Annotated in this window: 48 protein-coding genes (2 of these 48 only partly in view); 16 read left to right on the plus strand and 32 right to left on the minus strand. The window is 69.7% G+C overall.

The genetic code is table 11. The annotated features are described in order from the left end of the window. Together GTY58_RS05600 and GTY58_RS05605 are read right to left on the minus strand one after the other, a co-directional pair. On the minus strand, window positions 1-539 hold the 5' portion of the coding sequence (locus GTY58_RS05600; RefSeq protein WP_037650270.1) for a serine hydrolase. The gene continues 349 nt to the left of window position 1, outside the view; only the first 539 of its 888 coding nucleotides appear in the window; it begins with the start codon at window positions 537-539; its stop codon lies off the left edge, out of view. A 267-nt stretch (window positions 540-806) separates the two neighbouring features. Continuing rightward, a complete protein-coding gene (locus tag GTY58_RS05605) occupies window positions 807-1,094 on the minus strand; it encodes a tautomerase family protein (protein WP_010982478.1) in 288 nt (95 codons plus the stop codon). 81 nt (window positions 1,095-1,175) lie between these two features. Between GTY58_RS05605 and GTY58_RS05610 the strand changes: the two genes are divergently transcribed. Next, window positions 1,176-1,748 carry a LysR substrate-binding domain-containing protein gene (locus GTY58_RS05610; protein WP_010982479.1) on the plus strand — a complete coding sequence of 191 codons (573 nt, stop codon included), beginning with the start codon at window positions 1,176-1,178 and terminating at the stop codon, window positions 1,746-1,748. A gap of 428 nt (window positions 1,749-2,176) precedes the next feature. Here GTY58_RS05610 and GTY58_RS05615 read toward each other — a convergent pair whose 3' ends face one another. From GTY58_RS05615 to GTY58_RS05640, 6 genes are all read right to left on the minus strand, one after another. After that, entirely contained in the window at window positions 2,177-2,359 is a 183-nt protein-coding gene (locus GTY58_RS05615) for an antitoxin (protein WP_037650267.1), read from the minus strand. A gap of 125 nt (window positions 2,360-2,484) precedes the next feature. Next, entirely contained in the window at window positions 2,485-3,765 is a 1,281-nt protein-coding gene (locus GTY58_RS05620; RefSeq protein ID WP_010982480.1) for an MFS transporter, read from the minus strand. A gap of 553 nt (window positions 3,766-4,318) precedes the next feature. Then, a complete protein-coding gene (locus GTY58_RS05625) occupies window positions 4,319-5,764 on the minus strand; it encodes a family 43 glycosylhydrolase (RefSeq protein ID WP_010982481.1) in 1,446 nt (481 codons plus the stop codon). Window positions 5,765-5,782: 18 nt separating this feature from the next. Beyond that, entirely contained in the window at window positions 5,783-7,267 is a 1,485-nt protein-coding gene (locus GTY58_RS05630) for a family 43 glycosylhydrolase (protein WP_037650262.1), read from the minus strand. A 132-nt stretch (window positions 7,268-7,399) separates the two neighbouring features. After that, complete coding sequence (locus tag GTY58_RS05635; RefSeq protein ID WP_010982483.1) at window positions 7,400-8,074, minus strand: DUF2238 domain-containing protein; 675 nt, start codon at window positions 8,072-8,074, stop codon at window positions 7,400-7,402. 150 nt (window positions 8,075-8,224) lie between these two features. Then, a complete protein-coding gene (locus tag GTY58_RS05640) occupies window positions 8,225-8,767 on the minus strand; it encodes a hypothetical protein (protein WP_010982484.1) in 543 nt (180 codons plus the stop codon). Between the two features lie 529 nt (window positions 8,768-9,296). Here GTY58_RS05640 and GTY58_RS05645 point away from each other — a divergent pair. Beyond that, complete coding sequence (locus tag GTY58_RS05645; protein WP_010982485.1) at window positions 9,297-9,527, plus strand: DUF397 domain-containing protein; 231 nt, start codon at window positions 9,297-9,299, stop codon at window positions 9,525-9,527. Between the two features lie 160 nt (window positions 9,528-9,687). Continuing rightward, the gene (locus tag GTY58_RS05650; RefSeq protein ID WP_010982486.1) at window positions 9,688-10,608 is read left to right on the plus strand and encodes a helix-turn-helix transcriptional regulator; all 921 of its coding nucleotides are present in this window, start codon (window positions 9,688-9,690) and stop codon (window positions 10,606-10,608) included. An 81-nt stretch (window positions 10,609-10,689) separates the two neighbouring features. Here GTY58_RS05650 and GTY58_RS05655 read toward each other — a convergent pair whose 3' ends face one another. Both GTY58_RS05655 and GTY58_RS05660 read right to left on the minus strand, forming a co-directional pair. Then, window positions 10,690-11,508, minus strand: a complete 819-nt coding sequence (locus GTY58_RS05655) for an SAM-dependent methyltransferase (protein WP_010982487.1) — start codon at window positions 11,506-11,508, stop codon at window positions 10,690-10,692. A gap of 120 nt (window positions 11,509-11,628) precedes the next feature. Next, window positions 11,629-12,486 (minus strand): aldo/keto reductase, encoded by an 858-nt coding sequence (locus GTY58_RS05660; protein ID WP_010982488.1) that lies wholly within the window; start codon window positions 12,484-12,486, stop codon window positions 11,629-11,631. 367 nt (window positions 12,487-12,853) lie between these two features. On the opposite strand from GTY58_RS05660, the gene GTY58_RS05665 reads away from it, so the two are divergent. Further along, window positions 12,854-13,747, plus strand: coding sequence for a Gfo/Idh/MocA family oxidoreductase (locus GTY58_RS05665; RefSeq protein ID WP_010982489.1), 894 nt, complete (start codon window positions 12,854-12,856; stop codon window positions 13,745-13,747). Window positions 13,748-13,806: 59 nt separating this feature from the next. Here GTY58_RS05665 and GTY58_RS05670 read toward each other — a convergent pair whose 3' ends face one another. Continuing rightward, a complete protein-coding gene (locus tag GTY58_RS05670) occupies window positions 13,807-14,616 on the minus strand; it encodes an SAM-dependent methyltransferase (protein WP_010982490.1) in 810 nt (269 codons plus the stop codon). 355 nt (window positions 14,617-14,971) lie between these two features. Between GTY58_RS05670 and GTY58_RS05675 the strand changes: the two genes are divergently transcribed. Further along, window positions 14,972-16,120 carry a glycoside hydrolase family 64 protein gene (locus GTY58_RS05675; protein WP_237529150.1) on the plus strand — a complete coding sequence of 383 codons (1,149 nt, stop codon included), beginning with the start codon at window positions 14,972-14,974 and terminating at the stop codon, window positions 16,118-16,120. Between the two features lie 69 nt (window positions 16,121-16,189). Here GTY58_RS05675 and GTY58_RS05680 read toward each other — a convergent pair whose 3' ends face one another. The 5 genes from GTY58_RS05680 to GTY58_RS05700 form a co-directional block, all read right to left on the minus strand. Then, on the minus strand, window positions 16,190-18,241 hold the full coding sequence (locus GTY58_RS05680; RefSeq protein WP_010982492.1) for a SpoIIE family protein phosphatase: 2,052 nt from the start codon (window positions 18,239-18,241) through the stop codon (window positions 16,190-16,192). A gap of 269 nt (window positions 18,242-18,510) precedes the next feature. Beyond that, complete coding sequence (locus tag GTY58_RS05685; protein ID WP_010982493.1) at window positions 18,511-19,248, minus strand: GAF and ANTAR domain-containing protein; 738 nt, start codon at window positions 19,246-19,248, stop codon at window positions 18,511-18,513. Between the two features lie 151 nt (window positions 19,249-19,399). Further along, window positions 19,400-19,843: a MarR family winged helix-turn-helix transcriptional regulator gene (locus GTY58_RS05690; RefSeq protein ID WP_010982494.1), complete on the minus strand. Its 444-nt coding sequence runs from the start codon at window positions 19,841-19,843 to the stop codon at window positions 19,400-19,402. A 165-nt stretch (window positions 19,844-20,008) separates the two neighbouring features. Further along, window positions 20,009-20,401: a helix-turn-helix domain-containing protein gene (locus tag GTY58_RS05695; protein ID WP_197586333.1), complete on the minus strand. Its 393-nt coding sequence runs from the start codon at window positions 20,399-20,401 to the stop codon at window positions 20,009-20,011. Between the two features lie 183 nt (window positions 20,402-20,584). Further along, window positions 20,585-22,150, minus strand: coding sequence for a hypothetical protein (locus tag GTY58_RS05700; RefSeq protein ID WP_010982496.1), 1,566 nt, complete (start codon window positions 22,148-22,150; stop codon window positions 20,585-20,587). Window positions 22,151-22,427: 277 nt separating this feature from the next. Between GTY58_RS05700 and GTY58_RS05705 the strand changes: the two genes are divergently transcribed. Further along, entirely contained in the window at window positions 22,428-23,351 is a 924-nt protein-coding gene (locus tag GTY58_RS05705) for a restriction endonuclease (RefSeq protein WP_010982497.1), read from the plus strand. A gap of 155 nt (window positions 23,352-23,506) precedes the next feature. Further along, window positions 23,507-24,466 (plus strand): YihY/virulence factor BrkB family protein, encoded by a 960-nt coding sequence (locus tag GTY58_RS05710; protein WP_010982498.1) that lies wholly within the window; start codon window positions 23,507-23,509, stop codon window positions 24,464-24,466. 338 nt (window positions 24,467-24,804) lie between these two features. Here the strand turns inward: GTY58_RS05710 and GTY58_RS05715 are convergent, their stop codons facing one another. From GTY58_RS05715 to GTY58_RS05725, 3 genes are all read right to left on the minus strand, one after another. Then, a complete protein-coding gene (locus GTY58_RS05715; protein WP_010982499.1) occupies window positions 24,805-26,016 on the minus strand; it encodes a cysteine desulfurase-like protein in 1,212 nt (403 codons plus the stop codon). An 87-nt stretch (window positions 26,017-26,103) separates the two neighbouring features. Then, window positions 26,104-26,982, minus strand: coding sequence for an oxygenase MpaB family protein (locus tag GTY58_RS05720; protein WP_010982500.1), 879 nt, complete (start codon window positions 26,980-26,982; stop codon window positions 26,104-26,106). A 183-nt stretch (window positions 26,983-27,165) separates the two neighbouring features. After that, window positions 27,166-27,453, minus strand: coding sequence for a DUF4190 domain-containing protein (locus tag GTY58_RS05725; protein WP_010982501.1), 288 nt, complete (start codon window positions 27,451-27,453; stop codon window positions 27,166-27,168). 299 nt (window positions 27,454-27,752) lie between these two features. On the opposite strand from GTY58_RS05725, the gene GTY58_RS05730 reads away from it, so the two are divergent. Then, entirely contained in the window at window positions 27,753-28,967 is a 1,215-nt protein-coding gene (locus GTY58_RS05730) for a phospholipase D-like domain-containing protein (protein ID WP_010982502.1), read from the plus strand. Window positions 28,968-29,147: 180 nt separating this feature from the next. Here the strand turns inward: GTY58_RS05730 and GTY58_RS05735 are convergent, their stop codons facing one another. After that, window positions 29,148-30,041, minus strand: coding sequence for a glutathione S-transferase family protein (locus GTY58_RS05735; RefSeq protein WP_037650248.1), 894 nt, complete (start codon window positions 30,039-30,041; stop codon window positions 29,148-29,150). Window positions 30,042-30,717: 676 nt separating this feature from the next. On the opposite strand from GTY58_RS05735, the gene GTY58_RS05740 reads away from it, so the two are divergent. After that, entirely contained in the window at window positions 30,718-31,287 is a 570-nt protein-coding gene (locus GTY58_RS05740) for a hypothetical protein (protein WP_010982504.1), read from the plus strand. 258 nt (window positions 31,288-31,545) lie between these two features. On the opposite strand, the gene GTY58_RS05745 is transcribed toward GTY58_RS05740, so the two are convergent. After that, window positions 31,546-32,226 (minus strand): SDR family oxidoreductase, encoded by a 681-nt coding sequence (locus tag GTY58_RS05745; RefSeq protein WP_010982505.1) that lies wholly within the window; start codon window positions 32,224-32,226, stop codon window positions 31,546-31,548. Between the two features lie 169 nt (window positions 32,227-32,395). Between GTY58_RS05745 and GTY58_RS05750 the strand changes: the two genes are divergently transcribed. Continuing rightward, window positions 32,396-32,953: a TetR/AcrR family transcriptional regulator gene (locus tag GTY58_RS05750; RefSeq protein WP_010982506.1), complete on the plus strand. Its 558-nt coding sequence runs from the start codon at window positions 32,396-32,398 to the stop codon at window positions 32,951-32,953. 237 nt (window positions 32,954-33,190) lie between these two features. Here the strand turns inward: GTY58_RS05750 and GTY58_RS05755 are convergent, their stop codons facing one another. From GTY58_RS05755 to GTY58_RS05765, 3 genes are read right to left on the minus strand one after another with little or no spacing between them, the layout of a single operon-like run. Next, entirely contained in the window at window positions 33,191-34,231 is a 1,041-nt protein-coding gene (locus tag GTY58_RS05755) for a hypothetical protein (protein WP_010982507.1), read from the minus strand. After that, window positions 34,228-35,508 carry a hypothetical protein gene (locus GTY58_RS05760; protein WP_010982508.1) on the minus strand — a complete coding sequence of 427 codons (1,281 nt, stop codon included), beginning with the start codon at window positions 35,506-35,508 and terminating at the stop codon, window positions 34,228-34,230. Before GTY58_RS05760 ends, GTY58_RS05755 begins: the two co-directional genes overlap by 4 nt. Further along, window positions 35,505-36,677 (minus strand): caspase family protein, encoded by a 1,173-nt coding sequence (locus tag GTY58_RS05765; protein ID WP_010982509.1) that lies wholly within the window; start codon window positions 36,675-36,677, stop codon window positions 35,505-35,507. Before GTY58_RS05765 ends, GTY58_RS05760 begins: the two co-directional genes overlap by 4 nt. A gap of 131 nt (window positions 36,678-36,808) precedes the next feature. Between GTY58_RS05765 and GTY58_RS05770 the strand changes: the two genes are divergently transcribed. The 3 genes from GTY58_RS05770 to GTY58_RS05780 all read left to right on the plus strand — a co-directional run bounded on the left by GTY58_RS05770 (window position 36,809) and on the right by GTY58_RS05780 (window position 39,131). Beyond that, window positions 36,809-37,975, plus strand: a complete 1,167-nt coding sequence (locus tag GTY58_RS05770; protein ID WP_010982510.1) for a DUF2235 domain-containing protein — start codon at window positions 36,809-36,811, stop codon at window positions 37,973-37,975. Window positions 37,976-38,286: 311 nt separating this feature from the next. Beyond that, on the plus strand, window positions 38,287-38,667 hold the full coding sequence (locus tag GTY58_RS05775) for a DoxX family protein (protein ID WP_010982511.1): 381 nt from the start codon (window positions 38,287-38,289) through the stop codon (window positions 38,665-38,667). Then, window positions 38,664-39,131 (plus strand): peroxiredoxin, encoded by a 468-nt coding sequence (locus tag GTY58_RS05780; RefSeq protein WP_010982512.1) that lies wholly within the window; start codon window positions 38,664-38,666, stop codon window positions 39,129-39,131. Before GTY58_RS05775 ends, GTY58_RS05780 begins: the two co-directional genes overlap by 4 nt. Before the next feature lie 77 nt (window positions 39,132-39,208). Here the strand turns inward: GTY58_RS05780 and GTY58_RS05785 are convergent, their stop codons facing one another. The 7 genes from GTY58_RS05785 to GTY58_RS05815 form a co-directional block, all read right to left on the minus strand. Beyond that, window positions 39,209-40,492, minus strand: coding sequence for an SGNH/GDSL hydrolase family protein (locus GTY58_RS05785; protein ID WP_010982513.1), 1,284 nt, complete (start codon window positions 40,490-40,492; stop codon window positions 39,209-39,211). Continuing rightward, window positions 40,489-42,903: a glycoside hydrolase N-terminal domain-containing protein gene (locus GTY58_RS05790; protein ID WP_010982514.1), complete on the minus strand. Its 2,415-nt coding sequence runs from the start codon at window positions 42,901-42,903 to the stop codon at window positions 40,489-40,491. Before GTY58_RS05790 ends, GTY58_RS05785 begins: the two co-directional genes overlap by 4 nt. 130 nt (window positions 42,904-43,033) lie before the next feature. Beyond that, window positions 43,034-44,860 (minus strand): carbohydrate-binding protein, encoded by a 1,827-nt coding sequence (locus tag GTY58_RS05795; protein ID WP_010982515.1) that lies wholly within the window; start codon window positions 44,858-44,860, stop codon window positions 43,034-43,036. 77 nt (window positions 44,861-44,937) lie between these two features. Further along, window positions 44,938-45,762, minus strand: coding sequence for a carbohydrate ABC transporter permease (locus GTY58_RS05800; protein ID WP_237529152.1), 825 nt, complete (start codon window positions 45,760-45,762; stop codon window positions 44,938-44,940). 98 nt (window positions 45,763-45,860) lie between these two features. After that, on the minus strand, window positions 45,861-46,814 hold the full coding sequence (locus GTY58_RS05805; protein ID WP_010982517.1) for a sugar ABC transporter permease: 954 nt from the start codon (window positions 46,812-46,814) through the stop codon (window positions 45,861-45,863). A gap of 26 nt (window positions 46,815-46,840) precedes the next feature. Continuing rightward, entirely contained in the window at window positions 46,841-48,184 is a 1,344-nt protein-coding gene (locus tag GTY58_RS05810) for an ABC transporter substrate-binding protein (RefSeq protein ID WP_010982518.1), read from the minus strand. 18 nt (window positions 48,185-48,202) lie between these two features. After that, window positions 48,203-49,381 carry an ROK family transcriptional regulator gene (locus GTY58_RS05815; RefSeq protein ID WP_010982519.1) on the minus strand — a complete coding sequence of 393 codons (1,179 nt, stop codon included), beginning with the start codon at window positions 49,379-49,381 and terminating at the stop codon, window positions 48,203-48,205. Between the two features lie 179 nt (window positions 49,382-49,560). Between GTY58_RS05815 and GTY58_RS05820 the strand changes: the two genes are divergently transcribed. Then, window positions 49,561-51,693, plus strand: coding sequence for an alpha-galactosidase (locus GTY58_RS05820; protein ID WP_010982520.1), 2,133 nt, complete (start codon window positions 49,561-49,563; stop codon window positions 51,691-51,693). A gap of 88 nt (window positions 51,694-51,781) precedes the next feature. Here the strand turns inward: GTY58_RS05820 and GTY58_RS05825 are convergent, their stop codons facing one another. Next, a complete protein-coding gene (locus GTY58_RS05825; RefSeq protein WP_010982521.1) occupies window positions 51,782-52,429 on the minus strand; it encodes a DUF4360 domain-containing protein in 648 nt (215 codons plus the stop codon). A gap of 378 nt (window positions 52,430-52,807) precedes the next feature. On the opposite strand from GTY58_RS05825, the gene GTY58_RS05830 reads away from it, so the two are divergent. Further along, a complete protein-coding gene (locus GTY58_RS05830) occupies window positions 52,808-53,392 on the plus strand; it encodes a DUF1990 domain-containing protein (protein ID WP_010982522.1) in 585 nt (194 codons plus the stop codon). Between the two features lie 376 nt (window positions 53,393-53,768). Further along, window positions 53,769-57,671, plus strand: partial view of a HAMP domain-containing protein gene (locus GTY58_RS05835; RefSeq protein WP_010982523.1) — the 5' portion only. 372 nt of this gene lie beyond the right edge of the window; only the first 3,903 of its 4,275 coding nucleotides appear in the window; the start codon lies at window positions 53,769-53,771; its stop codon lies off the right edge, out of view.

Here is a 57,671-nt window from a genome sequence, read left to right on the forward strand (position 1 = left end):
GCTGTGATCCGGGTCCGCCCCCAGTAGCCCTTCGGGCCGGGAACGGTGTCCCGCATTCCGGCCAGAGTCAGGAAGTGCCGGACGCCGGCGGCCCCTACTTGATGCCACAGGGCATTGGTCGAGGCGTTGTCCGACTTGGTGATCATGGCGGTGGTCAGTTTCACCTCGCGAGGGGTCAGCCGGCGATGTTCCTCAGCCGCCTGACGCAGCAGCGCCCCCAGGATCGTGACCTTGACCACGCTCGCCGAGTCGAAGGCCGCGTCGGCCCGGTACGCGCAGGAGGTCTTCGTGGAGCGGTCGTACAGGGCGAGCGCCGAGGCGCCATGGCGTCCACGGAGGGCGTCGGCGATGTCCTGCGACAGCCGGCCCGCCAGTCCTGGCCGCTGCGAGGTGCACGTCACCTGTGAGCCGCCGACGGACGCGGCGGCGGTGCTCGCCTCGGCGGGGGTGGCCGACGCGAACGCCGTGAGCACTGCCCCGGCGGCCACGGCCGTCGCCAGTCCCCGCGTCGCGCGGCGCGATGAGTGCGTTCCAGGCATGGAGGTTCCGTCCTGCTGTGTGTCTGCGGTCACATCGACCTGTGTGTCTGCGGTCACATCGGCGGCCCACTCGCCCTCGACGGTGAGGCGACACCCTCGGGGCGTCCGCGAACGCCGGTCGCCGGCTCACCTATGGAGCGACCGGCGGGCCATCCCGAAATGTTCCGGTTCGCCAATGACGGCGACGCTACAGGGACGGAGGAAACAACAGTGCGCGAGAGATGCGCATATGTCCGTATTGGGCGTTTTCCAATGGTGTGACATTCATCAAGGCATTCGATTGCGTCCGTCCGGGGTGGCGACGGGCCGCGGCGCGTGCCGGTAGTGGTCGAACTGTGTGATGCCGTTGTACGCCCCGGCGATGAACCGCGCCTTCTCGTCGGCGTTGTTGGTGCCCGCCGTGATACTCACCTCCACATGGGCACCGGTGGCCTCCCGCACCGGGTGTCCGGCAACGTAGTAGTGGTCGGCCGGGACCGGGTTCACCAGGACCGTGGAGCGGACGGTGGACTTCCCGAGCGCGGAGACGTCCAGGTCCGTCACTGAGGTGGCCATGCCGTCGCCTCGCTGGAGCGCACTCTCGCCGCCCCGCTCGTCGTCCGCTCGACTCCCGTACGCACCACGGCCCTTGGCGAGGTGATCCTCCCCCACGCCGGCTCGGCCCTCGCGGCGACGGACGCGATCTGCGACGCCGCCACCCGGCACGACGCGACCACCGGCGGCACGGTGCGCCTCGCCGCCGACCCCACGGTCCGCCAGGGCCTGCTGCCCTCACTGCCGCGTCACTGGTCCGAGCATCTGCCGGCCATCCGCGTCCGGGTCTTCGAAGGCAGCGGCGAGGAGACGGAGACCTGGCTCGCGAGCGCGGCCGCGGACGCCGCCGTCGTGGTCGACCCGCCGGCCGGAAGCGGCGCGCAGGAGTACACCCCGGCCCATCGCGTACGGGACCTCGGGACGCTCATCAGCATGGCCCAGGCCGGTCTCGGCGTCTCGATCCTGCCGGAGGTGTCACGGCCGTTGATCCCCCGGGACCTCGTCCTGGTGCGTGTCGCACCGCACCACAGCAGGAGACTCGCCCCGTGCGGACCGCGGAAACGTCCATGGCCCCCGCAGTGCGTGCTCTCGTGGACTCCGTGGCCCGGTTTCCGACGGGCGCGACCAGCCTCGTGTGCCGACCTCATGGCACCGACCGGAACTCCCCTCCCGTAGCGGCCGGTTGAGCAAACGGGCAGCGCGGCCATCCCCTCGGAGCATGGCCGGCCATGGCGCCCGGCGGACACACCCAGGTACCGGGTGAGCACACCTCTTCGCGGAAAACCCCGTGCGACGTGTCGCACAGGGCGGCAACTCCTCGTATGCGGTGGCGCAGTGCGCCGACAAAGACGACGCACCCCCCTTCCGCCTCCCCCGGCGCAACCCCGACGCACGTGGGACAGCCGGGGCTCCGGCAAGAGCCTCGACCTCGCCCCGGGCCACGGCGGCGACGAACAGCGCTGGAAGGCGGGGCCGGGGCCCGCCTGAAGTTCCTGTCCGGCCGGGCCGGTCTCACTCCGCCGGGTCTTCGCCGAGGCCGAACAGGAACACTCCGCCGCGATGCGCCGATGGTTGCGCCGAGGCCGACGCGAGGCCGTGACGGGTCAGGGGTTGTCCTGCTCGTTCCGGCCGAACTGGTCCTTGAGCCTTTCCTGGCCGGTGTCCACCTGGCCGCTGTACTTGCTCTGGGTCCTCTCGTCGACGTAGTCGCCGCCCTTGTCGACGCCCTTGTTGGTCTGCTCCTCGTGGCCCTTGAGCAAATGCTTGAGCTTGTCCATGACAGACATGACCGTCCTCCTTGCCGTTGACTCCCCGTCTCCAGGGTCCCCACTGCACGCGGGAAGCGCATCTTGAGGAGCGCGGCAGCGGCCTGCGTGAGGCACGTCGGCGGGAGCGGGGGCCGTCAAGTCGGTCAGGCCGTGGCCTGTTCCGGCTTGCCGGAGGCGCGCAGGACCGGATCCGTGCGCAGGCGCAGGAAGACGATCCCCAGGGCGACGGCTTGCAGCGCGGCGCACACGGCGATCACGTGGCCGAGTGCCCAGGGCGGTGTGACGGCGACCAGGATCCCCGCGACCGGGAAGGGCAGCAGCAGAAGCAGGATGGTCAGGGAGAGGGTGCTGCCGAAGACGGCCGCCGGGATGAGAAGCGACCGGAGTGTGCGCAGGACGACGGTCAGGCCACCGTCACCGGCCATGAAGAGTGCCATGAGTACGACGTAGGCGAGGTACGTGGGAGCCTGGGCCAGGGCGAGACAGGCCGCGGACGCGATGGTGGAGCAGACGGCACCGACTCCCCACAGCCCCAGCCGGCCGAGTGCGAACCGGCAGACGGCTACCGCGAGGAGCGTGGATGCCGCGGCGGCCGACCAGAGGGTGCCGACGGCCGCGGGAGACAGACCGAAGCGCTCGACCACGATGATCGGACTGGCGGACTGGAGCAGCCCGAGCGCGAGATTGGAGATGCTCAGTCCGGCCACCAGACAGCCCAGTGCGGGCAGCGAGCGCAAGGTGCGCCAGCCCGCCTTGAGACCTGCTTCCGGCCGCTTGTTGTGGCGCCCCGAGCCGCGAAGTGGGGTCGGCGGGGTCTGCAGGGCGAGAGCTGCCGCCAGACAGGACAGCACGCCCAGGACCACGAGCATGCGGGTCGGCCCCGCCAGCAGCAGTACGCCTCCCAGCGCGGGGCCGGTGAGCGTCGCCGTCTGGTCGATGCCGATCAGAACGGCCTGCACCTTGTGCGCCTGGGTGTCCGTACGGCGGCTGACGATCGCGCCCACCGCTTCATTGGCGATGAAGCTGAACTGTGTCAGGGTTCCGGTTCCGGCAGCCAGCGCCATCACGACGACCGTCTCCGCCGTCCCCCGCTGGAGCATGATCAGCGCAACGGCCCCCGCCGCCACCACGATCGCCCGGGCCAGGGAGGCGAGGAAGAACACGACCGCGGCCCCGCGCCGGTCGACCAGGTCACCGGCCAGGCCGAAGGCCGCCACTCGCGGGATCCACTCCAGCGCGAAGGCCAGCCCGGTCAGCCGGGCGGAGTCGGTCGTGGCCAGCACCAGGAGCGGCATGGCGTACGTGGACATGGAGAAGGCGAGCGCGTCGAAGGCACGCGGCGCGTAGACCCGGCGGAGGAGGCTGCCGTGGGGGACGGCCGCATGCCGACCGGCCGGTCGGTCCTCGTAGAGTTGGATGGTCACGGAGTGGTGAGGGGCTTTCACTCAGCGGCGATGTGGGGGACGCCTGGAAGGTGGGGGATTCCTGACGCGGTGCACGCCAGTGTGCGACTCGGTTCGTCTGAGCGGGGTGGTGAGCGTACGAGCGGTAGTACACGGACGGCCTGCCGGGGGGAGGCAGGCGGATGAGGAGGCGGCTCACGTCCGGCGGCGGGTGCCCGGCGGAACGGGTTCAGCCTGCCGAGGCTCGCGGATTCGTGCACGCCGTGGCGCGATGTCGGGTCACGCGAACTCCGCTCGGAATAGGGCGAGTTGGAAAACGGGCATACCAAATGACGCGGCATGCCCGGAACCGGGGAAAGGGGCACTGACGAATGCCTCGTTTAGACATCAACCACAGTGCAGCCACAGGGTAGCCGAAGCCTTCGGATCATCCGCAAGGGGTAGTCCGCCAACGTCATAGGCCTGTGACCGAATGCGCTGCCGACCGCCGACGCGGGATGACCCGAAGCCACCGAAATGCCATGTGTTCGCGCACGAGTTGCCAGGAGTGACGCCCTGGCTTCCCGGAACCGGTCTATTCCGCGTAGAACGTGGCGTCCTGCCGGTCGAGGGCGGTGCTGACCGGCTGGATGCGCAGCAGGTTCTCGTAGTGCCGCAGGTAGCGGCCGGGATAGTTGTACGACTCGAAAGCGATGCCGTCCGCGGAGTCGGCCAGGCCCGCCCGCCGAGAGAAGGACGCGTCATTCTTGAAGGCTGATGAGCCGTCGTTCTTTTCCACCCATACCTCGTAGTTCTTGTGGCGGAGGTAGTAGCCCGGGTAGTTGGCCGATTCGAGGGAGATCGTGCCGCTGCCGGCCAGACCTGTGACCACCCGGAACTGCGAGTCGGCGAGGTTGGTGACGTTCGCCTCGATGCGCGCCCGGAAGTCCCAGTGGCGGATGTAGCGGTCCGGGTAGTTGTACGAGGAGAAGCGGACCGGGGTGACGCCATCGGCCACGGGAATACCGAAGTTGGGGGTGCCGTCGGCGTTCCAGTAGACCTTCTGGAGGCGGGTGCGGCGGTTGGGGTCGTTGAGCGGGTCGCCGCTGATGTCCTTGTAGTTGCGGTCGTGGTAGACGAGGATGTCGGACTTTCCGTCCTCGGAGACAGTGAAGGAGTTGTGGCCTGGGCCGTACTGGCCGGTCGCCTCACTGGTCTTGAACACGGGCTGGGAACTCTTCGTCCAGGAGGCGGCGTTGAGCAGATCGGCGGAGGCGGACGCGCTCAGCATGCCCAGGCAGTAGTTGGCGTCGGTGGCGCTCGCCGAATAGGTCAGGAAGACCTTGCCGCCGTGCTGGATGACGGCCGGACCCTCGTTGACCTTGTAGCCGACGGTCTCCCAGGACAGCGTGGGCTGGGAGATCTCGGTCGGCGTGCCGCTGATGGTCCAGGGGTTGGCCATCTTGGCGATGAAGAGGCTGGTGTTGTTGTCCTCGGCGGGATTGCGCTGCGCCCAGGCGAGATGACGGACGCCGTTCACGACGAAGGTGGTGGCGTCGAGCGAGAAGGAGGACACCGGCGTGGCGATCTGGCCCTTCTCGGTCCAGCTGCCGGTCAGCGGGTTCGCGGCGCCGCTCTCCAGGACGTACATCCGGATCGCCCACACGTCGCTGGTCGACCCGGCGGCGAAGTACACGTACCACTTGCCGTCGATGAAGTGGATCTCCGGCGCCCAGATGTGGGCGCCCATCACACCGCTGGCGTGCTTGGTCCAGATGGTGGTCTCGGGGGCGGTGGCCAGACCCTGGAGCGTGGTGGCCCGGCGCAGCACGATGCGGTCGTACTCCGGCACGGTGGCGGTGAAGTAGTAGTAGCCGTCGGTGTGCTTGAAGATGTGCGGATCGGCACGCTTCTCGGCGAGCGGGTTGGTGAAGGTCACGGAGGGCGAGGCCGGGGCGGTCGCGTGGGCGGGCGTACCCATGGTGAGCAGGGCCAGTGCGGCGAGGACCGCGGTGAACAGGCGGACGGTGAGACGTCTCATATTCCTGGGGCTCCGGTGTCAGACGGTGGGCTTGAGCTGCCACTGCTGGCAGGCGTTGTCGAGCCAGGTCCACTGGCGTACGTCGGTGCCGTCGCCGGTGCCGCAGTCGGCCACGTCGGCGACCTTGCCGCTGTTCGCGTTCGTGATCCGCACGTAGTCGCTTCCGGTGTGGACGAGCCGGAATCTCTGGCAGTTGTTGTTGAGCCAGGACCACTGTCTGAGGTCCGCACCGTCGGCGGTGGAGCAGTCGGCGGTGTCCATGACCTTGCCGGTGGCGACATTGACCAGCCGGCTGGTGTCGGTGCCCTGGTCCTCGATCCGCCACTTCTGGTTGGCGCCGCCGCCGCACGTCCACTGGAAGATGTCGGTGCCGTCGGCGGTGTTGCCGCCTTCGACGTCCAGGCACTTGCCGCTGTTGCGGTTGACGATCGTGTACGCCGTCGGGGTTGCCGCGGTCTCCCCGGAGGGGCCCGCGAGGGTGGTGCCGGTCGCGACCGGGGTGCCGAAGTTCGGTGTGCCGTCGGCGTTCCAGGTGAACTTCTGCGCCCGTGTCGTACGGCCGTTTCCACAGCCGCCGCTCGCGGAGCTGTTCGCGTGGTAGACGATCCAGTTCTCGGTGCCGTCGGGTGAGGTGAAGAACCCGTTGTGCCCGGGGCCGTAGACCCCGGCCGCGTCATCGCGCTGGAAGACCGGGTTCTGCTTCTTGGTCCAGGACGCTGGGGAGAGCGGGTCGCCGCCGGTCAGTTCGAGCTGACCGAGTTTGTAGTCCGCGGTCTGGCAGTAGCTGGCGGAGAACGTCAGGAACGTCCTGCCGTCGTGATACAGCGGCTCGGGGCCCTCGTTGACCGGGGCGCCGGACGTCTCCCAGCTCAGCGTGGGGCTGGAGATGACGGTGAAGGAGGAACTGCTCAGCGTGTACGGGTTGCTCATCGGCGCGATGACCAGGCTCTGCGTACTGCCGTTGATGGAGCCGCTGCCCACCAGGTACAGCTTGCTGTTGTACTGGAGCACGCTGGCGTCGATCAGCCAGCCGCCGGGGTTGAGGTTGGAGCCGGTGAGGCTGTTCTTGTACGTGTACGGGCCCATCGGGTCGGCGCCCGCGCTCTCCAGGACATGGGTGCGCTGGGTGTCGCAGCAGGCGGCTCCGCTCTGCGCCCCCGAGTAGTACAGGTACCACTTGCCGTTGAAGAAGTGGATCTCCGGAGCCCAGAAGTTCGCGTTGCGGCCGGAGGTGGTGTCCGACCAGATCTGGACGCTGGGAGCCGTGGCCAGCCCGGCCAGCGTCGGCGACTTGCGCATGGTCAGCTCGTTGGTGAACGAGGTCGTCACCAGGTAGTAGTTGCCGTTGTAGTACTCCAGCCAGGGGTCGGCGCCCTTCTGCGCCTTGACGGGGTTGGTGTACGGCCGTCCCCCGGCCGCGGCGACGGACTGGGCCGGGACGAGCGAGGCGAGCAGGGCCAGCAGCGCTGCCCCGAGGACGAACCAGTGGCGGGTGCGGAACACGTGGGTACCCTCCGGAGACAGTAAGTTCGAAATACCGAACACTGTGCGCAACCTCGACCAGAAGGTAGGGGTGGGACAGGAGGAGCGTCAATGGATGTGCCGCGTTTGGTTTCCGTCGGTTCCTCGGTACCGTCAGCGGCCGTCGAGCCGGGCGAGTCGGCGGTCGTGTGCGCGGCTGAGCAGCAGCAGTGAGCAGACGGCTCCGATCAGCGCGCAGAACATGTCCCACTGGGTGTCCCACACATCGCCCTGGGTGGCCAGGAACGCGTCGGCGGCATGCCCTCCCGCAACGGCCGCGGCCCACTCCAGGAGTTCGAAGACCGCGCTGAAGGCGAGGCAGGCGCACACGGTCAGGGGCGCAAGCCACCGGCTGCCGCGCAGCGGCGACGTGCGGGTGAGGATCTCCCGTACCAGGACGGCGGGCACGAAGCCCTGCATGAGGTGGCCGAAACGGTCGTAGGGGTTGCGGGAGAGGTCCAGCCAGTCGCGCACCCAGTCACCGGCCGGCACCTCGGCATAGGTGTAGTGGCCGCCCACCGCGAGGACCAGGGCGTGCGCGGCGAGCAGACAGTACAGCAGGCTGGTGAGCGGGAACCGCCTGCGCAGCAGCACGACCAGCGGCAGACCCACCCACGCCCACACGGTCTCCAGCAGCCAGGTAGTGGGGTCTTTCGCATGCCAGGCCGACATGGCGAGAGCGACGGTGACGACAGCGAGCAGGGCCACGGGAAGCCGCCGGCGGACGACCCGGTCGACGGCGAGCCGGTCAGCGGGGCGGGAGCTTGCGGCGGTGGTGACGGCAGGCATGACGGGCTCCTTGAGGTGGGTGGCCACCATCGTGAGGGGAGCCCGTGCCGCCGACATGAGTACGCGTACTTATCCGCCCCGCCCCCAACCCCGCCCTCATGGCATGGAGCTGCTCACCGGAGGCGCCGTTCCCGGACGGACGTGAGCGACTCACGCGCCCAGTGCGCGGGCGAGTTCCGTCGTGGCCTGGGTGATCTCGGCGTCGTCCTCGGCGAGCAGTTGCTCGACGACGCTGCGCCGGGCACGCACGGCCTGCCGCGCCTGACGCTCCCAGACCACGGGATTTTCGCGGTGGTTGAGCAACTTCGGATAGAGGGCGGCCGTGCTCTCCCACTGCCGGGCGTCGGCTATGTTCCTGAGCAACTGGATGATCTGCGCCCGGCAGCTGACCTGGGGAAGCTGTGCGAGCTCCCAGAGGAAGGGCACCGTGGCGGCCGTGGCCTGCTCCACCACGAAGCCGTACTGGCAGATTCGTTCCCGCAAGTCGCTGAGAGCGGCCCTGGCGGTCGCGGCGTCACCCCACGCGACACTGCTGAGCAGCAGCGGGATGGCCGCCGCAGAGCCGCTGGAGTCCTTGATGTCCTGCCATGGCACCCGCCCCAGGGCCTTGAGGGGCGTCGCTTTCTCCACCCCCGCGGACGGCGTACGGCCTGTGCGCTCCGCGCTCAGCTGTTCCGTCGAACCGGTGCGCATGATGTGAGCCCTTTCCGCGGCAGACATGTCAGCTGGAGGGGAATGTCGACAACCTGACCCGGACGGTCCTGCCCGCGGGGGAACACCGGGGCCGGCCCCGCTCCTCGGCCGGAGCGGCGGTGCTCCGCGGGCCCCGGCCGCACTCCGCCACGCTCCACAGCGCGGCGGAGCCGGGCGCGCCGCCCGACGGGGCAGGCTCGCAGAACGCCCCGTTGCGCGGAGCGGCCTGGCGTTGCGCTGGCGGCGCGTATGCACCGTCCTGTGCGGTCCGACCTGCCCGTGGCGCGGCCCTGCTGGTCAGGCGGGGTGCTGGGTGCGCAGGTGATGACACGACATCTCCCTGATGCGACGTCAAAGTGCGGCATCAGCGCTGGGGTTGACGCCACAGCTATTATCCACGCTGACGGCCCCTTCGTGCAATTGCACGGGAAATTGCACGAAAGTTGGGTAGCCGCAGCAGGGGCCGTGGACCGCGGCCCGATCACGGGTGCGCGGAGCCCGCGTACTGGAACTGAGCAAGGAGAGTGCCGTGCCAACAGCGCCGAACGGAGTACAGGCCAGCTCATTGGCCGCCCGGTGGATCAAGAGTCGGCACAGCAACGCCGAGGGCAACTGCGTCGAGGTGGCCGCCCTCGACGGCGGCGGCATCGCGATGCGCAACTCCCGCGATCCCGAGGGGCCCGCCCTCGTCTACACATCGGCCGAAGTGGCCGCCTTCCTGGCCGGCGCGAAGGACGGGGAGTTCGACCATCTGCTGTGAGGACCTCCGCCCCGAGGCCGTCCACGGCGAGTCCGTCCGCCGCACGGCCGTCCAGCGGTGAAGCGGACGCCAACTCCCCTACTTCCACTGAGGCGTTCGGCGGAAGGCAGCGAGATGCGATACTGTAATTCTGAATTCTGCCGGTCAGCGGGGAGCCAGGATGTCCGCCGAGTCACATCGCGTCTCCCGCCTCGAACCGTATCTGGACCGGGCCGAGCCGGCCCCCACACTCTTGAAGATGCTGGTCGGTGTCCAGCTGGCGGGCTGCCGTGACGACGCCGGCCTCTCCCAGGAGCAGGCGGCACGAGCCCTGGGGTTCAGTCCGGCGAAGCTGTCTCGGATCGAAGCGGGCAAGGGCCGCCGACCACCCACCGAGGGCGATGTCCGCGCGCTGCTGCAACTCTACGGGACCGACGCCTACGAGGCTTCGGTACTACTGAAACTGCTACAGCGCGCCGGGGAGCCGGGATGGTGGCAGCGCTACGACAAGCGGTTGATGCCCGAGTGGTTCGACCGGCTGGTCGGGCTCCAGGAAGCAGCCGCCACCATCCGTACCTTCGAGATCCAGTACGTTCCCGGCCTCCTGCAGACTCCGGCCTACACCCGTGCCGTGGTGCAGCGCGGTCTGCCGACGGCGTCGGCCGTCGAGGTACAGCGCCGGGTCGAACTCCGCACGCGCCGCCAGGAGATGCTGCTGCGCGCGGACGCCCCGCGACTGTGGGCGATCGTCGATGAATCGGTACTGCTGCGTGTCCTGGGCAGCCGTGACGTGATGCGCGAGCAGCTCGAGCACCTCATCGGGATGGCGCGGCGTCCCGAGGTGACCGTACAGATCGTGCCGCTGGACGTGACCAACGCGTCGGCGCCGGCCATCCCCGTCACGTATCTCCGCTTCGACGGGCTCGATCTGCCCGACATCGTCTACCTGGAGCACATAAAGAGCGCCAACTTCCTGGAGGACCGGGACGAGACGGAGGAGTACCGGCTGACCCTCGACCGGCTGGCCGACGAGGCTCTCGACCCGCACGAGTCCCTGAACCTGATGCGCGCCACGCTGGAACAGCGCTACGCCGATACGTGACGGAACCCCGCCGGCGCCGCGACACAGGAGTCCCGACGCCGGTGGCCGCCCGGTGCCCGAGCCGGGCCGCCGAACGCGGCGCTACCGAATGCGGCCGACTCCGCCGAACTCGATCCACTCCTGCGTGAGCTGACGAGGCGCCACCTCGGAGTCCGGTCGCCAGGTGGACACGTCCACCAGCCCCGGCTCCAGGATGTCCATCCCCTGGAACAGGTCGACGACGTCCTTCTCCTGACGCACACGGCCCCAGCTCCCCTGCGTCGTACGGTCCATGAAATCGGTGACGAAGTCACGGATCTGGGCGTCTTCGCTGACCAGCTGACACATCACCATGAAGCTGCCGGGCACCAGGCGTTCGGCCACGCGCCGGGCCAGCGCGGGCGGACCGTCGGTGTCACCGTCCGGCAGGCAGTGCATGACCGACACGAAGAGCGCGGCAACCGGCTCCGAGAAGTCGATCAGACGCTTCGTGTCGGGATGCGAGAAGATCCCCTCCGTGTCCCGCATGTCGGCCTGGATGACCACCGTGCGCTCGTCCTGTTCGAGCAGCGCCCGGCCGTGCACCAGAACCATCGGGTCGTTGTCGACGTACACCACGTGCGCGGTGGGATCGACGCGCTGCGCGACCTGGTGGACGTTGTCCTGGGTGGGCAGCCCGGATCCGTGGTCGAGGAACTGCCTGATTCCGTACTCGGCCGCCAGCGTCCCGACGACCCGCCGCAGGAACCGCCGGTTGTTCACCGCCAGCGGGCGCGTGCTGGGGACGACCTTGTCGAGTTCCTCGCAAGCTGCCCGGTCGGCCGCGTAGTTGTCCTTGCCGCCCAGGTAGTGGTCGTACATGCGCGCGGCGGTCGGTACCGTGGCATCGATCGACGTGGACAGTTGCTTACCGCTCTGCATCGTTCCCCCAGCTCCGTGCCGCGCCAACTCGACTGGCCCAACAGGGGCTACATCCTAGGGAGTTCACGCTCGCCGAGGCCAGCCCCAGAACGAAGGACCTGATGAGCGGGGCCCGTCCGGTCAGGCGGCGTCCAGTTCCGCGAGCTCCTCGACGGTGAGTACGAGGTCCGGGGCGGCTGCCGAGTCGCGGATGGTGTCGGGGCGGCTGGCCCCCGGGATCGGCACGACGACCGGCGACTTGGCGAGCATCCAGGCCAGGCACACCCGCTGCGGGCTGACCCCGTGGACCTCGGCGATCCGCGCGAACGGAGCGTATGCGGAGCCCAGTTCACGGGCCCGGGAGCTGCCGCCGAAGGGACTCCAGGGCAGGAACGCGACGCCGAGCGCGTCGCACAGCCGCAGCTCCGGTTCGCTGGAGCGGAAGGCCGGGGAGAACTGGTTCTGTACGGAGACCAGTCTGCCGCCGAGGATCTCGTGGGCCTGCCGGATCTGGTCCGGGTCGGCATTGGAGATCCCGGCCATGCGGATCTTCCCCTCGTCCAGCAGATCCCGCAGCGCGCCGACGGACTCCGCGTAGGGGACCTCCGGGTCGGGACGGTGGAACTGGTAGAGCCCGATGGCCTCGACGCCGAGGCGGCGGAGCGAGGCCTCGCAGGCCTCCTTGATGTGCCGGGGAGTGCCGTCCAGCGTCCAACTGCCGTCGCCAGGACGCAGATGACCGCCCTTCGTGGCGACCAGGACGTCCGGACCACGGTCGTGGGAGCCGAGGGCCTTGGCGATCAGGGCTTCGTTGTGACCGACGTCGTCGGCGTCCCGGTGATAGGCGTCCGCGGTGTCGATCAGTGTCACGCCGGCGTCGAGCGCGGCATGGATGGTGGCGAGCGAACGTGTCTCGTCCGGCCGCCCCTCGATCGACATGGGCATCCCGCCCAGGCCGACAGCGCTGACCTCGACATCACCGATACGGCGAGTGTGCATGAGTTCGTGACCTCTCTTCAGCGCTCGCGCGAAACGGGGCACCCGGCCCAGCCGGAAGCGTGCCGCGGCCGTGCCGGACGCTCACCAGCCTGGCTGGCCCGCGAGCGCAGGTCCAATAGAAGAAAACGAACGCATTGAGCAGTCGGGGAACTGAATGGATTGATCACGGCGGGCCGACGCGACGGCAAACGGGGCATCCGGGCCGGGACCGGACGGCGGGCCCCGGACCGGACCGCGCCCCGCATCACGTCACCTCGCGGAATGGTTGCGCCGTGGGTGGGACCGCGTGCAACGATCACCGCACACGTGCCCCGCACCGCAGACGGAACCGGCCCGCAGGGCACCGCCACCGAGGAAAGGCCGCGACATGCGTATGGGACTGCTCGGGACAGGACCGTGGGCACAGGCAGTCCACGCCCCCGCGCTGAGGGGGCACGACGACCTGGAGTTCGTCGGGGTCTGGGGTCGTCGCCCGGAGGCGGCCGCATCGCTGGCCGACCGGCACGGCACCCGTGCGTACGACGACGTCGACGCCCTGCTCGCCGATGTCGACGCGGTGGCCGTCGCCCTGCCTCCGGCGGTCCAGGCCGAGCTGGCGGTGCGCGCGGCGCGGGCGGGCTGCCATCTGCTGCTCGACAAGCCGATCGCCACGACCGTCCCCGACGGCCGGGCCGTCGTCGAGGCGGCCGAGCGGGCCGGCGTTGCCTCCGTCGTCTTCTTCACCACCCGCTTCCAGTCCGAGACGGAGGCCTGGATCAGCGAACAGGGAGCCGCGAAGGGGTGGTTCACCGCACGGGCGCAGTGGCTCGGTGCGGTGTTCACCAGTGACAGCCCGTTCGCCGCGTCGCCCTGGCGACGCGAGAAGGGAGCCCTGTGGGACGTCGGCCCGCACGCCCTGTCCGTGCTGCTGCCGGTGCTCGGCGACGTCAGGCGCGTGGCGGCCGCCGCACGCGGACCGCGGGACACCGCGCATCTGATCCTCGAACACGCCGGCGGGGCGACCAGCACGCTGACCCTGAGTCTCACCGCCCCGCCCGCCGCCGCAGGGGCCTTGGTCGAGTTGCGCGGTGAGACCGGCGTGACGGTCCTGCCCAACAGCTCCACGAGCGCTCTCGACGCCTTCGCCCGAGCCATCGACGCCCTCCGCACCGCGGCTCGCACCGGCCGTCCGCACCCCTGTGACGCGTCGTTCGGTCTGCGCGTGAGCGAGGTACTCGCCGAGGCCGAAGCGCGTTTGGCCGGGGACTCCCCCGCGCAGTGACGGCATGAGCGCCGTCCCGAGAGGTCGACGCGCGGACCTCGCGACGCCCGCCCGGCCGGTCAGGGCTTCACGGCCACCACTCCGAACTGCGGCAGCACGTCGGCGGTGGAGTCGGAGCGCCACCGCGAGCACGAGACGATGCCCGGGGGGATCAGGTCCAGTCCGTCGAAGAACGCGGCGACCTCCTCCCGGCTGCGGGCGGTGATGGGCGGGGTGGCGTTGTCGTTCCAGAACTTCATGGCCGCGACGTTGCCCTCGCCGCCGAGGCCGGCGTCCGTGGTGGGGTGGGTCAGGACGAGATGGCTGCCGGAGGGAACCGCGGCCATGATCCGGCGCACGATGTCCCGCGCCCGAGCGGTGTCGAGGACGAAGTTGAGAATCCCCAGCATCATGACGGCCACGGGCCGGCCGAAGTCGAGGGTCGCCGCGGCCCCCCGGATGATCGTTTCCGGGTCGTGGGCGTCGGCGTCGATGTAGTCGGTGGCTCCCTCGGGGGTGCTCCGCAGCAGGGCGCGGGCATGGACGAGCACCGTGGGGTCGTTGTCGACGTACACGATGCGTGCGTCGGGGGCGATCCGCTGGGCTATCTCATGGGTGTTGTCCAGGGTCGGCAGTCCGGTGCCGATGTCCATGAACTGCCGCATCCCGCACTCGGCGGTCAGGTGCCGCACCACACGCCCCAGGAAGGCGCGGTCCGCGCGGGCGACATCGCGGATCACCGGGAACATGGCGGCGACCTGCTCACCGACCTCCTGGTCGACCTGATAGTTGTCCTTGCCGCCGATCCAGTAGTTCCACACCCGCGCGTTGTGGGCCACACCGGTGTTCAGCACGGCCGATCCGCCCGACGGGCTGTCCTGCTCGCTCACGTCTCTTCCCCTTCTGCGCGACAGCAGCGTGTCCTTGGCGCACGCGGCGCACGGATCCCGGAAGGAGCCACCCTACGAAGCCCGATCCCGTCCCGTCCGCCCTCGCGCTCACGAACGATACGGGCTTGCCGTCGGCACGCCGGGTCCGGTCCGGGTCCGTAGGACGGGTGTAGGAGCGCCGGTGAATCCGTGCGGAGCCTGCGCCAACCGTTGACATGAACGCACCCGGGCGTAACTCTGAGAGCGCTCTCAATTTGGTACGGACCAAACTCCACTCCCCCACGAACTCGTACGGAGGCAAAGCGTGTTCGAGAGATTCAGACGCCGGGCGCTGGCCCCGCTCGTCACGACCGCGCTGGCAGCTGCGCTGCTCACGATCGGCGGTCCGCCGTCGGCCGAGGCCGCGGTCCCCGCCACGATCCCGCTGAAAGTGACCAACAGCTCCGGCCGCGGCGAACCGGTGTACATCTACAACCTCGGAACCCTGCTGACGACCGGTCAGCAGGGCTGGGCCGACGCGAACGGCGCGTTCCACGCCTGGCCCGCGGGCGGCAACCCGCCCACCCCCGCACCCGACGCCTCCATCCCCGGACCGGCGGCGGGACAGACGAAGACGATCCGGATCCCCAAGTTCTCGGGACGGATCTACTTCTCCTACGGACAGAAGCTCGTGTTCAAGCTGACCACCGGCGGCCTGGTGCAGCCCGCCGTGCAGAACCCGAGCGATCCCAACCGCGACATCCTCTTCAACTGGTCCGAGTACACGCTCAATGACTCCGGCCTGTGGATCAACAGCACCCAGGTCGACATGTTCTCCGCGCCCTACGCGGTGGGCGTGCAGCGGTCCGACGGCAGCACCGTCAACACCGGCCACCTCAAGTCGGGAGGCTACAACGGGTTCTTCACCGCTCTGCGCGGCCAGCCGGGCGGCTGGGCCAACCTGATCCAGACCCGCTCCGACGGCACCGTCCTGCGGGCGCTGTCCCCGGGCCACGGACTGGAGACCGGGGCGCTGCCCGCTTCCGTCATGGACGACTACGTCAACCGCGTCTGGCAGAAGTACAGTTCGTCGACGCTGACGGTCACCCCGTTCACGGACCAGCCGAACACCAAGTACTACGGCCGGGTGTCGGGCGGCGTCATGAACTTCACCAACAGTGCGGGAGCCGTCGTCACCAGCTTCCAGAAGCCGGACGCGGACAGCATCTTCGGCTGCCACAAACTGCTCGACGCCCCGAACGACCTGGTGCGGGGGCCGATCTCGCGCACGCTGTGCGCGGGCTTCAACCGCTCCACTCTCATCACGAACCCCAACCAGCCCGACACCACGACGGCCGGCTTCTACCAGGACGTCGTGACCAACCACTACGCGCGGAAGATCCACGCCCAGATGGCCGACGGCAAGGCGTACGCGTTCGCCTTCGACGACGTGGGCAACCAGGAGTCCCTCGTGCACGACGGCAACCCGCTCCAGGCCTACCTCACGCTCGACCCGTTCAGCTGAGCCCGGTGCCCGGACGGACCGGCACACCGGGTGAGGGGGTACGGGCAGCTGTCGCACGCCCGTGCCCCCTCACCCTTCGGCGCGAGTGCGGACCAGCAGGAGCGCCACGTCGTCGTCGGGCTCGGGCCGCAGCGCGCTCAGCAGCATGTCGCTGGTCGCCTCCAGCGAGTTCCGGGCGCCCTGGAGAAGGCGCGTCATGGTCCCCATGCCGGTGTCGATGGACTCCGTGCGGTTCTCCACCAGCCCGTCCGTGTAGAGGGCGAGCAGGGTGCCCGGCGCCAGCTCGTGCCGCACGGTGCCGAAGTCCACGCCCCCGACGCCGAGCGGTACGCCGCCGGGGACGTCGAGGAGTTCCGCCCCGCCGTCGGGCCGGACCATGACGGGTGGCAGGTGGCCGGCGCTGGAGAGCTCGCAGGTGCCCTGCCGGAGGTCGCACACCGCGTAGACGCAGGTCGCGATCGCATCGCCGAGGGAGCCCGCGATGTCGTCGAGGTGGCGCAGCAGCTCGGCCGGGGGCAGGTCGAGCCGGGCCAGGGCGCGCGTGGCGCTGCTCAACTGGCCCATGATCGCCGCGGCCTGGACGCCCTTGCCCATCACGTCCCCCACGACCAGGCCCGTCCGTCCGCGGCCCAGCGGCAGCACGTCGTACCAGTCCCCGCCGACCTCGCTCAGCGCCGGGAGGTAGCGGGCCGCGATGTCGAGGCCCTCCTGCTGCGCGGGCGCGGGCGGCAGCAGACTGCGCTGGAGCGTGAGGGCCGCGCTTCGTTCGCGTCCGTAGAGGCGGGCGTTGTCCACGCAGATCGCCGCGCGCGCCGCGAATTCCGAGGCGAGGACGCGGTCCTGTTCGTCGAAGGGGCGCGCGTTGATGGTGCGGTACAGGCTGAGGGTGCCGAGCACTTCACCGCGGGCCACCAGCGGAACGGCGAGGTAGGAGTGGACCCCGGCGACGCGCAGCGCCTGGGCGGCGTGGGAGTCCCTGGCGATGCGCCGCATCATCCCCGGGTCGACATGTTCCACCAGGATGGGCCTGGCTTCACGGACGCACTGGGTGATGATGCGGGACGAGCTGTAGGAGGCCAGCTCCCCCACCGGGTCCGCCGCGTGGATCGCGTCGGTGAGGTAACCGGCCGCGACGGCCAGCGCCCTGAACTCCGCGTGCGCTTCCCCCGTGACGGCGGCGGTGACTCCGTGGGCGACCACCGCTTCGAGCACGTCTACGGCGGCCAGGTCGGCCAGCTGCGGTACCGCCACATCGGCGAGTTCCCGAGCGGTCTGCGACAGATCCAGTGTGGTGCCGATGCGTACGCCCGCGTCCGCGATCACGGCGAGGTGCTCGCGCGCCTGGGCGGCTTCGGCTGCCGCCTGCTGTCGCTCGGTGATGTCCAGAACGGCCATCGCCAGACCGAGCACGCGGCCGTCGGAGTCCTCGATGCGGTGGTACGACTCCGAGTAGGCCCGGTCCTGCGTGTCGGCTGGCGTACGGCCGACGGTCTGCTGGTCGAGCAGGGATTTGCCGCTGACCAGGACGTGCCGCATGCGGGACTCGATGACCTCGACGTCCAGATTCGGCAGCACTTCTCCGACACGGCGTCCCAGTACCGCCTCCTCCGGCAGACCGTTGATCCGCTCCAGGGCCGGATTGACGCCCACCCAGCGCAGCTCGGTGTCGAAGACCGCGATGCCCACCGGCGTCTGGTTCACCAGGCTGTGCGACAGGGCGAGATCCCGTTCCACGCCCCGGACGGTCGTCGCGTTCGCCGCCAGCCCCAGCAGGTGCATCTGTCCGTGGATGTCGTGCAGCCGCATGGTGCGGAACTCCACCCGGCGTTCCGTGCCGTCGCTGTGCAGGAGCGGGAAGACTCCGGCCCAGCTGGATCCCGAGCGCACCTGCGCGAACAGCTCCCGGGCCCGCTGCTGGCTGTCCGGTGACACCAGGAGGTCGTCGGCGTAGCGCCCCAGCGCCTCTTCCGCGGCGTACCCGAGCAGCTGCTGAGCCTCGGGGCTCCACAGCACGATGCGGCCGTCGCCGTTCAGAACCACGGCGGCGACCTGCAACAGGTCCAGCAGTCCTCCGGGGGCCGCGGTGATCTCGTCACCGCTTCCGGTCGAGTACCCGTGCATTCCAGCCGCTCCTTCCGGCGCGGCACCGGCATTGCCAAGATCCGCTCTACGGGTTCTCCGATTACGTCACAACACCGGCGGCGGAGCAACACCTGCCCCGCCCGCGCGCCGCCAACCCCCGGCGGGGGGTGTACGCGTGTCTGCCCGTCGGTCGGCGAACGGGTGAACGGCGCGGCGATCCGCGACCCGTGCGGCGCCTCGCGACCGCAGCACGACGGCGGCGGGCGCGCACGGGCCGGGTCACAGCGATCCGCCCATGGACGGCGGTGTCAGCCCGGAGTTCCGTCCGACGGGGTGATCTTGGTGGCGACGTCCCGCAGTTTGATGTTCAGGTCCTGCGATGTCTTCTTCAGCAGCTCGAAGGCCTCGTCCTGGCCCAGGTGGAAGCGTTCCATGACGATCCCGATCGCCTGGCCGATCTCGTCGCGCGAGCGCAGGGCGGTCTGTAGTTGCTCCTCCGTGCGGGCGTAGGCGAAGGCGACGGCGGCATGAGAGGCAAGCAGCCAGCCCAGGTGCTCGTCACGCTCGGAGAAGGCGTTCGGCCGGAACGAGTACAGGTTCAGGGCGCCCAGCGTGTGGTGGCGGGTGAACAGCCGGAATCCCATGGCACTGCGGATGCCCAGCTCCGCGGCCTGCGGCGCGTAGCGGGGCCAGCGGTCCCCGGCGGTGCGCAGGTCGGGGATGCGCTGAACGGGTTCCTCGTCGGTGACGGCGTTGAAACACGGGCCCTCGCCCAGCTCGCCCTGGATCGCGTCGGACCTGCGTACGACGTCGTCGGTGGCGGTGAGTGTCTGCACGTTCTTGCGGCTCAGGGTGAGAATGCCGGAGACGTCGCATCCCTCGATCAGACCGACCGCGTGGAAGGCGATGCGGTCGACGGTGGCCTGGAGGGACTCCTGCGCGAGCAGATCCCGCGCCATGACGGCCAGCCGGTCGGCGAGCTCCGGCCAGGCTTCGTCGGACGTGCCGTCCGCTGAGGACGGGCCGGAAGGCGGTGGACCACTCATGGGGATGACCTTCCCACTGCCGTACAGGCTTTCGGATGCGGGCCGCACCGCCACATTACATCGCACGGACGCGGTTTCAGGGGCACCGCCCGGCTGGGCCCCCCGGCCCCGCGCGGGCTCGCGGTCCGGGGCGGTTCCTGCCCGCAAAGACTCAGGGCGCCTCGACCGAGGGGGGCTGCCCCCAGGGCTCGCTCAGGGCCCGCCGCAGGGCGGTGGCCGCGTCGGCGCCGATCCGGTCGGCCAGGACCTGCTCGATGAGCGCGAGCGCGGTCTGGGCGCGCTGGTGGACTCGGGTCCCTTCCGCGGTGGTGCGGACCAGGCTGCTGCGGGCGGAGGCGGGATCCGACACCTGTTCCAGCAGCCCCATGCCGATCAGCCCGTGCACGGCCTGGTGGGCGGTCTGGCGGGTGATGCCGATCCGGCGGGCGAGCTCGGAGATGGAGGTCCCCTCGTCGTCCAGTACGGCGAAGACGGCGCCCTGGGCGATGCTGACCGGCTGCTCGCCCGCCGCCCGCATGCTGGCCAGCAGCGCGTCGTCGAACCAGCGTTTCGCCTCGAGGAACAGCTGAGGCAGGTTCTTGGCGGGTCCGGTCATGGCTCCTCCGACGACGGGCGGACTTCGACCGGGTACGGGCGGGACGGGGACACCACGGGCCGTTGACGCCCCGCCGGAGGCGACGACGCCTCAGCGCATGCGCCGGGACCGCCCCAGCACATGCGCTGAGGCAGAGCGTCAGCCCCGGTCAGCCGAGCGGCTCCGCTACTCCGCGGACACCTTCACGTCCTCGGAGACGACGTCGCTCGCGTAGGCGATGGAGAGGCCGGGAATCTCCTGGGCCACACGCGCGACCACCGCGCGGTGCCAGGCGGCCGGATAACCGGATTCCGGGTGGGCGGCATGGTATTCGGCGTCGTCCCGGTAGGTGACGATCCCGGGCTCGGGGAGGTCCACCAGGCTGTTCACCACCTCGGCGACGAACTCCCCGGTGAGTCGCCCGAGGTCTCCGAGGGCCCCTCGGACGGCCGCGGGAATCCGCTCCTCGCCCTGCTCCCACCGCTCCACGGTGTTCGGTGAAACCCCCACGTGCTCGGCCAGCCAGCCGCCGGTCAGGCCCAGGAACTCCCGCACGACCCGGAACTCTGCGGGTGTCATGCCCCGACCCTCGGGCACACCGTCAACGTTGCGGTTCTGGGTCATGGCGTCCTTTCGGAGGGGAAGGGCACCGGCGTACGGCCGTACGGCACGGGCCCCCTGCGGTCACGAGCGGGAACGCCCGCGGTCGGACCGTTCACCGTACCCGGCGCCGGGCGGGCCATGCCGGGCCGGCGCCTGCGGTCAAGATCCCAGGCCGAACCCCTTCGTCGTGTAGGCGCACTCCGTGTAGAGGTAACCGGACCGAAGCTTGGCCGTGTCGGACGCGGGAGTCGCGCTGGAGTCGCCCATCGGCTTGTGCAGGAAGTACGTGGTGCCGACCGGCAGAGTGATCGTCCGCTGCGGGTAGTGCTTGCCGCTGTCGTTGCAGGGGTTGAAGCCCAGCAGGAGGGTGCTGGCGGTCGAGTACGCCGTGCAGCCGCCGCAGCCCTTGAGGGTGAAGCTTCCGGTCACGGGGCCCGTGTACAGGACCGTGATGTCGTCGGGACTGTCGTTCTTGACGGTCACCGAGATGCTTCCGCCGGACGCCGTCGTGGGCAGGCGCTTGCCCGCTGCGGGCACCTTGAGCGCGACCTCCGCGGCGATGGCGATCTTTCGGGCACGTGCCCGGTTCTTGTCGTGTTTATTGCTGTCGGCGAACTCGCTCAGCGTCGTGCGCGCCGCGTCGAATTCCCCGTCCTTGTACTGGTCCACACCGCAGGCGTACGCCCCCGCGTCCGCGCTCTTGCCGGCCCGGCCGGCGTCCCGCGCGAGGGCATCGGCCACGCCGGCCTTGTCCCCCGGCAGGCGGGCCACCTGGGAGCTGAGACCCTGCAGCCGCTCGACGGCCGCGCACGGCTCGCTGCCGCGCAGGTTCCCGGCCTCCTTGTCGACGGCCGCGCGGACCTCCGGCTCGATCTTCTTGGCCTGCGGCGAGTCGGGGAAGGTGGTCAGGAGAGTGCTGAAGTGCCCTTCCCAGGTCACGTCGGCCCCGGCGAGGCCGTCCGTCCCGCACTCGTAGAGGGAGGCGGCCAGACGGTCGTCGGGCCAGGCCGCCAAGGAGCCGAGATCCTTCTTGTCCAGGGTCCGCGGAACCGTGCGCAGATACGTGAGCGGCGCTATCGCGGCGCAGTAGTCCTTCCGCGCATAGGCGGCACCGACCGTCTCGTAGAACGACGTGAGCCGGCCCGGCACCTTGCGGGCCGCGCGGGAGTCCGGGTGGTCGGCTCTGAGCCCGCCGTAGACGCGCAGCGCTTCGCGGTAGTCGGACTGGGCGGTGCCGAACGACTTCTGTCCACCGCTCCGGACGAGGCCGTCGGCGCGCTCGAGCCGGTCGAGGAGCATCTGCTGGGTGGCCTCCTCCCGCGCCGACCGATAGAGGACGGAGCCGCCGACCGGTACGGCGAGGAGGGCCAGGCCGAGAAGGACGGCAACAGGAGACCGCGGGGGCCAGACCAACCGGGTACGCAGGCCGACGAACGCGCCGTGCACCGCGGCCAGCAGGAGAACGACGACGTACACGGTGAGCAGGCCGCCTCCGACACCGTCCGGGTCGGCAGGCAGCGCCAGCAACAGCAGGACCCCGGTCGCGATCCAGCACGCGGCCATCGGGACCCAGCGGCGGATGAGCGCGTAACCGATGCCGAGGCCACTGAGGTTGAGCAGCGCCACGGCGGCGGCACGCGGGCGGTCCGGCGGGGCGGGCGGCGGGGCGGACGGCATGGGTGGTGCGACGAAACCGTTCGTGGCGGCATGCTGGTCTCCGGACATGGCGGCTCCCCCCGGTCAACAACGCGCTCATGTCTGCAAGTTGTAAGTGTACGGCCAAGCGTTCGACTCAGATAGCGGGCGGACGCCCCGGACCGGGCAGAGGGCCCCGGAATATGCGAATCCACTCCTCCAGGGCCTATGGCGCCAGCGCGGCACAGCCGTCGAAAGCGCGCGATTCCTCGCGAGGCCGTGGATCACCGCACCGTTGAAGTTGACGATCTTGGGCAGATGGCAGCAGTGATCATCGTGCCGATTCCATGAGGGGGGATCACCACCCATGGCCACACCTGTGCGCCGAATGCCACCGATGCGCCGCAGGCGCGCCTTCGACCTCCGGTCGACGGCCCTGTTCTTCGGCCTGCTCGCCGTTGTCCTGAGCGTCGCGGGTTTCGCCGTCCGAGCCGCGGCCCGTGTGGTCGAACAGCGCCCGGGACTGGTCATGATCCTGTGCCTCATCGGGGTACCGGCAGCGGTCGTCTGCCGACAAGGCCGCCGGCGGTTCTCCGCGGCCAGGGCGGCACGCCGGGTCGCCGCCGCACTCGACGACGCAACGCATACGGCGCTGGACGCGCTGGAAACGGCACAGCCCGTCGCTCCCGCTCCCGCTCCGGTCCCGGACCGACTCGCGACGCCCGTGCCCACCTCGCGGGACACCACCGTGGTCATTCTGCCCGGCGAGGCCGAAGGGACCGTCGAGCTCGAAACGATCGACCACGAAGCGATCGACCACGAAGAGTTCGATGACGACGCGTTCGATTACGACGCCCTGGACGCCGACGAGTTCGAGCAGGCCGTAGCGGCGCTGTGTGAGCGGGACGGCTGCTCCGACGTCGAAGTCGTCGGCGGGGCCGGAGACCTCGGCGCCGACGTGGTGGCCACGGCCCCGGACGGGCGACGCGTCGTCATCCAGTGCAAGCGCTACTGCGACACCAACAAGGTCGGCTCTCAGGACCTTCAGCGATTCGGCGGCACCTGCTTCACCGTGCACCAGGCCCAGGTGGCCGTCGTGATCACCACCAGCGACTTCACCACTCCGGCCACCGAGTACGCCGACCAGTGCGGGATCCTCTGCTTCGACCGGCAGGCCCTGCTGGCATGGAGCGACGGCACGGGCCCGCAGCCGTGGGGAGAGGAGGTCGCCGTCGGCGACCCCTGGGCCGGCGACGGGCCCCTGGAGGGCCCTTGCGCGCGGCAGGGCTGAATCCGGCACGGGCGGAAAGAAGGTAGGGCGGGGTTCGTATCCGGCATACGGGGACTGTTCCTCGTGGGCGACCGCGAGCTGCTGTCACCCGCACGCCCCGCTGTTGCACGCACGGCCTGCGGTTGCAGGCATGACCTTGAGGAGGCACCGGCGCCATGGGAACCGCCGTGCACGTCCCGCAGACCCGGGACATGATCGGGGAGGAGCTCTCCGGCGACGAGGCGCTGACCGCGTTGCGTCGCTACGGCGGCCTGCGACTGCTCGTCGACTCGTTCGCCCGGTTCCGTTACGCCGACGGCTTCTCCCATGCGCGCGCCCTCGGGTTCCAAGTGGTGCTGGGCATGGTGCCGTTCACGATCGCGCTGGTCGGCGTCGCCACCACGGTGCACACGGAGAGCGTCGGGCAGATCGTCGAACTCACTCTCGCCCGGATCGTGCCGGGTGCCAGCGCCGACGTGGTCAAGGACGCCCTGGCCGGGACGCGTCGCACCGCCCACGCCAGCCTCTGGAGCACCGTCGCACTGTGGGTCGGCCTGGCTTTCGCCGTGCTGAATCTGGCCTCGGCGATGGGCCAGGTCGAGCGAGGTGCCAACCGCATCTACGGCGTCGAGCAAGACCGGCCCGCCCTCCACAAGTACGGCCGCTCGGTGCTGCTCGCCCTCGCCGCGGGCGTGCCCATGGTCCTCGGATTCCTGGTCCTCGTCGCCGGCCGGGCCGTCGGTGAATCGGTCGTGGAGGCGTTCGGCTGGTCCCACGGCCGGCTCGACTGGTGGGGACCGCTCGAAGTCCCGCTCGGAGCGGCGCTCGCCTGGATCGCTTCCGCCGTGATCCTGCGGTGGTCGCCGCGCCGGGTGCAGCCGGGCTACACCTGGCTTGCCTTCGGCTCAGCGGTTCATCTGGTGCTGTGGGTCGGCGCCACCTGGCTGCTGGCGCTCTACGTCGCCAAGAGCGGTTCCTTCGGCGCCCTCTACGGGCCGCTCACCGCGTTCGTCGCGCTGCTGCTGTGGGCCAATCTGACCGGTGTCGCGCTGTTCCTCGGCATCGCGTTCGCCGCCCAGCTGGAGGCCGCCCGCGCCGGTATCACCTCGGCCGTGAAACCGGATCCCGGGCCATGAGCGGCCGCGCGGTGACGACCGTCGTACGGGCCTTCCAGCGCCCTCTGTCCGGTTCCCCCGCGTCGAGGAGTTGCCGGATGACGCTGGTGCTCGCGAGGCCGACGATGTCACCACCGTCCCACTGACGCAGTTCCTTGACGGTGTCGGCGGGGTCGGCGGTGGCGAGGCGCGCGTTGTCCCGACAGGCCGATGTTCGCGACGACGGTACGGTGCCGAGGGGTTCCGGCGGCGGTGGTCATGGCTGACTCCTTCTTGCCGGTGGCCGGGCGAGGGGTCCGGACGCCCGGGATGACCTGATCAGGGCGTGAGGGGCGGTGCCTGCACCGCCCCTCACCGCTTCACGAGGCCAGGAACGCGGTGAGCCCCTCCAGGAGCCGCTCCGCGTCACTCGCGTCGTTGTAGGGCGACAGGCCCACCCGCAGACCGCCGCTGTCCCCGAGACCGAGATGCCGGGACGCCTCCAGGGCGTAGAAGGATCCGGCGGGCGCATGGACGCCCAGCCGTGCCAGGAAGTGGTAGGCCCGCGTCGCGCTGCGGTCGGCGAACGTGAGCAGCAGCGTGGGGGTGCGCTCGGCTGCCCGGGAGTGGATCGTCACACCGTCCAGCAGGGACAGTTCCTTCTCGATGCGCTCCCGCAACGCGGTCTCGTGCCGTTCCACGGCGGCGTACGCGGACCGCAGGCGATCACGTCTGTCTCCGGTGACGGCGGCGCCGGTGGCAAGGCCGGCCAGGAAGTCGACCGCGGCCCGGGTGCCGGCGAGGAACTCGTAGGGCAGGGTGCCGAGTTCGAAGCGCTCCGGGACGGCGTCGGTGGAGGGGAGCAGTTTGTCGGGGCGGAGCGTCTCCAGCAGTTCGGGAGAGGCCGCGAGGACCCCGTGATGGGGTCCGAAGAACTTGTACGGCGAGCACACGAAGAAGTCCGCCCCCAGCTGCGTGACATCGACGAAGTTGTGCGCGGCGTAGTGCACTCCGTCGACGTAGAGCAGGGCACCGGACCGGTGGACCAGGTCGGCGATCTCCGCGACGGCGGGGCACGTACCGATCAGGTTGGAGGCGGCGGTCACCGCGACCAGCCGGGTGCGGTCCGACAGCACCTCGCCCACGGCCGCGGCGGGCAGCTCGCCCGTGGCCGGGTCGAAGTCGGCCCACCGGACATGGACACCGGCCTGTTCGGCCGCCTGGAGCCATGGGCGGATGTTGGCGTCGTGGTCCAGCCGGCTGACCACGATCTCGTCACCGGGTGCCCAGGTCCTGGCGAGTACGCGGGAGAAGTCGTACGTCAACTGCGTGGCGCTGCGGCCGAGGACGATGCCCGGGGCGGCCGCGCCCAGCAGGTCGGCCATCGCCTGCCGGAACTCCTGGACGATCGTCTCCGCATTGGTCTCGCCGAGCACCTCCGCGCCCCGGATCGACAACGGGTTGCTCATGGCATCCGCGATGGCCGCGATGACCGGCTCGGGTATCTGGGTGCCGCCCGGGCCGTCGAAGTGCGCGGTACCGGCCCGCAGCGCGGGGAATTGCGCGCGAAGCGCGCCGACGTCGTAAGTCACCGGCCCAGCCTGCCAGGACCGCCCCGGAAAGGGCCACGGCACGAAACGAACTGGCCATCCGCCGCGGCGCGTGGGAGAGGCCGGCTCTCAGGTCGGCCTGGGCGCGGAGGGTGCGGTCATCACCCACCGGATGGTCCTCGTCAGTGCGTGGCCGGCCAGTCGGACAGCGGTGGGCTCGAGTACCGGGACCCGCGGAAGGCCGAGCGGGCCGCGCGCCCATGGCGGCAGATCGGCGACCGCGTTCGCCGCCAGGACGGCGTACGGCGGCCGGACGGCCAGGGGCAGTGGCGGATGGAGGAGGAGGAAACGGGCCGCCGCTGCGGCCTCCGCCGTGGCCCGCAGCTCGGGACGGTACGCGTGCAGCCGCTCGACCAGTTCCGCACGGTTCCTCGGTGGATTCAGCACACCGAGGGCGGCTGCGATGTGCGCGGTGTCGTCGACGTACCCGTCGCAGCCGGCGTCGTCCAGCGGTTGCTCCCCGTATCGCTGGTGGGCGCGGAGAAAGCTGTCGACCTCGGCGACGTGCACCCAGCCGAGCAGATGCGGATCGGCCGCGTGGTACGGCTCGCCCCTGTCCGTGGTGCCGCGTACCGCCTCGTGAACGGCACGGACGCGGTCGACGGCCGCCTGGGCGTCGTCGGCGGTTCCGAAGGTGGTGACGGCGAGGAACGTGCTGGTGCGCTGGAGTCTGCCCCAGGGATCGCCCTGGTATCCGGAGTGGGCGGCCACCGCGGCCATCGCCAAGGGATGCAGAGACTGCAGCAGGAGGGCGCGCAGTCCTCCGATGTACATCGAGGCGTCGCCGTGGACGGTCCGGATGGGCCGGTCCGGCCCGAACCAGCGAGGCCCGGGAGCGTGATGGATGCGGTCGCGGTTCGCGGGCCCCTCGGGGCCGGCGACACGGCTGAAAAGCATCGCGCCCAGCCGTTCGCGCACCCCGGAGACCGCGGATGCGTACCTTTCCATTGCTCCATTGTCCGACATGAGAAACGCGGAGGTCGACCGACAAGCAGCGATGGGGCAATGGTGCAACGGAGCAATGGGGCAATTTATGAGGGGGCGGAAGAGATCGCTTGCCGAATCACACGGAAATGGTGCGCACCGGATTCCTCCGGTGCGCACCACGGCGCAGCACGAAACGCCGGGCGATCAGCCTCCGACGTACCAGGCGAAACCACCGTTGGACGCGGCCACGGCCATGAAAACCGCGAACAGGATCAGGTCCACGATGCCCAGCACGACTCCGGCCTTCGCCATGCCGCCACCGCCCTTGCCCCCCGCCTGCCGCAGGGCGACCACGCCCAGCACGATGGCTATCGGGCCGAGGATCACGCTGAGGAAGAAAACCCCGACGATCCCGCAGATGAGACTCGCGATCGCAAGACCGTTGGTGCGCGATCCGGAGGAGGCCGTGGAGGGACTGCCGTAACTCGTCATCACATTCTCCCGCTCTTCGGTGTGGTGCACGTTGCGACGCCTTCTTTCCGGACCGTCCGAATGCCCGGGAAATGCCGACGTATTCCCACGGTGCGTCAGACACAGCGGGCCGGGAGCCAGGTTTGCGCTCGCGCGGTTCGTCGGAGTGCTCCGCCGGATCCGGGGCATGAGACGGGGTGCCGCCGACGCTTCCGCCCCCCGATGGGTCGGCGGCACCGATCACATGTGGGACGAAGGAGAGGGGCCGCCCCTCCACCACCGGTCGGCGGCGCCTGCCGCACGGAAACAGGAGAAAACGCATGCTCGAGTCGGTTGCAGCTGAACCCCGGCGCGCCGCGGCGACGGACCAGGCGGGCACCGAGGCACGCAAGCAGCGTCTGCGAAGACGTCTGGAGAGACTCATCGGTATCGCCGCGACCGAGGGCAACGAGCTCGTACCCCTGCGCAACGGTGACGAGATCTTCCCCGCCATGCTCCGAGCCATCCGTACGGCCGAGCACACCGTCGACATGATGACGTTCGTGTACTGGCGCGGGCAGATAGCGCGGGACTTCGCGGCCGCACTGGCGGAGCGTGCCCGCGCGGGAGTTCGCGTGCGGCTGCTCCTGGACGGCTTCGGTGCCAAGCAGATCGAGGAGGGCCTCCTCGAGTCCATGAACTCCGCCGGCGTAGAGGTCGCCTGGTTCCGCAAACCGCTGTGGCTGTCCCCCCTCAAGCAGAACCACCGCTGCCATCGCAAGGTGCTCGTCGTGGACGAGCACACCGCTTTCACCGGCGGCGTCGGCATCGCCGAGGAGTGGGGCGGCGACGCCCGCAATCCCTCCGAATGGCGCGACACCCATGTGCAGGTCCGCGGTCCGGCCGTCGACGGCATCGCCGCCGCCTTCGCCCAGAACTGGGCGGAGTGCCACGACGAGCTGTTCGACGAGCGGGACCGCTTCACCGAGCACGAGCAGTCCGGTCGGGCAACCGTCCAGGTGGTCCGGGGCTCGGCCAGCTTCGGCTGGCAGGACATGCAGACCCTCGTCCGGGTCATGCTCGCCTCGGCCGAGGAGCGCTTCCGCCTGTCCACCGCCTATTTCGCGCCGGACAGCTACTTCGTCGACCTGCTGTGCGCGACCGCCCGCCGTGGCGTACAGGTGCAGATCCTGCTGCCCGGCCCGTATACGGACCAGCGGGCGTGCCGGCTCGCCGGTCAGCACTACTACGGCACGCTTCTGGATGCCGGGGTGGAGATCCGCCAGTACCAGCCGACGATGCTCCACACCAAGATCATGACCGTGGACGGGGTCGCCGCCCTGATCGGCTCCAGCAACTTCAACCGCCGCTCGATGGAGCACGACGAGGAGATCATGCTCGCCGTGCTGGACGAGACCTTCACGGCGGCCCTGGACCGGGACTTCGAGGAGGACCGGGAGCGGGCCGAGGCCATCGTCGCGGCACGCTGGAAGCACCGCTCCCCTGTGCAGCGCCTCAAAGAGGCGATCGTCGCTCCCGTACGCCGTTTCCTCTAGCGGACGGGCCTTTGCACACGCCCCGGTGTCGGTCCGGTGAGGGCGCCTCACGGCCCCTCACCGGAGGGCTCGAACTCCGGCCGCGTCACCGGCTCCGGCGAGGGCATCGACTACGACCCTGCCGACTGGGCGGAGCCGCAGCCGACCCGCGCGCGCGGCGAGAGCCGGCGCCCGCTGCGCTCACCCCTGCCGCGAGGCGGTCCTGTCCGGCGCGTGTGCGGCCCACTCCACGATCTGTACCGCGGCGCCCGCGGCCTCCAGCCCACGGCAATGTGCGTGATGCCGGCGGGCGATGCCGTCGAGATCGAGGTGGGCTCCGAAGGCGGGGTCGCCGGCCAGCCGCCGCGCGTAGGCCCAGAGCGCCGGGTGATCGGCGACGCGGTGCACAGCGGAGGCGTCCAGGTGCCAGCGGTGCACGGTGTCGAGCTGCACCAGGCTCACCCACAACTCGATGTCGGCCGCGGTCAACCGGTCGCCCAGGAGGTAGTCCTGGCGGGCCAGCCGCCCTTCCAGCGAACGCAGCGTGCGCAGCAGGGAGCCCAGCGCGCTGTCCCGCTCCGCGTCGTCGGCATCCGCGCGTCCGGCCCGCTGGGCCGTCGCGTTGATGCCCTGCTCACACAGATGTCCGACGGCCTCGATCTCCGCCTCCATGCCCTTCGGGTACAGCGGAGGCCGCTCCCCGCCGAAACGCCGGGCCAGGTCGCGCATGATGTCCGGCGCGTGCGTGCTCACGATCCGGCCCGACCAGTCGTCGCTGAGCACCGGCGCCACGGCGGCTCCGGCATACCGGTGCGCACTCGCCTCGTACAGCGGGCGTAGCGCGGAGTGCTCTCCGCCGGGTCCGTCGGGCACCGCGGGCAGCAGCGTCACCGGGCAGGCGTCCTCGAGTCCGAGCAGGCTGTGGGCGACGGCGATCTTCAGACAGTGCGGACACGACGGCGACAGGTGGAGGCGATACCGGCCCGGCACGGGATAGTGGCCGCTGCGCGCGTCGCAGCCGATCCTCCCCCGAAAGGCCGACGTGGCCGGTATGGATCGTGCGGACGGAACTGCGGTCAAGGCGTTGACGGACATGTCTCTCCCCGGGGTCTGGCACGCACAGGTGCGGAGGGCGAAGGGCGGGAGCGGAGTCGTCGGCTCGGCGCGAACGGCGGTGCCCGGTGCGGAACTGAGGTCCCGGTACGGACGGCCGGGACACGGGCGCCGGACCGGCACCGCCGGTTCAGCGCAGTCGGCCGGTCGCGCTGCAGACACGCAGCAGATCGATGTGACGGCGGGAGGTCAGGTGGAGCGTCGGCCGACGTGTGCGGTTCACACTGTCGATGACCGGCTCCAGGCGCCTCATGCTTCCCTACCTATTCACTAGGAAATCCCCTCTGGAGTGTCGGTCCGCCTTCCGCCGCAGTCAAGAGGTGTCTCACGGACGGCGGTCCGACCCCGCAGCCCTCCCCCGCCGGGACGGCCACGACCGAGGACGGCGGAGGCGAGTCGGACACCCGGGCGGCCCGGGCGGAAGGGACTGAGCTGTGGGGGATCCGCCGGCGCGGCGGTCCGGTGACGGGCCGACGGTCGACCGGCGGGCGCGGGCGCGGACCGGCCGCCCGGCAGGGGTGGTTGTCGCCGCTGTCGCCCGGCGGCCTCGCCGAGCCCGAGCGGACCTCCGGCCGGCTGGAGGGCGTCGGCTCGGGGTGGTACGGACGAGGGGCTCTCTACACTGCTCTGGACCTGATCGACCAACCGGGGGACGGACATGCGGGTACGCGGTCACCAAGTGCTGATCCTGACGTGCGCAGCGGCGCTGCTGGGGGCAACGGCGGCCTGCGGCGGGGCAGGGACCGCCACGAAGCGGCCCGGCACCGCCCGCACCGCACCTTCACATGCCCGCTTCGACGCGGAGATCTCGCTGCCCGACGGCCGCCGCGTAGGCATGTACTACGCCACCGGACGCGGCCTCGTGGAGCAGCACCGGGGCACCGGCAGCGCGGCCTGGAGCACACCGCATCTGCTGCACCGGACCACGTCCGATCCCTGCCAGAGCCTGCGGCTCAAGGCGTTCGGGACCACGGTCGCGGCCATCGCGAACTGGGGGGTGTACTGCGCCGACGGTGAACCACCGACGGAGTCCCTCGCCGCGGTCGGTACCGGAAACCTCTCGGAGTGGGACACCGATGTCACCCCCGACTTCGACGGTTGGGATGCCGTGAAGGCCTCGGAAGAGACGGGCGAGCTGAGTTTCACCAATGGCTCCGTCGAGTCGGTCACGAGGCTGCGCTGGCGCCGGACGGAGGGGTTCTCCGACGTGGAGGAGATCCCCCGGTGAGCCGTCCCACGCATGACGACCCACTCCGCGCCTTCGCGGACGAGGACACGTCTGCGCGAAGAGCCGCCGGTCCGGGAGATCCGGTTGCTCCGCGTGGATGCCTCGGACCGGTTGTCGACCAGGCCGGCCCGCTCCGTGCACGACGGAACCGGGCTTGCCCACCACGTGTCCGGAGACGGCCCTCCCCTGGTCTGCCTGCCCGGAGACCGGTTCGTGGCCGCCACCGCGCCGTTCCTCAGCCGAGCCAGGGCCTCACGGTCAGCCGGCCACCGCGCTCAGCTGCTGCTTGACCTGACGCGACAGATCGTCGGCCAGGATTTCCGGCAGGCCCTTCTCGATCCCCTCCAGAGCCTGGGCGGCGACGAGCGCGGGGGCCGTCTTCTGCTCCGGGGCCACGTACTCGGCCATGTCGGTGTCCATGTACCCGACGTGCAGAGCGCTGACGGTGATGCCGCGCGGCGCCAGTTCCTCGCGTACCGAGTCGGTCAGCGACCAGGCCGCCGCCTTGCCCGCGCTGTAGGCGCCGTAGCCCGCCGGGTGCACCCACGACAGGACCGAGAGCACATTGAGGATCGCCCCGCCGCCGTTGGCCTCGATGACCGGGGCGAAGGCCCGGGTCGTCTGAAGGGTTCCGAAGAAGTGCGTCTCCAGTTCCAGGCGCACGGACTCCAGATCGCCGGAAACCAGCTGCGTGTGCGTCGAGATACCGGCGTTGTTCACCAGGAGCGTCGCATCGGATGCCGTACGGGCCGCCTCCCGGACCGACTCCGGGTCGGTGATGTCCAGACGCAGCGGGATCGCGCCGGGCAGGTCGACCGTCTCCGGTCGGCGGGCCGCCGCGTACACCGTGGCGCCGCGCTCGAGGAGCTGCTCCGCGATATGGCGTCCCAGCCCCCGGTTGGCTCCGGTGACCACTGCGACGGCGTGCTTGAGATCCATGATTCTTTCCCCTTCGCGGGAGGTGCGGGGCCGAGGGGACGACCCTTCGGGTGGCCCCGGAGGCCCCTCGTTGACCTTCAACGGTTATAGATTACGCCCATAATCTAAAAAGGGAAGAGGGAGCCGTACGATAGATGTCAGCGAACATCCAATCGTGGGGAGGTGGCCCATGGGCCGCGTATCGAAGGAACAGGCACGCGAGAACCGGCAGCGTGTCGTTGCCACCGCCTCTCGCCTGATGCGTCAACAGGGCACCGACGGTGTCAGTGTCGCCGACCTGATGAAGGCCGCCGGGCTGACCCACGGCGGCTTCTACAAGCAGTTCGCCTCCAAGGAGGCCCTGATCGACGAGGCCACCGCGCATGCCTTCGGCACCGTGGAAGAACAGCTCGGCGACGGGCTCCAGGCCCATGAGGGCGACTCCGCCGCAGCTCGCACAGCCTTCATCGACCACTACCTCTCCCCCGAGCACCGCGACGACATGGCCGACGGCTGCCCCACGGCCGCCCTCGCCGCCGACATGGCCCGCGGCCCGGAGGAAAGCGCCGCGCACGAGACCTATGTCGAGGGAGTGCGCCGTTTCGCCGCTCGGCTCGCCGGCGCCGACGACGACGGCCTCGCCCGTCTGAGCACCCTGGTCGGCGCCCTCGTCCTCGCCCGGGCCGTCAAGGACGACCCGCTCTCCGACGACCTCCTCGAGGCCGCCCGCCGACAGCTGCTCCCCTGACGCAGGGCGGTGGCCCGGGGCGGCGCCACCCCACCGGCCGGCGCCGCCCCGGCCGGTCACCCGTCGACCGCCCCGCCGAAACGGGCCGCGCTCCCCGCAGTGCCCGGCGCGCCGGTCCCGTACGGGCACGAGACGACGGCAAGGAGCCCCTTCGGCCCCGCGGGCCGCATCCACACGCCCCGTCGAGCCCTTCGTTCGAACCGCCCGGTGACGAAGGTGCCGGGCGGCGCCGACCCGTCACAGCTCGAAGCTCACGAACCCGTCCTCAGCGTCCGGTGCCGGTGCCGTCACCGTGTAGCCGAAGCGGTCCTTGAGGCTGTCGACGTCCCATATCGCCGCGCGATCACGGTAGTTGAACACGATCTCCTTCTTCGCGCCGCCGTGCTTGAGGATCCGTGCGACGGCGATGGCGTTGGGGTGGTCGTGCCGGGCGCCGCTGGTCGATATCAGGTAGCGGTCGCAGTCGATCAGATCAAGCAGGTCCTTCGAGAGGTTGTGATCGCTGCCGTGGTGGGCCACCTTGAGGACGTCGACGTGCAGGCGTCCGCCCTCCGCCTCGGCCCTGGGCCGTATCGACCGCACCAGCCGCCGGTCGTCGGCGTCACCGGTCAGGATGATGCGCTTGCCCTCGAACTCGAAGAGCAGGCCGATGCTCGTGAGGTTGGTCTTCGACGTGTCCGGCCGGAACGGGCGTGCGGCCAGCTCCTCCACGTTCACTCCCCCGAAGTGCTCGAAGCCGGGCACCAGGGGGATCTCGTCGGGATCGCGGCCCGGGATCAGGCCGTGCTTCGCGCATTCCTTGACCCAGTCCGGCGCCAGGCTCTCCAGTTGACCGCGGTCGGGCGAGAGCACGTCCACCGTGGATCCGTCGTCGAACCACACGAGCTCCCGCCCGACTTCGACACTCAGCCCGCCGAACGCGTCGTTCCACGGCAGCTTCTGCTCCACAAGGGCGCTGGTGAGCTTCTCGCCGTCCTGAGCACCGAACCCCTCGAACTCGAGGAGGTGATCGAACCCGTTGAACCACACGTCCCCGAACTCCACCGATCTGTCGGGGTCGTTCAGCAGGGCGAGCACGCCCAGAAGGTGGTCCTGGTCGACATGGGTGACGACGAGGACGTCGACCAGACCGTCGAGGCCCGCGAGTGTGGGCCGGATGCGCGGATACGTGCCGCTGCGGCCGCCGTCGAGGAGGATCCGGCGCAGGAAGGTGCCGTCGCCGTACTCCAGCAGCAGGCAGTCGCCGTCCTCGCCGGGCATCATCGTGAACCGGATCATTGCGGTCTCCCTCGGAGGGCGACGATCACGAAGGGCTCGCGCAGGTCGACACGCCACGACAGGCGGCGAGCCTGGTCGAGCCGCCGAGCGCACTCGGGGTCGTCGGGGAATTCGGAGAGTCCGTGGATGAGCCGGCTCAGGCCCAGGGTGAAGACCGGCACACCGCGGTCGAAGGCCTCGACGAGCCCGTCGCGGGCCGCCCGCAACTGCGTCTCGGTGTGCGCCCGGCGCAGCTGGCGCATGGCCCACAGCAGGGATCCGTCGCCCATCCAGTCGAACTCGTGCCGCAGATGGTCGAGCCACGGGTCCCAGCGCTGTGGACGTTCCGTCAGCTCGCTGCCGACCAGCACGTACGCGCCCGCCACCGCCGCGAGCGGGTTCTCCATCTTGGCGTAGAGCAATGCCTCCGCGTCCCTGACCAGGGTCGCCGCCGCGTCGAAGGCGCCTCGGGACATGTATCCCAGGGCGGGCCCCACCCGGCGGTCCCGCACGGCCACCGAGACCGCGCTGCCGGTGGGACTCTGACGCTCGTTGACCAGCACCTCGATCTGCGCGGAGCCCCATGGCGCCGGCAGGGTGACGACGTACTCCTTGCCGGCCAGTGAGACGACCAGGAACTGCCGAGGGCCCGTGGGCCCGCCCCACCGTGTGGGCGTGCCGTGCTCGTCGACCGGTCCGTGCGCGCCGAACCGGTACAGGCGTGCGGCCGCGTCACCCAGCGCGAGACTGGGAACGGACCGGGGCGCGGACTGGGCGATCTCGAAGACGGTCGGCCGTTCGGCCGGCCCGTCGGCCAGCTTGAGCATCGAGTCGAAGTGGTAACTCGTGGGCTTCGGGTCGCCGACGAACACCGCGTGCCCCGGTTGGACGAGCCCTTCCCACACCCCGGAGCGCGACCCCCGGGACCGGGGCACAGGAATCGTCGCACTGTCGTGATAGGTCTCGTAGGCCTCGATGTTGCCCATGAGGTACTGCCAGGAATGTGACGCGTAGGGCGAAGGCGCCGTGCGCAGCGTCACCGGGGTGTCCTCGCCCTCCCTGGCCTCGGCATCCCTGGAAAGCACCGTGCCTGACGGCAGCGTGGCCGACACGATGTACCGGCCGGGATCGACCTCGTACCGCGCCGGCACGGCCGACATCCCGCAGGGGAACACGACGTTGCGATGGGTGACACCGTTGCCGTCGGTCGAGTAGATGTTGCCGACGACCTTGGCGCCGGCGGAGAGGTCGGATTCGTCGAGGGCCAGCGCGACGGTCACGCTCAGGCAGCCACTCATGACTTCACCAGGTGCACCCGGCGGAACACCGGGCGGACGGTGATGGTCTTCGTCCGTACGTCCCGCTCGCCGAGCCTCGCCTCGAAGTCGTAGTCGCCGAAGCTCAGTTCAATGGCCCATTCGCTCTCCGGATCGGTGTCGTCGACGTCGTTCAGTGTCCGGCGCAGCCGCTCGCGTCCGCCTTCGAGGCACACGAACTCGGCCTCCGCGTTGTCCTGTGCGGGGTCGCAGCCCACGTAGACCGGGACGACCGGCGGACCGGCCAGCTGGTGGAGGACGAACACCGGCAGTTCACCCACCGCGGGGACCTGGACGCCCGCGACCATGCCGGCGAAGCAGGGCTGGTGCATGAAGTGGTCGATCGCCTCCAGCAGATGGGCGGTGTTGACCCGCCAGTCGCCTTCGGGGTCGTCGCTCGCCGCACCGGCGAGGCTCTTGAGCAGCGCCTCCGTGAACAGGCTCACCTGCCCGGGCCGGGCGTGCGACTGGTCGCCGGACAGGGTGGCGTAGTAAGGGATGTGGAACCGTCGGGGAAGGTCCAGCGGTCGGGCCCCCGCCCCGAGCGGCGTCCGTCCGGCGAAGCGCGTGCCCGAAGCCTCGATGAGCACGTCGGAGTTGGAGCGGCAGGCGTCGAGGAAGAAGACCTGCTGGGAGGCCTTGCAGCGCTTGAGTCCGTTCATCAGGCCCGCGAAGTCCAGTGCGCCGTTGAGGGGGTTGTGCGGGTCGGCGAAGATGTCGGCGGCGAGGAGCGCCATGTCGTCGCCCTGCGAGATGCCGTGTCCGCAGAAGTAGAAGACGAGCCGGTTGTCGACGTGGCTGTCGCCCCGGTCGTACCACTGTGTGACCGCGGCGAGGATGTTGTCGATGGTGGCGACCTCGACCTCGTGGGCGGTCCCGGTACGGGGGTTCACGAACGGGGCCGGCTGTTCCTCGCTCAGCAGCAGCGAGACGCTGCCGAGCGGCCGCTGCGGGTCGTGGTACTCGGCGAGCAGCCACCTCGCGAAGGCACGGGCGGAGAGAGGCGGTGAGCTGAGCTGCCGCATGCCGTCCGAATCCGCTACCGGAGCCTCGCCGCCCTCGAGATGGGGGTATTTGCCGACACCGACGACCAGTCCGTGGGTGGCCGGAGGCCCGGCATTCTCATCGAGGTGGATCACAGAACCGGCCATGGATCCTCCGGAGACACTCCACTCTGCCGGAGCATGCCCGCAGGCAGAATTTCTCCTATTATATTCCGTGAAAACTGATGCGTCCTGGTTTGTTCCGTGGATGTCCTTCATCAGCGAACGTGAGGCCCGACATGGCCGAGAACCCCGGCGGCACCAATCTGGTCGTCTGCCTCGACGGCACGGGTAACCAATTGAAGGCGAAAGGAAATACCAACGTCATCCGGCTGTACGAGATGCTGGACCTCGCCGACCCCGAACGGCAGATCGCGTTCTACGACCCCGGTGTCGGCACCTTCTCCGCCGCGGGCGCGTGGACGCCCGTCAGCCGCCGTCTCTCGAGACTCTTCGGTCTCGCCTTCGGCTCCGGAATGAAGACCAACCTGGCCGAGGCCTACACGTACCTGATGAACCATTACGCGCCCGGCGACCGCATCTACATCTTCGGTTTCAGCCGCGGCGCCTATACGGCACGCGCCCTTGTGGGCATGCTCAAGACGATCGGTCTGATGCGGCCCGGCATGGAGAACCTCGTGCCGTACGCCGTGTCCGTCTACGCGAAGAACAAGGACTGGACCCAGAAGGACTGGGACCAACTCCACCACTTCGCGGGCGCCTTCAGCAACGCGGTCGACGGGCGGATCGGCATCCCCGTCCACTACCTCGGGATCTGGGACTCCGTGAAGGCCGCGGGTGTCCTGCGGTGGAACCTGCGGTGGCCGTACACCCGTCAACTCCCCAACGTCCGAAGGATCCGCCACGCCGTGTCGATCGACGAGAAGCGCCGGCCCTACCGCGAGTACCTCGTCACGGCGGGCACCAAGAAGCAGACGGCGCCGGCCTCGGTCGAGCAGGTGTGGTTCGCCGGTGTCCACTCCGATGTAGGCGGCACCTTCGACGACGACCCGCGGCTGCCCACCGTCTCCCTCAAGTGGGTCGTGGACGGCGCCCTCGCGGCAGGCCTCCTCGTGAAGACCGGGGCGTACGCGCGTGAGGTGACCCTCGGACCCGAGCACGCGCTGGGCGAGGTGCACCGGATGGGCCGGATCTGGGCCCTGCTCAGCTACCGGCACCGCAGGGTCCCGCCGGACGCGCATGTCCACGCGAGCGTGCGGGCACGGCTGGCAGGGGATCCGGGCTACGGGGACCGGATCCCGGCGACGGCGGTCTGGGCCGACAGCGACTGGCTCAGCCCCTCGCCGGAATCGGCGCCGCGGCGGGCGACGCCCGACGACGGAACCCGAGCCGCCTCCGGTCCCCTCGGCGGACGAACGGCGGCAAGGCGTCCGCCCCGCTGGTGAACAGCAGGCCGCCGGGCACGCGTGTGCAGACCGGCCCGGCAGGCGCACACGGCTCGGAACCCGCTCGACGACCCACGCGTCCCGAGCACGGGTGACCGCTTCCCCGCCCGCGGACGGGGGCTCAGGTGGCGGGAAGTCCGCGGCCCGGCCGGTCCGACGCGTCCCTGACGCCGGACAGGCGAAGAAGCGGCCGCCGCCCGTCAGGGAGATGCCGGGATCGGCCCGCTTTCCGGGCGTCGTCCCGGAGGCCCTCCGGGCATGCCGTCGTACCGTCCAGTAATATCGCGCGGCAGGCCCCCTGAGGAGGAACCGTGTCCCGGTCGGAACGCTCATCCCTGCTACTCGCCGGCCTGTTGGCCACCGCGGGCGTCGCTCACTTCGCCGCACCACGGCAGTTCGACGCGACCATTCCGCGCGCTCTGCCGGGGAAGCCCCGGACCTGGACGTACGCGAGCGGCATCGCCGAACTGGCGCTGGCGGCCGGGGTGGCGCTGCCCCGTACGCGGCGTGCCGCGGCGCTCGCCACCGCCGCCTTCTTCGTCGGCGTGTTCCCCGCCAACGTCCAGATGGCCGTGGACTGGCGTCACCGCCCCGCACCCCTCAGGACCGCGGCCCTCGCGCGGCTTCCCCTCCAGGTGCCGCTCGTGCTGTGGGCGCGTGGCGTGGCCAAGGGCGCGGAGGGCCGGTCATGACGCGTCGTGTGGATGTCGGCGACAAGGTCGAGGACTTCGTCCTGCCGGACGAGACCGGTACGCCCCGGCAACTGTCGGACCTGGTCGCCGACGGGCCGGTGGTGCTGTTCTTCTATCCCGCCGCGCTGACCGCCGGCTGCACCGCGGAAGCATGCCACTTCCGGGATCTGGCCGCGGAGTTCGCCGCCGCCGGCGCGCGGCCGGTGGGAATCAGCGGTGATCCGGTCGACCGCCAGCAGGAGTTCGCCGGACAGCACACGCTCGGCTTCCCGCTGCTGTCCGACGAGGACGGAACGATCCGTGAGCGGTTCGGCGTGAAGCGCGGCTTCTCCCTGGCGCCCACCAAGCGCGTCACCTTCGTCATCGCCGAGGACCGCACGGTCCTGGAGGTGGTGCGCAGCGAACTGCGCATGAGCGCGCACGCCGACCGGGCCCTCACCGCCCTGCGCGCGCACCGGAGCTGAATCACACCCCGGAGATCCGGACGGTTTGGCCCGGCCGCTCGGGATGCGGCGGGGCCAAACCGTCCCTGCGAGCAGGGTCAGCCGCGCGCTGCCTGTGTCCCGCCCGTCGCCCGGCAGCCGAGCGCCTTGAGGTCGACCGCGTCGGCCATCGCCTGCATCCCCTTGTCGTTGGGATGCAGGTGGTCGCCGCCGTCGAAGAACGGCAGGATCCGCTGCTGGTCGTACGGACTGCGCGTGATCTTGTCGAAATCCGTCACGGCGTCGAGCGCGCCGCTGTTCCTGATCCAGTCGTTGACGCCCTGGCGCACGGCCTCGGAGGCGTCGTCGTACTCGTACCAGCCCTTGAACGGCATGACGGTCGCGCCGACGACGCACTTGCCCGCCGTGTGCGCCCGGTCGATGATCTCCTGATAGCCGGCGATCATGTCCTCCACCGTGACGCCGGAGTGGGCCTTGATGTCGTTGATGCCTTCGAACAGGAACACCGTGCTGACCCCGGGCTGGGAGAGCACATCACGCTGGAGCCTCTTCAGCGCGGCCTCACCGGCGCCGTCCGCGAGCACCTTGTTGCCCGAAATGCCCTCGTTCGCCACTCCCTTCACAGTGCTGCCGGACGCGGCCTGGAGCCGTCGGGCGAGATAGTCGGGCCAGCGGCGGTTCCCGTCCGTGGTCGAGGCCCATCCGTCGGTGATGGAGTCGCCGAGGGCCACCACCGAGCTGACCGCCGTGGATGTCTCCACATCGACGGCGTCCAGCCAGTACCAGGAGCCCATCGGGTCGGTCCAGTTGGCCGCGCCCTCCTCGGCGGCGTGGTCGCCCGCGGTCGCGTAATTGGTCTGCATGGCCATCCCGTGACCGGTCGTCGGTCCCTGGGCGCCTGTCACGTACAGGCTGACGACCAGATCGCTCTGAGCGGCCAGCTTTCCGGGCAGCGGATCGCTGAGCACGGTCTCACCGGCCGGGACGGTGACGGACGCGGCCCCGTCGAAGGACAGCTTCCGGTTGGAGCCGTGGACCAGCTCCGCACCCTGCTTCCGCAGCCCCGCGTACGCGTTCGCGAAGGTCACCGGGTGGTCACCGAAGGCGTTGGACAGCCGGATACGCATGTTCGTGCCGCCGACGCTGGTGCGCACGATCAACCGGTAACTGCGGTCGGCGGGCCCGGCGCTCTGCCGGTCGGCACTCGCGCCCCAGGTGACCACGGAGTGCTTGGACTGCGCGGCGGCCGGGGTCCCCGCCGTGCCCGTCGGCGCTTGCGCCTGCGTCTGCGCCGACGAGGAGACCGTCAGGGGTCCGCAGACCGCCAGGATCACCGCTGAGACGACGCCCGCCGCCCGGCGCCGGTACGAGGCAGCGCTCATCCGAGGTTCCGCAGCGTGACGGACTCACCGGGCTTGAGGCTGATCTTCCGCGAGGCGCCGCCCGCGACGACGGTCGTGCGGCGGCCGCCCACGCTCTTCAGCGTCGCCCGGGTGACCTTGCCGTTCTTCCAGCTGAGATCCGCGACGAAGCCGCCGCGCACGCCCACGCCGGACACCGAGCCGGATGCCGCCCAGGCGGCGGGCAGCGCGGGGAGCAGCTCGATATGGCCGGGCCGCGAGTAGACCAGCATCTCGACGATCGCGGCGGGGGTGCCGAAGTTCGCCTCGATCTGGAAGATGCCGCGGCCCGTCTCCACCTCGTAGATGTCGAAGAGGTTCATCGCGGTGCCGTTGGTTCCGTTGACCGACGGCTTCAGGTTGTTGACGACCAGCTGGTACGCCTTGTCCGCGTTCTTCAGCCTCGCCCAGCACAGGCTGCGCCAGGCGTTGGCCCAGCCGAAACTGTTCATGCCGCGCGCCGTGAGGAGGGCGGTCGCGCCGTCGACGATGTCCTTCGGCGTGGAGCCGTCCGGACGGATGCGGTCGCCGGGGAACAGGTTGATGAGCGGGGAGAGGTGCCGGTGCGTGGTCTCGCCGAGGTTGTCGGGCGACATCCACTCCTCCAGCCAGCCGGTCTTGGGGCTGACCACGGGCAGGTACAGGCGCTCGCGCAGACCGTCGACGGTCTTCCGGTGGGCGGCGTCCTTGGCGAGCAGCTCGGAAGCGGTGTGGAAGTTTCCGAAGAGGCCCCACACCAGTTCCTGGGCATACGTGTTGCCCTTGGCGTCCTGCGGGCCGTGCTCGGGCGACCAGTCGCTGTCGTCGATCAGGACCTCGCGCTTCGCGCCGGACGCGTCGGTGACGGTCGTGGTGATGAGACGTGCGTCCCAGAACTCCACGGCGCCCTTGAGGAGCGGGTAGATCTTCTTGAGATAGGCGCGGTCCTGGGTGTACTCGTAGTGCTCGAACAGGCTCTGGCAGAGCCAGGCGTTGCCGGCCGGGTGCCACCACCAGCCGGACCCGCCATAGGGGTTGGTGGAGAAGGCGACGGTCCAGCCGGCGACCTTGCCGCTGGAGTTGCGGTATCGGTTGGTGGAGTCGTTGAACAGCCGCTGGGTGACGTCCGTCCAGGAGGACAACTGCGCGAGGCAGTAGTCCGTGAAGGCGTCGAAACACTCGGACAGGCCCGCCCGGTCCGCCATCCAGTAGTTCATCTGGATGTTGATGTCGCTGTGGTAGTCGGCCATCCAGTCCGGGTCGTTGCCGTCCAGCCACGGGCCCTGGAGGCCCATCGGCAGGCTGCCCCGCGATCCGGAGATCATCAGATAGCGGCCGAACTGCAGGTAGGCGGCCTCGAGTTCCGGGTCGGGGAGGTCGTCCCGGTGGCGTGCCTGCAGCCGCTCCCAGGTGTCCAGTTCGCGCTGCGCGGCGGACGAGGTGCCGAGGTTGATGTCCAGCTGTCCGAACACGGCGCGGAAGTCGGCGACATGTGTGTGCAGCAGGGTGCTCGTCGGGTGGCCGGCCGCCTTGAGGACCTTGGTCCTGGCGAGGCGCTGCGGGTCCACGGAAGGGTCGCGGAACTTCGCGGCCGCGTCGGACGCGTAGTTGGTGCCGCCGCTGACGACGACGGTGAGGTCCTTGCAGCCGCTGAAGGAGATCGACGTACCGTCGACGCGGACCCTGCCGGTGCTGCTGTGGGCGGTGACGGCGGCGCCGTACTTCAGGCCGTTGGCGAAGGAGGCGCCGAACGACGCGTAGCGCCCCGCGCTGTTGGCGGTGGTGGACTCGCCGTGGGTGCCGGCGAGGGAGACGGTGCCCGTGTAGGCGCCGCCGCCCTGCTGGGAGAAGTACAGGACGATGGCGTCGTCGGGGCGGCTGGCGAAGACCTGCCGCCGGTAGGTCACGCCGGAGATGTCGTACGAGGTGCTGACCAGGCCCTGGGCCATGTCCAGGGAACGGCGGTAGTTGTCGACGCTTCCCAGGTCGTGGTCGGGGATGGCGACCGTGAGCTTGGCCAGCAGGGTCAAGGAGCCGAAGTCGTCGCGGCCGTAGGGGAACTGGCCGTCGCTCTGGAGCTTGTCGTTGAGATGGCCGGTCCACAGGGTGGCGTCGGTGATCATCAGAAGTTCATGGGCGGGGTCGTTGCTCGCGAGCGCCCCGAGGCGTCCGTTCCCGACCGGCAGCCCCTGCTCGATCATCGAGTGGGAGGAGCCGGGAGCGCCCCACCACAGCTGGTTCTTCGCGGCGTCGGCCGCGGACAGCATGGGCGACTCGGTGGGGCGGAAGGGGGCCGCCGAGGCGGTGAAGGCGGGCAGACCACCGAGTGCGGTGGCCGCGCCGGCGGCGGCGAGAGCGAGGAAGCCTCTGCGGCTGGGTTTGTTGTCGCGTGGTGCGGTCTGCTGGATGTCCACGGTGGGTGCACTCCATATCCGGGCGCGGCTCATGCGGGAACGACGGTTGCGGGGCCGTCTGGGGGTCCCCGCGGGGCCCGGGGTCAGGTCACCGGGCCCCGCGGGAAGCAGGTCGGACGGACTGCGGACGTCAGACGGACTGCGGAACGACGATCCTGTCGATGTCGGGTGCGTATCCGCTGCCGCTGTCGAACGTGATGGTGTTCGAGCCCGCCTTCAGTGCCAGTTGGACACTGACGGTCTCGGCCGTGCTCCAGTCGCCCGTGGAGGGGAACTTCAGGCTCGTGCCGTTACCGCTGTTGGACAGGACGGTCACCGAGCGGGGGTCGCCGCTGACGTAGGCGACCTTGACGGTGTAGATCCCGTCCTTCTTCACCGTGATGTCGTTGATCCGCAGCTTGCCGCCGGTGTACAGGTTGCCGACCTTCTTGCCGCCGGAGCAGGCGTCACATCCGCCGACGGAGGCGTTGCCCGACAGGGTGTTGGCCGCGGCCTCGGCCTCGTAGCCCGTGGTCGCCAGGGTGCCGCCGCCGGGCTTGATCGTGAACAGCCGCGAGCCATGTGCGGGCAGCGCCTCGGTGATCTTGTTCTTGTGGGTCCCGAGGTTCGTCTTGTTCCACAGGTCACGCACGGAGGCGTTGCCGGTGAATCCGAACGAAGCCCAGTGGGCGGTGACGGAGGCCGGCGAGTCGCCGAGGTTGAACAGGGCGACGGTGTAGCTGCCGTCGGCGTTCTTGGTGCCCCAGACCTGCTGGTCGCCGACCGGGGTGACCGGACGCGCGACGGGCGAGGTGTTCTGATCGACGGCGATGACTTCCTTGTTGGTGAGCAGGGAGACGCCGTAGCTGTCCAGCTTGGTGAGGTCGTCACCGGTGAACAGCGGCGACTTGTTGATGGCCCACAGCGTCATGTAGCTCTGCCGCTCGGCCTTGGTGAGGCCGTCCATCTCGCCGTTGCCGACATCGATGGCGTCGAGGTCGTTCCAGCCGCCGGGGCCCGCCTTGCTGCTCCACGCCGGGGCGTCGTCCCATCGGTCGTTGACCGAGTTCTCCCAGGTGACCAGGGTGTTGCAGTAGCACTCGATGTCGGTGTCGATGCGCCAGCCGTTGGAGTACTTCTTCCAGTCGGCGGCGTGGCCGATGTCGAGCGACCAGGAGAGCTCGAGGTGGATCGGGCGGCCGGTGGCGGCGATGGCCTTCTGCCAGGCGGCGACGTCGGCGACGTTGTTGTAGTTGTCACCGGACTTGAACGAGCCCGGGCCCACCCCGTCCAGCTTGAGGAAGTCGTAGCCCCAGTCCGCGAACATCTGCGCCTGCGAGTCGATGTACTTCTGCGCGCAGGACTTGTCGAAGTCGATCTTGTAGGCGTTGTCCCAGCCGTTGGTGGTGCGCAGGTCCGAGTAGACGATGTCGGCGGTGGTGCAGCCGGGGGCCTTCGAGATCGGCGTCTTGCCGTCGCCGTACGCCCCCTTCTCCAGGCCGACGGGCAGGTAGATGCCCGCCTTGAGGCCCTTGGAGTGGATGTGGTCGGCGACCGACTTCATGCCGTGGGGGAAGCGGACCGGGTCGGGCGTCTGCCGGCCGTACTGGTCGAACTGGGTCTTCCAGTTCTTGTCCATCCACCAGCCGGCGTCGATGTTGACGTGGTCGTAGCCGTACTTCTTCAGCTTCGAGGCGAGGGCGTCCGTCTGCTTCAGGACGTTCGCCTCGGTGAGATAGCTGTAGTCGCCGTCCGGGTTGAGGCCCGGGTACTTCGACGACTGCATGCTCCAGCTCGACCAGCCCATGTACGGCTTGGCGGCGACCGGAGCGGCGGCGGGCGTGCTCGTGTCCGCCTGGGCGGCCGGGACGACCGTCGCGACACCCGCGGTGAGGGCGAGGACGAGGACGGCTCTTATGGAGCGGCGGCCGGAGCGCGGGGCGGCTCCGGGTATGACGGCGTACGAGGATGACCCCATGGGTCGGACCTCCTGGGACGATGACAGCGGGGGCGGTTGGTGCGGGGCGGCTCTTGCCCCGGCGGTCGGACGGCGGCTCAGCCCTTGCCCGAACCGATGGTGAGTCCGCTGATGAATTGGCGCTGGAGCGCGAAGTACACCAGCAGTGTGGGGATCGCGGTCATCAGAGCACCGGCCGCGATGAGGTTGGGATTGGTGAAGTACGCACCCTGGAGGTTCGCCAGGGCGGAGGTGACGGGGCGCTTGTCGCCGGTCTCGATCAGCGCGAGCGGCCAGAAGAAGTCGTTGTAGATCCAGATCGATTCGAGCGTCGCCAGGGCCGCGAACGCCGGGCGGCACAGCGGCAGGATGATCTGGAAGAACTGCCGCCACACGGGGGCGCCGTCCACGAGCGCCGCCTCGGAGATCTCCTTCGGGATCGTCTTCATGTAGTTGCTGAGCAGGAAGGTGCAGAACCCGGACTGGTAGGCGATGTGGATGGCGATGATGCCCCAGGCCGAGTTGTAGAGAAGGAGCGAGTCGCTCATCCACTGCGGCAGCGGGACGAGGAGGTAGAGCCGGTACAGCGGGGTGACGAGGACCTGCGCGGGCAGGAGATTGCCCGCGGTGAACAGCATCAGCAGAACGATGTTCCAGCGGAAGTCGAAGCGGGAGACGAAGAAGGCGACCGCCGACGAGAACAGCAGGGTGAACAGCACCGACGGGACCGTGATGAGGACGGAGTTCCAGAAGAAGTGCGGCATCCCGGACTGGTCCCAGGCGTCCGTGAAGTTGTCGAAGCCGAGGCTGTGGGGCCAGGAGAGATAGCCGTGCTTCGCGGTGTCCGAGTAGGGCCGCAGCGACGTGTACATCGCCCACAGCAGCGGGACGAGCCACAGCAGGGCGATGCCGCCCAGCATCAGATGACGGCCTGTCTGGCGCCGCGGCCTCGATGAGGTCTTCGGCTGCTGCGGCTCGCGCCGGGTCCGCGGGCGGGAGGCCGGGCGCGGCACGGTCGTGGTCACTGGTCCTCCTTGCGGAAGTTCTGGACGAGGAACGTCCCGATGGCGGCAAGGGAGACCACGAGCAGGACGACCGCGAGGGCGGAACCGTAACCGATGTGACTGGACTCGCCGAGGATGTTGTCGGTGATGAGGAGGGACAGGAGCTCCATGCCCGGCTTGCTTCCGATTCCGCCGCCGAGGACGTAGACGACGTCGAAGGACCGCAGGGACTCCATGACCGTGATGACCAGGATGATGACGTTGACCGGTCTCAGGGCCGGGAAGACCACCCGCAGGAAGGTCTGCCGTCCGTTGGCCCCGTCGAGCGCGGCGGCTTCCTTGAGCGCCGGGTCGAAGCCCTTCAGGCCGGCCAGGTAGAGAATCATGATGTAGCCGGTGTGCCGCCAGCCGGAGGCGACCAGGACGGCCCACAGGTTGAGGTCGGGGTTGCCGAGCCAGTCGATGTGGTGGCCCGAACCGGCCGCGTTCAGGAGGCCGTTGAGGAGCCCGGTGTCGGGGTTGTAGATGATCTCCCAGATGAAGCCCACCACGGCCAGGGAGAGCACCATCGGCAGGAAGATCGCGGTCTGGTAGACCCTCGTGAAGCGGATCTTCCGGTCGAGCTGGTAGGCGAGGAAGATGCCGAACGGGGTGGGCAGCAGGGCCGTGAACAGCAGCCAGGCCACGTTGTGCCGCACCGCCGGCCAGAACGGCGGGTAGTTGGTGAAGATCTCCTGGTAGTTGTCCAGGCCGACCCAGTGGATGTCGACCAGGTCGATGCCGTCCCAGGTGGTGAAGGACAGCCACAGGGAGGCCAGTGCGGGCAGCCAGACGAAGAAGAGCAGGGCCGCGAGCGGGATGCCGATGATGACGGTCAGAAAGATCCGGTCGCCGGGGCCGAGGCGGCGGGGGCGGGCCTTTCGCGGTGCGGGAGACGCGGGCGCGGAGGACACGGAGGGCGCGGAGGACACGGTGCGGGAGACCTTTCCGGCCCTGGTCAGGCGGTGAAGAAACGCGAGCGCTGGGACTCGATCTTCTTCAGCGTCCCTGCGCCGTCGTCGGGGTGGCCGAGCCACTGGGTCAGGCCGGGGAGCACGACGGTGGAGATGAAGCCCGGGTCGCTGTCACGGTCCGCGAACTGGCTGATGTGCTTGGCGGAGGCGATGAGGTCGGCGGACTTCTTCTGCAGCGCGTTGTACGAGCCGGTGTCGGCCTCCTCGTTGACGGCGAGGTTGCTCGGGTCGACGCCCATGTACACCTCCTCGGTGCGGGCCCCGCCGAGGAACTCCAGGAACTTCTTGGCGCCGTCCTCGTTCTTGGGCCGCCGGCTGAGCATGAAGCCGTCGGTGGGGGCCTCGACGGCATCCTGGCCGTGGGTGGCGTCGATCTCGGGGAAGGGGAAGAAGTCGATGTCGCTGCGGATTTTCTCGTCGGTGATCTGCTGGCCGAGGAACAGTCCGATGACGGCCATGCCGGACTTCTTGTCGAGCAGCGACTGGGCGGCGTCCTGCCAGGAGCGGCCACCGGCTCCCTGCTGGTAGTGCGGGGCCAGTTCACGCCAGTGATCGAGCGTGGCGACGGCACGCTTGTCGGTCCAGGAGACCTTGCCGCGCATCAGGGACATGTGGAAGTCGTAGCCGTTGGTCCGCATGTTGACGTAGTCGAAGGCGCCGAGAATGCTCCAGCTGTCGCCGCCGCCGTATCCGGAGGCGATCGGGGAGAGCCCGTCCTTCTTCATCTGCTTCGCGAGCGCGATGAACTCGCTCCACTTCTGCGGGATTTGGTAGCCGCGCTCCTTGAACACGCTCTTGCGATAGAAAACGGCCCACGGGTAGTTGTACAGCGGCACGAAGTAGTACTTGCCGTCCTCGCCACGCGAGAGCTGCTTGGTGGCGTCGCTGAAACCGGCGCCTATCTTGTCCCACACCTCGTCGAGCGGGCTGCACAGCTTCTTCTTTGCGAAGTACTGCATGCGGTAGCCGGCGAACCAGGTGAAGACGTCGTCCGGGGTGCCCTGCAGATAGGTGGAGATGCTTTTCTGGAAGGTGTCGTGGTCCACGGTGTTCGTCTTCACCGTCAGACCGCTGTCCTTGGTGAACGCCTTGGTCACCGCGGCGTAGGCGGACTTGGGAGTGGCGTCCGCGCCGTTGGAACCGAAGGTGACCGTCTTCGGATCGGCCCCCGCTCCCCCGCCGCACGCGGTCAGAAGGGGCGCGCCCAGTACTGCCGCGCCGAGGCCGAACACCCCGCCGACCACCGAGCGGCGGCCGGGAGTCACCCCGGCCGTCGGGGGACGGCCGGGTCCCCGCGCAGCCAGGGGGTTGCGGCTCTGCTGCGTCATCGCTGCTCCTCGTGCATGTCAGTACGTGTCTGATCTGATGAAGGACTGAATCGCGGTGGCCGCCGCCCCGCGCGCCCACTCCTCGAAGGGCAGCGGGCGGGTCTGTAGGTCGCACCGGGCGGCCGACCCGAAGGCCGCCGCGGCGAACGCCTCGCGGATCTGCTCGGCGAACAGGTCGTAGGCGGCCAGGCCCTCGCCCGAGATGATCACGCGTTCGGGACCCAGGAGGTTGGCGACCGTGGCGATGCCGCGGCCGATCGCGTCCCCCGCTCGGGCGTACACCTCGCGGGCTCCGGGGTTTCCGGCGTGCGCGAGGTCCACGGCCTCCGCGGTGTCGGCGACCTCGATGCCGGTCACCTCGCGGATCCTGCCGACGATCGCCGAGTCGGCGGCGATCGCCTCGACGCATCCGCGGTTGCCGCAGTGGCACGGCGGGCCGGCCGGGTCGATGGCCACATGGCCGATCTCGCCGGCCACTCCGTGCGCCCCGGACACCACATGGCCGTGGACGACGAGACCGCAGCCGATGCCGGCGCCGACGGTCACCACCGCGAAGTCGGACAGGCCCACCCCGGCGCCGAACCACTGCTCGGCGACCGTCAGTGCCCGTACGTCGTTGTCGACGGTGACCGGCAACCCCGTGGCCAGCGAGGCCAGTTCGGCCAGGGGGACATCGCTCCACTCCAGAAAGGGCGAGTAGCGCACGACGCCGGCGGCCCGGTCGACGTCACCCGACACCGCGATGCCGAGCCCGTGGACCGCGACGCCGAAGCCGTCCGCCTCCGTCAGCAGTTCCTGTACGAGGGCCGTGATGGAGGCGAGCACCGCCCCGGGGTCGCGCGACGTCAGGGGCAGATGCCGGGCGACCCGGATGCGGCAGCACAGATCGGTGAGTACGGCGATGAGTTCGTCGCCCGTCACCTTCACTCCGATGAACAGCGCCCGCCCTCCGTCGACCTGCACCGGGTTGGCGGGCCGCCCTAGCGACGGCTGCCGCGCGTCGTCGTCCGCGTCCTCCACCAGATAGCCGGCCTCGATGAGAGGCCGGACCGCCTTGGTGACCGCCGCCGCCGACAGCCGGGTCCGCCCCGCTATCTCCGACCGCGTGAGCGGGCCGTGGGACAGCACGGTGGTGAAGATCTGGGCGGCGGCCGGCGTGTGGGCCGGGAACGCCTCGGTGCGAGAGGTCGAGCGCATGGCCGGGAACCTATGACCCTTATTTTCTGCTGTCAATGAAAGAAGCAAGATTCTCTTGAGGACCTCCTGTGTGGCACTTGCTACCTTCAAATACGAGACTTGGTTGGGATGTTGACAGCTGATCCAAGGTCCCGATTGACTTCCGTCCGTCTCATGGCATCACCGGAACGTGAGGATCCATGTCGCTGATCTCCTTCGCCCCGCACAGCGGGGTCTGGCTGCTGACCACCCCGCACACGTCGTACGCACTACGGATCGACGCGTCGGGTGCCCCCTGCCATCTCGCGTGGGGACCGAGGCTGACGCTCGCGGCGGCCGAGGAACTCGCCGTCCCCGAGCCACCCGCTGCCAGCAGCTTCGAGGGCAGACCGAGTGTGGGAGAGGAACTCCCCGTCGACGGCGGGGTCCGCTACGGGCCGCCGTCGCTTCAGGTGCGCTTCGCGGACGGGAGCCGCGCCTTCGAATGGCAGCCCACCGGCCACCGGGTGCACGAGAGCGCCGACGGCGCGCACGAGCTGGTCCTGTTCTTCCGCGACCGCCGCTACCCCTTGCAGGTGGCGCTGCATTACCGGGTGCGCGCCGACACCGACGTCATCGAACGGTGGACGGTCGTGCGCAACGGCGGGGACGAGCCCGTGACCCTGCTGCGCGCCGACTCGGCCGCCTGGACCCTTCCCCCGCTGGCGGACTACCGGCTCAGCCATGTCACCGGGCAGTGGTCCGCCGAGAGCCGGCTGCGCCGCGACCGACTGCCGTACGGCGAGACCGTGCTGACCAGCCGTCGCGGCATCACCAGCCATCACACGAACCCCTGGCTGATGGTCGACTCCGGTGAGGCCACGGAGGACCACGGCCGGGTCTGGAGCGCGGCGCTCGCCTGGAGCGGGAGCTGGCGCATCACCACACAGCGCACCCCGGACGGGCGGACCGGCTTCACCGGAGGCGTCGGGCACGACGGCACGGGCGTACCGCTGACTCCGGGCGAGGAGTTCACCGCTCCCGCGTTCGCCGGCCTGTTCACCGCCGACGGCTTCGGCGCGGCCAGTCGTGCCTGGCACGCGTACACGCTGGCCCATGTGCTGCCCCACCCGGACGAACCGGTGCCGGTGCTCTACAACTCGTGGGAGGCCACGGGCTTCGATGTCGACGAGGTCGGCCAGAAGGCGCTCGCGGAACGGGCCGCCGCCCTCGGCGTCGAGTTGTACGTCGTCGACGACGGCTGGTTCGGCGGGCGCCGCAGCGACCGGGCCGGGCTCGGTGACTGGACTCCCGCTCCCGACCGCTTCCCCGACGGACTGGGCCCGCTGGCCGACAGGGTGCGCGAACTGGGGATGCGCTTCGGGCTGTGGGTGGAGCCCGAAATGGTCAACCCGGACAGCGACCTGTACCGGGCGCACCCGGACTGGGTACTGCACCTGCCCGACCGCTCCCGCTCGGAGCTGCGCAACCAGCTCGTCCTCAACTTCGCCCGCCGCGACGTCGCCGACTGGGCGTACGGCTGGCTGACCGAACTCGTCGGCGCCCACCGGATCGACTTCCTCAAGTGGGACATGAACCGCGCCTTCAGCGAAGCCGGCTGGCCGGGGCAGCAGGACGGCGCGGACCGGCTCGGCACGCAGTACGTGCGCCATCTCTACGGGGTGATCGACCGTCTCCGCGCGGACCACCCGGGGCTGCGGATCGAGTCGTGCAGCGGGGGCGGCGGCCGGATCGACCTCGGGATCCTGGGGCGTACGGACCAGACATGGGCCTCGGACAACACCGATGCCGCCGACCGGCTGTGGATCCAGCACGGATTCAGCCAGATCTATCCCGCGCGCACCATGGGGTGCTGGGTGACCGACGCGCCCAACCAGTTCACCGGCCGTGGGCTCCCGCTGCGGTTCCGCTTCCACGCCGCGATGGCGGGGGCGCTGGGCATCGGCGGGGATCTGGCGCGCTGGTCGGAGGAGGAACTGCGGGAAGGGGCCGCGCTGGTCACCGAGTACAAGAAGGTGCGCCATCTCGTGCAGCACGGCAGGCTCGATCGGCTGTCGCCGCCTTCCGGCCAGTCGCCCGCGGTCGTGCAGTACACCTCGGCGGACGGCTCGGAGTCACTGGTGCTCGCCTGGCGCGGCGTCCCGCGTCCCGGCGACGCCGACCTGCCGGTACGGCTGAGGGCACTGACTCCGGCGGCCCGGTACCGCGACAGCCGCACCGGCACCGTGCACCATGCCTCCGTCCTGGGCGACTACGGCCTGCGCCTCGACCTGCCGGCCGGCGACTGGTCCAGCGTGGCGATGCATCTCGTACGGGAGCCGGAGGCGGTCTGAGCACCGTCTCTCGACGCGGTCCGTGCCCCTCCCCCAGCTCCGATGCGGCAGAGCCGGTGAAGGGACACGGGCAGTGGTGCGGGCCGAACTACTTCGGGCACTCCTTCCAGGCCAGGTGGTAGATCGTGCTGATGTCACCGTCGGTCGAGTCCATCGTCATGAAGCTCGAACTGCCGGGAGTGGAGGTGCCGGCGTTGACGCGGAGCTCGGTGTTGATGTTGAAGTTGCGCTGAACACCGCAGGGGGCCCAGACCAGTTGGGCCCAGTCCGTGGTGTCCGTGGCCTGCCAGTTGTCGTTGTACGGGCCGCTGAAGGGGTGCGTGATGGAAGCCGTGTTCGACGAGCCCTGGAAGTAGTACGAGGCCTTCTCCGTGCTGGTGGCGCCGCGCTGAAGGGCGGCGAAGCCTCGGTAGTCCGCGCTCGCGACGGCGTACGTGAAGCCCTGCGGGACGTGGACGAGCAGGTTGAGCTGGCAGTTCTTGCGGAACGCGGTGGGGTCGGCGTTGCCTCCGACCTGGGCCAGGTAGTTGCTGTACGTCACGGTGAAGGCCGTGTTGTCCGGCGAGACCGCGACCGCGGCGGTCCCGGCGGGGCAGCCGGAGCCGTTCACGGTGGCGACCTTGATGACGATCTTGTCCGGGGGCGGGTCGGTGAACCCGCCCGACGGGTCCCCTACGGGAAGTGCGGTGGTGAAGAGGGCGGCGATCGCGCCGCTCAGGAGCAGCCCACCAGCCATGGTTCTCCCATCCGTTGCGTTGGCGTTCCGGCGGCCCGCACACGGATGTGCGGGCCGCCGTGAATAGGGGGGTGCGGCCCGCCGCGTGAGCGAAGAGCCGTCGCAGACCACATGCGTTGGATCAGATACCGAGACGTGCTGTGCCGTACTGCCCTGCACCGTGCTTCATGCGCATGCCAAAACAGGCCGACATGCACTCCCTACCTGTGAAGGATCTGTGGAGGCCGGGAGCGATCGCATCGTACGTATCCCGGCGCGCCGCAGACAGGGCGAACTCCAGCCAATACCAAAAGCGCATGCCCACCTGCCCCACCAGCAGGGCCGCGACGCGGCTCCTTAGGCTTTCAGCCAGTGACCGCCCGTTGCGACAGGAGCCTCATGCCCCCGCACAGCCCCTCGGATCTCCCCCGGGCGCCCGGCCCGCCACCGGCCGAGGCCCTCAGCTATGGACCGGCCGGAGCCACCTGCCCCGGCGACGAGTCCTGGCACGCGGACGGCGAGGGGTACCGCCGCTACGACCGGACCGTCGTCATCGGACACGGCGACGCCCACTGGCGCGCGGCAGCGGACGCGGTCCTCCACTGGGGCATCAAGCGGCGCAGCGGCTTTCGCGTCACGCCCCGGTCCGGCGCGGGCGAGCGGGTCACCGAGGGTGCCGAATACCGGATCACCGCAGCCATCGGGCCGCTCGCCGTGCACGAACCCGTCCGGGTCGTCGCCGTGGTCGTCACGCCCGAGCGATGCGGCTTCGCCTACGGCACCCTGCCCGGCCACCCCGTCTCGGGCGAGGAGGCCTTCGTCGTCCACCGGACTCCCGACGGCGCGGTCGCGCTGACTCTCCGGTCCCTGACCCGCCCCGCGCCGAGCGGCCCATGGCGCGCACTGTTCCCGTTGCTCCTCGTGGCGCAGCGCTTCTACCGCCGCCGTTACCTGCGCTCCCTTCGCGCCGTCGCACCCCGCTGACGGCACATACCCGGTCTGGCCGGAATCCGCGTCCGGACCGGGCCGGCGAGGGGGCAATCTCCGTGTCGGTTCTGATCGGAACCGATCGGCATCGAACCGCCCACGTGACCGAAATTCGAGTCCGTACCCTTCTTTTCGGATCTCATTCCTGGAAAAAGCAGCCCATCTTTGTGAGGTACCTCGCCGGGCCTTCCTCCCCGCACTTTGTTTGAAAGCTCCCAGGTGAGTTAATCTGCCGCGTATTTCTCTTGATGCGGTTCGGTGATCCGCCGGGGATCCGCGGGCGATAGAAGTGGGGTGATCGTCCGTGCTCCGGCGTGGTTTTCAGGCCTTTCACAGGAGCTCTTGGGGAGCGGGACGAGGGACGAGGGTGGGCATGAACAGCAAGACAGCCGAGGCCGAGAGCCGCACACCGGGTGATCAGGAGTTGCGTCAGCTGCTCGCCGGACTGACCGCGGTACGGGACGGGGACTTCGGTACCCGGCTGCCCGACGACACCGACGGGCTGCTGGGCGAGATCGCCACCGTCTTCAACGGCATGATCGACCAGTTGTCCGTGTTCACGTCGGAAGTGACACGCGTGGCCCGCGAGGTGGGCACCGAGGGCACTCTGGGCGGGCAGGCGGAGGTGCCGGGAGTCTCCGGCACCTGGGCCGATCTGACCGACTCCGTGAACGCCATGGCGGGCAATCTCACCACGCAGGTGCGCGACATCGCGCAGGTGGCGACCGCGGTGGCCAAGGGCGACCTCTCGCAGAAGATCGACGTACCGGCGCGCGGCGAGATCCTGGAGCTGAAGGAGACCGTCAACACGATGGTCGACCAGCTCTCCGCCTTCGCCGACGAGGTCACCCGCGTCGCGCGCGAAGTCGGCAGTGAAGGGCGCCTGGGCGGGCAGGCCCAGGTCCCCGGCGTCGGAGGCGTGTGGCGCGACCTCACCGATTCCGTCAACCTGATGGCGGGCAACCTGACCGCGCAGGTCCGTAACGTCGCCCAGGTGACCACCGCCGTGGCCAAGGGCGACCTCTCCCAGAAGATCACCGTGGACGCCCGCGGCGAGATCCTGGAACTGAAGAACACCATCAACACGATGGTCGACCAGCTCTCCGCCTTCGCCGACGAAGTCACCCGCGTCGCCCGGGAAGTCGGCACCGACGGACGTCTCGGCGGGCAGGCCGATGTGAAGGACGTCCGGGGCACCTGGCGTGATCTCACCGATTCGGTGAACTTCATGGCGGGCAACCTGACCGCCCAGGTCCGCTCCATCGCCCAGGTCGCCACCGCCGTGGCCAAGGGCGACCTCTCCCAGAAGATCACCGTGGACGCCCGCGGCGAGATCCTGGAGCTCAAGGACACCATCAACACGATGGTCGACCAGCTCTCCGCCTTCGCCGACGAAGTCACCCGCGTCGCCCGGGAAGTCGGCACCGCCGGCAACCTGGGCGGCCAGGCGACCGTACGCGGCGTCTCCGGTACCTGGAAGGACCTCACCGACAACGTCAACGTCATGGCGTCCAACCTCACGGGTCAGGTCCGTTCGATCGCCCAGGTCGCCACCGCCGTGGCCCGCGGTGACCTGTCGCAGAAGATCACGGTCGAGGCCAAGGGCGAGGTCGCCGCGCTCGCCGACGTCATCAACACCATGGTCGACACCCTGTCCGCGTTCGCCGACGAGGTCACCCGCGTCGCCCGCGAGGTCGGCACCGAGGGACGGCTGGGCGGCCAGGCGCACGTGCCGAACGTGGCGGGCACCTGGAAGGACCTCACCGACAACGTCAACTCGATGGCGAACAACCTGACCGGTCAGGTGCGCAACATCGCCCTGGTGACGACCGCCGTCGCCAACGGTGACCTGTCGAAGAAGATCGACGTCGACGCCCGCGGCGAGATCCTGGAACTCAAGACCACCATCAACACGATGGTGGACCAGCTCTCCTCGTTCGCGGCCGAGGTCACCCGCGTCGCCCGCGAGGTCGGCAGCGAGGGCAGGCTCGGCGGCCAGGCCGAGGTGGAGGGCGTCTCCGGTACCTGGAAGCGGCTCACCGAGAACGTCAACGAACTGGCGGGCAACCTGACCCGCCAGGTCAGGGCCATCGCCGAGGTGGCCAGTGCCGTCGCCGAGGGCGACCTCACCCGCTCGATCACCGTCGACGCCTCCGGGGAGGTGGCCGAACTCAAGGACAACATCAACTCGATGGTCGGCTCCCTGCGCGAGACCACCCGGGCCAACCAGGAGCAGGACTGGCTGAAGTCCAACCTGGCGCGCATCTCGGGCCTCATGCAGGGGCACCGTGACCTCGCGGTCGTGGCCGAGCTCATCATGGAGGAGCTGACGCCGCTGGTCTCCGCCCAGTACGGCGCCTTCTATCTCGCGGAGGAGACCGGCCGGGGCACCCAGCTGCGACTGATCGGCTCCTACGGCTATCCCGACGACACACAGCGTCCCGACCGCATCCCGCTCGGGCGCTCCCTGGTCGGCCAGGCCGCGCGCAATCGGCGTCCCATCACCGTCGACGACCTGCCGCCCGCCTATGTGACCATCTCCTCCGGTCTCGGGCAGATCTCGCCGACCGCGCTGAAGGTCCTGCCCATCGTGGTCGACGAACAGGTACTGGGCGTCATCGAACTGGCCTCGGTCACCCGCTTCACCCAGATCCACGAGGACTTCCTGGGACAGTTGATGGAGACCATCGGGGTCAACGTCAACACCATCGTCGCCAATGGCCGTACGGACGAGCTGCTCGGCGAGTCCCAGCGGCTGACGGCCGAACTTCAGTCCAGGTCCGAGGAGTTGCAGGTACAGCAGGACGAACTGCAGCGCTCCAACGCCGAGCTGGAGGAGAAGGCCACGCTGCTGGCCACTCAGAACCGCGACATCGAGGCGAAGAACCTGCAGATCGAACAGGCCCGCCAGGAGCTGGAGGCACGGGCACAGCAGCTGTCGCTCGCCTCGAAGTACAAGTCGGAGTTCCTGGCCAACATGAGCCACGAACTGCGTACTCCCCTCAACAGCCTGCTGATCCTCGCCCAGTTGCTGGCACAGAACCCGTCCCACAACCTCACTCCGAAGCAGGTCGAGTACGCGGGGATCATCCACTCGGCGGGTTCCGACCTGCTGCAGCTGATCAACGACATCCTCGACCTGTCGAAGGTCGAGGCCGGCAAGATGGACATCTCTCCCGAACGCGTCGCCCTGCGCCGTCTGCTCGACTATGTAGAAGCGACGTTCCGGCCGATGACGAGCCAGAAGAGCCTCGAATTCACCATGAGCACCGCCCCGGGCGTCCCCGTGGACCTGCTCACCGACGATTCCCGGCTGCGGCAGGTGCTGCGCAATCTGCTCTCGAACGCCGTCAAGTTCACCGAACGCGGCGGCGTCGGACTGCACATCGAGCCGGCCGTCGACCAGAACATCCCTGCCGCCGTCCACCGCGGTGGCGCCGTCGTGGCCTTCCACGTCAAGGACACCGGAATCGGCATTCCCGAGCAGCAGTTGGAGACGATCTTCGGAGCGTTCCAGCAGGCGGACGGGACCACGAGCCGCAAGTACGGCGGAACCGGACTCGGACTGTCCATCACCCGCGAGATCGCCCATCTGCTCGGTGGTGCGGTCACCGTGGACAGCACACCCGGACAGGGCAGCACGTTCACTCTCTATCTGCCGGTCGCCCGCGCCGACTTCGAGGAGCTCGCCCAGGGAGCCCAGCCCGGTGAGGCGAGCCAGGGGGACGGTGCGGCCGACCACCCCCGGGGGTCCCAAGCCCTCACCGGTGCCGGCGGGCCCACGCACCGCAGGCGCCGGATCCTGGTCGTCGAGGAGCGGCCCCGGGGTCTGCTGACCCTCGTCGCGGAGAGCACCGTGGCCAACCTGACGAGAGGACACCACGGCGGCGATCCGCGTGAAGTCATCGACGTCACCACCACGGTGGACGCCCAGGAGGCGGCCGGCGCCCTGGCGGCGGAACCGTGCCACTGCGTGGTCCTCGAACTCGGCATGTCGGGCGGTGAGGCCTCACGGTTCCTCGACGCCCTGGACGGGGACCCCGCGCTGGCCTCCGTACCCGTCCTGGTCCACAACGGACAACGCGCCGACGTGACGCTGGATCCGGCACTGCGGTCCCGTTCCGCGGCCCGCTCGCTGGAGATCTTCTCCAGCCTCGACGAGCTGCGGGAACGGATCGCCCTGCATCTGTCGGCCGAGGAACCCGGGGACGTGCTGCCCCTCGTCCGCCCGGAGAAGCCCCAGCCGGAGCAGACGCTGGTGGTGGACGGCACCTTC

It is taken from the genome of Streptomyces sp. SID5469 (genome assembly GCF_009862865.1).
Lineage (GTDB): Bacteria > Actinomycetota > Actinomycetes > Streptomycetales > Streptomycetaceae > Streptomyces > Streptomyces avermitilis.

Bases quoted from the DNA above. Each gene is read 5' to 3' on its own strand.
- GTY58_RS05605 (WP_010982478.1), bottom strand. From the start codon at position 1,094: ATGGCCACCTCAGTGACGGACCTGGACGTCTCCGCGCTCGGGAAGTCC.
- GTY58_RS05615 (WP_037650267.1), bottom strand. From the start codon at position 2,359: ATGTCTGTCATGGACAAGCTCAAGCATTTGCTCAAGGGCCACGAGGAG.
- GTY58_RS05625 (WP_010982481.1), bottom strand. From the start codon at position 5,764: ATGAGACGTCTCACCGTCCGCCTGTTCACCGCGGTCCTCGCCGCACTG.
- GTY58_RS05635 (WP_010982483.1), bottom strand. From the start codon at position 8,074: ATGCCTGCCGTCACCACCGCCGCAAGCTCCCGCCCCGCTGACCGGCTC.
- GTY58_RS05640 (WP_010982484.1), bottom strand. From the start codon at position 8,767: ATGCGCACCGGTTCGACGGAACAGCTGAGCGCGGAGCGCACAGGCCGT.
- GTY58_RS05650 (WP_010982486.1), top strand. From the start codon at position 9,688: ATGTCCGCCGAGTCACATCGCGTCTCCCGCCTCGAACCGTATCTGGAC.
- GTY58_RS05655 (WP_010982487.1), bottom strand. From the start codon at position 11,508: ATGCAGAGCGGTAAGCAACTGTCCACGTCGATCGATGCCACGGTACCG.
- GTY58_RS05660 (WP_010982488.1), bottom strand. From the start codon at position 12,486: ATGCACACTCGCCGTATCGGTGATGTCGAGGTCAGCGCTGTCGGCCTG.
- GTY58_RS05665 (WP_010982489.1), top strand. From the start codon at position 12,854: ATGCGTATGGGACTGCTCGGGACAGGACCGTGGGCACAGGCAGTCCAC.
- GTY58_RS05680 (WP_010982492.1), bottom strand. From the start codon at position 18,241: ATGCACGGGTACTCGACCGGAAGCGGTGACGAGATCACCGCGGCCCCC.
- GTY58_RS05685 (WP_010982493.1), bottom strand. From the start codon at position 19,248: ATGAGTGGTCCACCGCCTTCCGGCCCGTCCTCAGCGGACGGCACGTCC.
- GTY58_RS05690 (WP_010982494.1), bottom strand. From the start codon at position 19,843: ATGACCGGACCCGCCAAGAACCTGCCTCAGCTGTTCCTCGAGGCGAAA.
- GTY58_RS05695 (WP_197586333.1), bottom strand. From the start codon at position 20,401: ATGACACCCGCAGAGTTCCGGGTCGTGCGGGAGTTCCTGGGCCTGACC.
- GTY58_RS05700 (WP_010982496.1), bottom strand. From the start codon at position 22,150: ATGTCCGGAGACCAGCATGCCGCCACGAACGGTTTCGTCGCACCACCC.
- GTY58_RS05705 (WP_010982497.1), top strand. From the start codon at position 22,428: ATGGCCACACCTGTGCGCCGAATGCCACCGATGCGCCGCAGGCGCGCC.
- GTY58_RS05710 (WP_010982498.1), top strand. From the start codon at position 23,507: ATGGGAACCGCCGTGCACGTCCCGCAGACCCGGGACATGATCGGGGAG.
- GTY58_RS05720 (WP_010982500.1), bottom strand. From the start codon at position 26,982: ATGGAAAGGTACGCATCCGCGGTCTCCGGGGTGCGCGAACGGCTGGGC.
- GTY58_RS05725 (WP_010982501.1), bottom strand. From the start codon at position 27,453: ATGACGAGTTACGGCAGTCCCTCCACGGCCTCCTCCGGATCGCGCACC.
- GTY58_RS05730 (WP_010982502.1), top strand. From the start codon at position 27,753: ATGCTCGAGTCGGTTGCAGCTGAACCCCGGCGCGCCGCGGCGACGGAC.
- GTY58_RS05735 (WP_037650248.1), bottom strand. From the start codon at position 30,041: ATGTCCGTCAACGCCTTGACCGCAGTTCCGTCCGCACGATCCATACCG.
- GTY58_RS05740 (WP_010982504.1), top strand. From the start codon at position 30,718: ATGCGGGTACGCGGTCACCAAGTGCTGATCCTGACGTGCGCAGCGGCG.
- GTY58_RS05745 (WP_010982505.1), bottom strand. From the start codon at position 32,226: ATGGATCTCAAGCACGCCGTCGCAGTGGTCACCGGAGCCAACCGGGGG.
- GTY58_RS05750 (WP_010982506.1), top strand. From the start codon at position 32,396: ATGGGCCGCGTATCGAAGGAACAGGCACGCGAGAACCGGCAGCGTGTC.
- GTY58_RS05755 (WP_010982507.1), bottom strand. From the start codon at position 34,231: ATGATCCGGTTCACGATGATGCCCGGCGAGGACGGCGACTGCCTGCTG.
- GTY58_RS05760 (WP_010982508.1), bottom strand. From the start codon at position 35,508: ATGAGTGGCTGCCTGAGCGTGACCGTCGCGCTGGCCCTCGACGAATCC.
- GTY58_RS05765 (WP_010982509.1), bottom strand. From the start codon at position 36,677: ATGGCCGGTTCTGTGATCCACCTCGATGAGAATGCCGGGCCTCCGGCC.
- GTY58_RS05770 (WP_010982510.1), top strand. From the start codon at position 36,809: ATGGCCGAGAACCCCGGCGGCACCAATCTGGTCGTCTGCCTCGACGGC.
- GTY58_RS05780 (WP_010982512.1), top strand. From the start codon at position 38,664: ATGACGCGTCGTGTGGATGTCGGCGACAAGGTCGAGGACTTCGTCCTG.
- GTY58_RS05785 (WP_010982513.1), bottom strand. From the start codon at position 40,492: ATGAGCGCTGCCTCGTACCGGCGCCGGGCGGCGGGCGTCGTCTCAGCG.
- GTY58_RS05795 (WP_010982515.1), bottom strand. From the start codon at position 44,860: ATGGGGTCATCCTCGTACGCCGTCATACCCGGAGCCGCCCCGCGCTCC.
- GTY58_RS05810 (WP_010982518.1), bottom strand. From the start codon at position 48,184: ATGACGCAGCAGAGCCGCAACCCCCTGGCTGCGCGGGGACCCGGCCGT.
- GTY58_RS05815 (WP_010982519.1), bottom strand. From the start codon at position 49,381: ATGCGCTCGACCTCTCGCACCGAGGCGTTCCCGGCCCACACGCCGGCC.
- GTY58_RS05820 (WP_010982520.1), top strand. From the start codon at position 49,561: ATGTCGCTGATCTCCTTCGCCCCGCACAGCGGGGTCTGGCTGCTGACC.
- GTY58_RS05825 (WP_010982521.1), bottom strand. From the start codon at position 52,429: ATGGCTGGTGGGCTGCTCCTGAGCGGCGCGATCGCCGCCCTCTTCACC.
- GTY58_RS05830 (WP_010982522.1), top strand. From the start codon at position 52,808: ATGCCCCCGCACAGCCCCTCGGATCTCCCCCGGGCGCCCGGCCCGCCA.